This window comes from Campylobacter sp. CNRCH_2014_2452, from assembly GCF_025772865.1.
GTDB classification, from domain to species: domain Bacteria; phylum Campylobacterota; class Campylobacteria; order Campylobacterales; family Campylobacteraceae; genus Campylobacter_D; species Campylobacter_D lari_D.
In genome coordinates, this window is the sequence record NZ_JAKMSX010000001.1 from 1 (window position 1) to 57,671 (window position 57,671).

The 57,671-nt window shown below is 28.9% G+C and carries 52 protein-coding genes (1 of these 52 running past the window's edge); 24 read left to right on the plus strand and 28 right to left on the minus strand.

The genetic code is table 11. The annotated features are described in order from the left end of the window. The first annotated feature begins 346 nt into the window (after positions 1 to 346). Positions 347 to 1,267 carry a helix-turn-helix transcriptional regulator gene (locus L8X38_RS00005; RefSeq protein WP_263660901.1) on the plus strand — a complete coding sequence of 307 codons (921 nt, stop codon included), beginning with the start codon at positions 347 to 349 and terminating at the stop codon, positions 1,265 to 1,267. Between the two features lie 4 nt (positions 1,268 to 1,271). Here the strand turns inward: L8X38_RS00005 and L8X38_RS00010 are convergent, their stop codons facing one another. Beyond that, positions 1,272 to 2,690 (minus strand): PD-(D/E)XK nuclease family protein, encoded by a 1,419-nt coding sequence (locus tag L8X38_RS00010; RefSeq protein WP_263660902.1) that lies wholly within the window; start codon positions 2,688 to 2,690, stop codon positions 1,272 to 1,274. Between the two features lie 109 nt (positions 2,691 to 2,799). Here L8X38_RS00010 and L8X38_RS00015 point away from each other — a divergent pair, with 109 nt between their 5' ends. The 6 genes from L8X38_RS00015 (at position 2,800) to L8X38_RS00040 (ending at position 7,493) form a co-directional block, all read left to right on the plus strand. Beyond that, positions 2,800 to 3,012: a hypothetical protein gene (locus L8X38_RS00015; RefSeq protein WP_263660903.1), complete on the plus strand. Its 213-nt coding sequence runs from the start codon at positions 2,800 to 2,802 to the stop codon at positions 3,010 to 3,012. Between the two features lie 108 nt (positions 3,013 to 3,120). Beyond that, positions 3,121 to 3,348, plus strand: coding sequence for a hypothetical protein (locus L8X38_RS00020; protein WP_263660904.1), 228 nt, complete (start codon positions 3,121 to 3,123; stop codon positions 3,346 to 3,348). Further along, positions 3,345 to 4,112 carry an agmatine deiminase family protein gene (locus L8X38_RS00025; RefSeq protein WP_263660905.1) on the plus strand — a complete coding sequence of 256 codons (768 nt, stop codon included), beginning with the start codon at positions 3,345 to 3,347 and terminating at the stop codon, positions 4,110 to 4,112. The genes L8X38_RS00020 and L8X38_RS00025 overlap by 4 nt, the downstream gene beginning before the upstream one ends. Before the next feature lie 24 nt (positions 4,113 to 4,136). Continuing rightward, positions 4,137 to 4,802: a hypothetical protein gene (locus L8X38_RS00030; RefSeq protein WP_263660906.1), complete on the plus strand. Its 666-nt coding sequence runs from the start codon at positions 4,137 to 4,139 to the stop codon at positions 4,800 to 4,802. Positions 4,803 to 4,864: 62 nt separating this feature from the next. Beyond that, positions 4,865 to 6,787 (plus strand): AAA family ATPase, encoded by a 1,923-nt coding sequence (locus L8X38_RS00035; protein WP_263660907.1) that lies wholly within the window; start codon positions 4,865 to 4,867, stop codon positions 6,785 to 6,787. A gap of 13 nt (positions 6,788 to 6,800) precedes the next feature. After that, on the plus strand, positions 6,801 to 7,493 hold the full coding sequence (locus L8X38_RS00040; RefSeq protein WP_263660908.1) for a hypothetical protein: 693 nt from the start codon (positions 6,801 to 6,803) through the stop codon (positions 7,491 to 7,493). Here the strand turns inward: L8X38_RS00040 and L8X38_RS00045 are convergent. Both L8X38_RS00045 and L8X38_RS00050 read right to left on the minus strand, forming a co-directional pair. After that, positions 7,485 to 8,831: an McrC family protein gene (locus L8X38_RS00045; RefSeq protein ID WP_263660909.1), complete on the minus strand. Its 1,347-nt coding sequence runs from the start codon at positions 8,829 to 8,831 to the stop codon at positions 7,485 to 7,487. The genes L8X38_RS00040 and L8X38_RS00045 overlap by 9 nt on opposite strands. Further along, positions 8,828 to 10,660 (minus strand): McrB family protein, encoded by a 1,833-nt coding sequence (locus L8X38_RS00050; RefSeq protein ID WP_263660910.1) that lies wholly within the window; start codon positions 10,658 to 10,660, stop codon positions 8,828 to 8,830. The genes L8X38_RS00045 and L8X38_RS00050 overlap by 4 nt, the downstream gene beginning before the upstream one ends. Positions 10,661 to 10,856: 196 nt before the next feature. On the opposite strand from L8X38_RS00050, the gene L8X38_RS00055 reads away from it, so the two are divergent. The 4 genes from L8X38_RS00055 (at position 10,857) to L8X38_RS00065 (ending at position 14,325) form a co-directional block, all read left to right on the plus strand. Beyond that, positions 10,857 to 11,501, plus strand: coding sequence for a hypothetical protein (locus tag L8X38_RS00055; RefSeq protein ID WP_263660911.1), 645 nt, complete (start codon positions 10,857 to 10,859; stop codon positions 11,499 to 11,501). Positions 11,502 to 11,565: 64 nt separating this feature from the next. Continuing rightward, complete coding sequence (locus tag L8X38_RS00060; protein WP_318529574.1) at positions 11,566 to 12,867, plus strand: DUF2779 domain-containing protein; 1,302 nt, start codon at positions 11,566 to 11,568, stop codon at positions 12,865 to 12,867. A gap of 8 nt (positions 12,868 to 12,875) precedes the next feature. Then, complete coding sequence (locus tag L8X38_RS08415; protein ID WP_318529575.1) at positions 12,876 to 13,064, plus strand: hypothetical protein; 189 nt, start codon at positions 12,876 to 12,878, stop codon at positions 13,062 to 13,064. 205 nt (positions 13,065 to 13,269) lie between these two features. Next, on the plus strand, positions 13,270 to 14,325 hold the full coding sequence (locus L8X38_RS00065; protein WP_263660912.1) for a WG repeat-containing protein: 1,056 nt from the start codon (positions 13,270 to 13,272) through the stop codon (positions 14,323 to 14,325). Between the two features lie 34 nt (positions 14,326 to 14,359). Here the strand turns inward: L8X38_RS00065 and L8X38_RS00070 are convergent, their stop codons facing one another. Continuing rightward, on the minus strand, positions 14,360 to 16,009 hold the full coding sequence (locus tag L8X38_RS00070; RefSeq protein WP_263660913.1) for a WG repeat-containing protein: 1,650 nt from the start codon (positions 16,007 to 16,009) through the stop codon (positions 14,360 to 14,362). A gap of 191 nt (positions 16,010 to 16,200) precedes the next feature. Here L8X38_RS00070 and L8X38_RS00075 point away from each other — a divergent pair, with 191 nt between their 5' ends. Beyond that, positions 16,201 to 16,404, plus strand: coding sequence for a hypothetical protein (locus L8X38_RS00075; protein WP_263660914.1), 204 nt, complete (start codon positions 16,201 to 16,203; stop codon positions 16,402 to 16,404). A 16-nt stretch (positions 16,405 to 16,420) separates the two neighbouring features. Here L8X38_RS00075 and L8X38_RS00080 read toward each other — a convergent pair whose 3' ends face one another. From L8X38_RS00080 to dnaE, 5 genes are all read right to left on the minus strand, one after another. After that, positions 16,421 to 18,463, minus strand: coding sequence for a DUF262 domain-containing protein (locus tag L8X38_RS00080; protein WP_263660915.1), 2,043 nt, complete (start codon positions 18,461 to 18,463; stop codon positions 16,421 to 16,423). Next, positions 18,453 to 19,805 (minus strand): DUF262 domain-containing protein, encoded by a 1,353-nt coding sequence (locus tag L8X38_RS00085; protein ID WP_263660916.1) that lies wholly within the window; start codon positions 19,803 to 19,805, stop codon positions 18,453 to 18,455. Before L8X38_RS00085 ends, L8X38_RS00080 begins: the two co-directional genes overlap by 11 nt. Before the next feature lie 27 nt (positions 19,806 to 19,832). Further along, entirely contained in the window at positions 19,833 to 20,660 is an 828-nt protein-coding gene (locus L8X38_RS00090) for an SIR2 family NAD-dependent protein deacylase (protein WP_263660918.1), read from the minus strand. Between the two features lie 9 nt (positions 20,661 to 20,669). Next, on the minus strand, positions 20,670 to 21,098 hold the full coding sequence (locus L8X38_RS00095; RefSeq protein ID WP_263660919.1) for a hypothetical protein: 429 nt from the start codon (positions 21,096 to 21,098) through the stop codon (positions 20,670 to 20,672). Positions 21,099 to 21,165: 67 nt separating this feature from the next. Further along, complete coding sequence (gene dnaE / locus L8X38_RS00100) at positions 21,166 to 24,759, minus strand: DNA polymerase III subunit alpha (RefSeq protein ID WP_263660920.1); 3,594 nt, start codon at positions 24,757 to 24,759, stop codon at positions 21,166 to 21,168. Positions 24,760 to 24,862: 103 nt separating this feature from the next. Here dnaE and L8X38_RS00105 point away from each other — a divergent pair, with 103 nt between their 5' ends. Beyond that, complete coding sequence (locus L8X38_RS00105) at positions 24,863 to 25,102, plus strand: SelT/SelW/SelH family (seleno)protein (RefSeq protein ID WP_257396702.1); 240 nt, start codon at positions 24,863 to 24,865, stop codon at positions 25,100 to 25,102. Positions 25,103 to 25,125: 23 nt separating this feature from the next. On the opposite strand, the gene L8X38_RS00110 is transcribed toward L8X38_RS00105, so the two are convergent. Genes L8X38_RS00110 through L8X38_RS00125 form a run of 4 tightly spaced genes read right to left on the minus strand, consistent with a single transcriptional unit; the run spans position 25,126 to position 28,433 of the window. After that, positions 25,126 to 25,692, minus strand: coding sequence for a DJ-1 family glyoxalase III (locus L8X38_RS00110; RefSeq protein WP_263660921.1), 567 nt, complete (start codon positions 25,690 to 25,692; stop codon positions 25,126 to 25,128). Positions 25,693 to 25,703: 11 nt separating this feature from the next. Then, the gene (locus L8X38_RS00115; RefSeq protein WP_087699946.1) at positions 25,704 to 26,576 is read right to left on the minus strand and encodes an N-carbamoylputrescine amidohydrolase; all 873 of its coding nucleotides are present in this window, start codon (positions 26,574 to 26,576) and stop codon (positions 25,704 to 25,706) included. After that, positions 26,545 to 27,459: a cation diffusion facilitator family transporter gene (locus tag L8X38_RS00120; protein ID WP_012661604.1), complete on the minus strand. Its 915-nt coding sequence runs from the start codon at positions 27,457 to 27,459 to the stop codon at positions 26,545 to 26,547. The genes L8X38_RS00115 and L8X38_RS00120 overlap by 32 nt, the downstream gene beginning before the upstream one ends. Continuing rightward, the gene (locus L8X38_RS00125; RefSeq protein ID WP_263660922.1) at positions 27,456 to 28,433 is read right to left on the minus strand and encodes an agmatine deiminase family protein; all 978 of its coding nucleotides are present in this window, start codon (positions 28,431 to 28,433) and stop codon (positions 27,456 to 27,458) included. Before L8X38_RS00125 ends, L8X38_RS00120 begins: the two co-directional genes overlap by 4 nt. 190 nt (positions 28,434 to 28,623) lie before the next feature. Here L8X38_RS00125 and L8X38_RS00130 point away from each other — a divergent pair, with 190 nt between their 5' ends. Next, positions 28,624 to 29,619, plus strand: coding sequence for a c-type cytochrome (locus tag L8X38_RS00130; RefSeq protein WP_263660923.1), 996 nt, complete (start codon positions 28,624 to 28,626; stop codon positions 29,617 to 29,619). Positions 29,620 to 29,642: 23 nt separating this feature from the next. On the opposite strand, the gene L8X38_RS00135 is transcribed toward L8X38_RS00130, so the two are convergent. After that, positions 29,643 to 29,924: a hypothetical protein gene (locus tag L8X38_RS00135; RefSeq protein WP_133318838.1), complete on the minus strand. Its 282-nt coding sequence runs from the start codon at positions 29,922 to 29,924 to the stop codon at positions 29,643 to 29,645. Continuing rightward, on the minus strand, positions 29,924 to 30,523 hold the full coding sequence (locus L8X38_RS00140) for an MBL fold metallo-hydrolase (protein WP_263660924.1): 600 nt from the start codon (positions 30,521 to 30,523) through the stop codon (positions 29,924 to 29,926). The genes L8X38_RS00135 and L8X38_RS00140 overlap by 1 nt, the downstream gene beginning before the upstream one ends. A 61-nt stretch (positions 30,524 to 30,584) precedes the next feature. Between L8X38_RS00140 and L8X38_RS00145 the strand changes: the two genes are divergently transcribed. Genes L8X38_RS00145 through L8X38_RS00165 form a run of 5 tightly spaced genes read left to right on the plus strand, consistent with a single transcriptional unit; the run spans position 30,585 to position 35,117 of the window. Further along, the gene (locus L8X38_RS00145; protein WP_263660925.1) at positions 30,585 to 31,325 is read left to right on the plus strand and encodes an NAD+ synthase; all 741 of its coding nucleotides are present in this window, start codon (positions 30,585 to 30,587) and stop codon (positions 31,323 to 31,325) included. Beyond that, positions 31,312 to 32,250, plus strand: coding sequence for a tetraacyldisaccharide 4'-kinase (locus L8X38_RS00150; protein WP_263660926.1), 939 nt, complete (start codon positions 31,312 to 31,314; stop codon positions 32,248 to 32,250). The genes L8X38_RS00145 and L8X38_RS00150 overlap by 14 nt, the downstream gene beginning before the upstream one ends. Next, on the plus strand, positions 32,225 to 33,634 hold the full coding sequence (gene thrC / locus L8X38_RS00155; protein ID WP_263660927.1) for a threonine synthase: 1,410 nt from the start codon (positions 32,225 to 32,227) through the stop codon (positions 33,632 to 33,634). The genes L8X38_RS00150 and thrC overlap by 26 nt, the downstream gene beginning before the upstream one ends. After that, positions 33,631 to 34,356: a 3-deoxy-manno-octulosonate cytidylyltransferase gene (kdsB, locus tag L8X38_RS00160; RefSeq protein WP_263660928.1), complete on the plus strand. Its 726-nt coding sequence runs from the start codon at positions 33,631 to 33,633 to the stop codon at positions 34,354 to 34,356. The genes thrC and kdsB overlap by 4 nt, the downstream gene beginning before the upstream one ends. After that, complete coding sequence (locus tag L8X38_RS00165) at positions 34,353 to 35,117, plus strand: transporter substrate-binding domain-containing protein (RefSeq protein WP_133318832.1); 765 nt, start codon at positions 34,353 to 34,355, stop codon at positions 35,115 to 35,117. The genes kdsB and L8X38_RS00165 overlap by 4 nt, the downstream gene beginning before the upstream one ends. Here L8X38_RS00165 and L8X38_RS00170 read toward each other — a convergent pair. Together L8X38_RS00170 and ppk2 are read right to left on the minus strand one after the other, a co-directional pair. Continuing rightward, a complete protein-coding gene (locus L8X38_RS00170; protein ID WP_263660060.1) occupies positions 35,114 to 35,896 on the minus strand; it encodes an amino acid ABC transporter permease in 783 nt (260 codons plus the stop codon). The two genes, L8X38_RS00165 and L8X38_RS00170, sit on opposite strands and share 4 nt — an antisense overlap. 9 nt (positions 35,897 to 35,905) lie before the next feature. Next, entirely contained in the window at positions 35,906 to 36,748 is an 843-nt protein-coding gene (gene ppk2 / locus L8X38_RS00175) for a polyphosphate kinase 2 (RefSeq protein WP_220567128.1), read from the minus strand. A 77-nt stretch (positions 36,749 to 36,825) separates the two neighbouring features. Here ppk2 and dsbD point away from each other — a divergent pair, with 77 nt between their 5' ends. Further along, entirely contained in the window at positions 36,826 to 38,517 is a 1,692-nt protein-coding gene (gene dsbD / locus L8X38_RS00180; RefSeq protein ID WP_263660929.1) for a protein-disulfide reductase DsbD, read from the plus strand. Between the two features lie 22 nt (positions 38,518 to 38,539). Here dsbD and L8X38_RS00185 read toward each other — a convergent pair whose 3' ends face one another. Then, positions 38,540 to 39,715 (minus strand): NAD(P)/FAD-dependent oxidoreductase, encoded by a 1,176-nt coding sequence (locus L8X38_RS00185; protein WP_263660930.1) that lies wholly within the window; start codon positions 39,713 to 39,715, stop codon positions 38,540 to 38,542. Positions 39,716 to 39,817: 102 nt separating this feature from the next. Here L8X38_RS00185 and L8X38_RS00190 point away from each other — a divergent pair, with 102 nt between their 5' ends. Next, positions 39,818 to 41,182 carry a sodium-dependent transporter gene (locus tag L8X38_RS00190; protein ID WP_214126899.1) on the plus strand — a complete coding sequence of 455 codons (1,365 nt, stop codon included), beginning with the start codon at positions 39,818 to 39,820 and terminating at the stop codon, positions 41,180 to 41,182. Here the strand turns inward: L8X38_RS00190 and L8X38_RS00195 are convergent. The 5 genes from L8X38_RS00195 to L8X38_RS00215 all read right to left on the minus strand — a co-directional run bounded on the left by L8X38_RS00195 (position 41,153) and on the right by L8X38_RS00215 (position 46,247). Beyond that, positions 41,153 to 42,037 carry a 1-aminocyclopropane-1-carboxylate deaminase/D-cysteine desulfhydrase gene (locus L8X38_RS00195; protein ID WP_263660931.1) on the minus strand — a complete coding sequence of 295 codons (885 nt, stop codon included), beginning with the start codon at positions 42,035 to 42,037 and terminating at the stop codon, positions 41,153 to 41,155. The genes L8X38_RS00190 and L8X38_RS00195 overlap by 30 nt on opposite strands. Continuing rightward, entirely contained in the window at positions 42,024 to 42,974 is a 951-nt protein-coding gene (locus tag L8X38_RS00200; RefSeq protein ID WP_133318825.1) for an OmpA family protein, read from the minus strand. Before L8X38_RS00200 ends, L8X38_RS00195 begins: the two co-directional genes overlap by 14 nt. After that, positions 42,961 to 44,292, minus strand: coding sequence for a MotA/TolQ/ExbB proton channel family protein (locus L8X38_RS00205; protein WP_263660932.1), 1,332 nt, complete (start codon positions 44,290 to 44,292; stop codon positions 42,961 to 42,963). Before L8X38_RS00205 ends, L8X38_RS00200 begins: the two co-directional genes overlap by 14 nt. A gap of 75 nt (positions 44,293 to 44,367) precedes the next feature. Beyond that, a complete protein-coding gene (fbaA, locus tag L8X38_RS00210) occupies positions 44,368 to 45,432 on the minus strand; it encodes a class II fructose-bisphosphate aldolase (RefSeq protein WP_263660933.1) in 1,065 nt (354 codons plus the stop codon). Continuing rightward, positions 45,432 to 46,247, minus strand: a complete 816-nt coding sequence (locus tag L8X38_RS00215) for a peptidylprolyl isomerase (RefSeq protein ID WP_133318823.1) — start codon at positions 46,245 to 46,247, stop codon at positions 45,432 to 45,434. Before L8X38_RS00215 ends, fbaA begins: the two co-directional genes overlap by 1 nt. 78 nt (positions 46,248 to 46,325) lie before the next feature. On the opposite strand from L8X38_RS00215, the gene nth reads away from it, so the two are divergent. After that, on the plus strand, positions 46,326 to 46,949 hold the full coding sequence (nth, locus tag L8X38_RS00220; RefSeq protein ID WP_133318822.1) for an endonuclease III: 624 nt from the start codon (positions 46,326 to 46,328) through the stop codon (positions 46,947 to 46,949). Positions 46,950 to 46,977: 28 nt separating this feature from the next. On the opposite strand, the gene gltS is transcribed toward nth, so the two are convergent. The 4 genes from gltS to L8X38_RS00240 form a co-directional block, all read right to left on the minus strand. Then, positions 46,978 to 48,186, minus strand: coding sequence for a sodium/glutamate symporter (gene gltS, locus L8X38_RS00225; RefSeq protein WP_133318821.1), 1,209 nt, complete (start codon positions 48,184 to 48,186; stop codon positions 46,978 to 46,980). A 114-nt stretch (positions 48,187 to 48,300) separates the two neighbouring features. Next, on the minus strand, positions 48,301 to 49,641 hold the full coding sequence (locus tag L8X38_RS00230; protein ID WP_263660934.1) for a TolC family protein: 1,341 nt from the start codon (positions 49,639 to 49,641) through the stop codon (positions 48,301 to 48,303). Between the two features lies 1 nt (position 49,642). Then, positions 49,643 to 51,574, minus strand: a complete 1,932-nt coding sequence (locus L8X38_RS00235) for an ABC transporter permease (protein WP_263660935.1) — start codon at positions 51,572 to 51,574, stop codon at positions 49,643 to 49,645. After that, positions 51,571 to 52,704, minus strand: a complete 1,134-nt coding sequence (locus tag L8X38_RS00240; RefSeq protein WP_263660936.1) for an efflux RND transporter periplasmic adaptor subunit — start codon at positions 52,702 to 52,704, stop codon at positions 51,571 to 51,573. The genes L8X38_RS00235 and L8X38_RS00240 overlap by 4 nt, the downstream gene beginning before the upstream one ends. A gap of 133 nt (positions 52,705 to 52,837) precedes the next feature. On the opposite strand from L8X38_RS00240, the gene L8X38_RS00245 reads away from it, so the two are divergent. After that, positions 52,838 to 53,446 (plus strand): nitroreductase family protein, encoded by a 609-nt coding sequence (locus tag L8X38_RS00245; RefSeq protein ID WP_263660937.1) that lies wholly within the window; start codon positions 52,838 to 52,840, stop codon positions 53,444 to 53,446. Between the two features lie 69 nt (positions 53,447 to 53,515). Beyond that, positions 53,516 to 57,028 carry an acyl-[ACP]--phospholipid O-acyltransferase gene (locus tag L8X38_RS00250; protein WP_263660938.1) on the plus strand — a complete coding sequence of 1,171 codons (3,513 nt, stop codon included), beginning with the start codon at positions 53,516 to 53,518 and terminating at the stop codon, positions 57,026 to 57,028. A 30-nt stretch (positions 57,029 to 57,058) separates the two neighbouring features. Here the strand turns inward: L8X38_RS00250 and L8X38_RS00255 are convergent, their stop codons facing one another. Continuing rightward, positions 57,059 to 57,671, minus strand: partial view of a CocE/NonD family hydrolase gene (locus L8X38_RS00255; protein ID WP_263660939.1) — the 3' end only. It continues 1,397 nt past the right edge of the window; 613 of the gene's 2,010 nt are visible here — the last part of the coding sequence; its start codon lies beyond the right edge, outside the window; its stop codon occupies positions 57,059 to 57,061.

Consider the following 57,671-nt stretch of genomic DNA (forward strand, 5'->3'; position numbering starts at 1 on the left):
GGGGAGCTAGAATACCACCTTTGGTCTACTTAAACTTTTATCTCCTTTCTAAAATTTATTTGTGATTTCTAATTTTATATTTGATAAATCTTGTTGATATAGCAAATCATATATTTTTTTACAAGCTTGTCTGCTTTGACCTATACTTTCATCACTCTTAATTAAACCTAGTAAAAACAACCTTTTGTATTCTAATAATTATATATTTATCATCTTTTACTCTCAAATATTATTTTCTAAATAAACTTTCATTTCCAAACTATAAGTCTTGCAGCGTTTATAAACTAGACTTTATTTGTTTATAAAGCAATTGTTGTTAATATTTTAAAAAATTTAGAGAAAAATCATGAAAGATCTTAAAAAATACATTGCAAATTCCAAACTAACACGCCTTGAAGTTTTATATGAAAAATTAGTAAAGTCTGAAAATGGCATAACTATAAAAGAACTAGCCCAAGAACTCAATGTAAGCGCTAAAACCATAAAAAGAGATATGCAAGGGGTTTTTGAGCCTATGGGGCTTATTAAAAATGGAAGAAAGTGGCGTATCGATACAAGCAAAGATATACAAGAGCAAGATGATGAAAAAATAATCCTTGAAGTGCTTGATACCATGGCAAAAAGTGCTGGAAATAGCTTTTATGCTAAGGCTCATCCCCTACTTTCTAAACTTTCTCAAAACATTTCTAATCCCATCCATACTAGCCTAGATGCAGAAAAGCTAGAAGAAAAAGATTTTAGCAATTTTCAAATTCTTGAACAAGCCATCAACACCAAAACACAAATTGTCTTTAAATATGAAAATAAACTTTTCCAAGTAAAACCTTTAAAACTAGCTTTTTTTAGTGGATTTTGGTATTTACTTGCTTTTGACATGAAAAAACGTGATATTTTCAAAAAATTTTATTTAAAAAATATCCAAAACATCACCCTAACCCAAGAGCATTTTCAAACCGATGAGAGTTTAGAAGTAAAACTTCAAAGAGTAAATTCTATATGGTTTAGTCTTGATAAGCCTTTTACAGTAAGGCTTTTAGTAGAAGAACCTGTGCGAAAATACTTTGAAAGAAAGCCTCTAAATTCACAAATCATCACCGGCAAAGACAAAGATGGCTCCATAGAAATAGAGCTTGAGATAACTCATGAAATGGAAATTTTACCTTTGGTGTATTATTACATACCTTATATAAAGGTTTTAGAACCTGATTTTATAGCAAATAAAGTCAAAGAAGTAATTAGAGAATACCTTGATCAAATAAGTAAATAATTGCTTATTTGTTTGGTTTTAATTCATTGTTTATCTTTTTTAAAACATCTTTTATGGTATTTTTATCCAAGAATTCTCTTAAAATTTTAGAAAATTCTACCATCCAATTGCCATGATTATTTATTAGCCAATACGCAAAAGCATATTTTTCTTTAAAGTTAAAATTTTCAAATACATCATAGTAATAATGATCACCGCTTCTGCGGATATTATCATTTCTTATATTTGAGTTTTGAAAACATTTTAAGCATTCTTCATATTTATTTTTATCTTCATTATAATTCATTTTAAAAGTCAATCCAAAATTATCATAATCACCTTTTCCAAAAAAAACACCCACACTAGGCCACACATCATTATCATCTTCATAAATTTTTGGATAAAAATCAAACCAATCGTAATTAACTCTTTTCTCATCAAGCTTATATCCAAACCATTTTTCATCACATATAGTTCGTTCTTTTTCAAATTCTTTTTCAAGCTCATTAAAAAAATCATTTACTAATTCTTCACAAATTTCATCCCATTTCTCTCTTACTATTTCTTTTGCTTTTTTATATTTATCATTATCCACATCTTTAAAATCACTTTTATTTTTAGTATATCTATACAAAGCCTTAGTATTTTTTAAATTTTCTTTACTTTCTTTTAGAAAATTTAATACATAATCCCTAGCTACATATTCATCTGTTACATACCATTCTAAAATGTTTTTATACTGATTTAAAGTAAAAATCACATTTTGCATATCATTTTTAAATTTTTTATCAATTTCATTGTTTTTAACTTTATTCTCACACACACCTATACAAGCATTAATCCACTCTTTTATCCATTTATAATCCATTTTTAGATAAAAACTCATTTTTTTATCATTACTATCATATATAAGATCATCATTTATTTTAAATCCATTTCTTGTGCCTAAGCTATACTTACTAGGTTCGGTATCTTCATTTTTATGCAAATAAATAGTAAGTATATTTTCATGAAAATCATCTATGTTTTTACCTTTTTCTCTTATGTATTTTATGTAGTCTTTGAGTTGATTTGGCTGATCTTTTGCATAAAGTTTATTTTCTATGATGATATATCTTTTATCTTTTAAACTTATGAGTATATCGATCCTTCTATTATCTTTTACACAAGCTTCTGTTTCTACTCTTTCTATGTCATGAGCTGTAAGATTTTTAAATTTACCAGCCTTTGTATATCTTCCAAGCTTTTTTAGAAACTCATTTGCAAAAAACTCTTGATAATGATCACCATGCGGATCGATCAAATAAGCTATAAATTTAGAATGATAATTTTCTTTATACTCAACTCCCAAAGCTTCAAAAATATTTATATCACTCATGCCTTTTTTGGTATTTTCTTCAAATTTATCATTAACCCTTAATAATTCTTCAATAAAATTTTTCATTCACAATGCCTTTAAAATAATTTTCACAATTATACTACAAAAATATAGACTACCATTGTCTGCTTTTTTTAGCTATGATTTTTCAAATCATTCAAAAAAAGGATTAAAAATGCTTCAAACCATGAAACACATCCTAACTCACACCGATGAGACTTTGCTTGCAAAGAAATTTGGCTATCACAATGTAGAAAAATTTACCAAAACAAAAACTTTGTTTTTAGAATGCGAAAGCATACAAGAATGGATTTTAAAAGGACATTATGATATGGTAAATTCCTCTTTGGAATTTATACAAAAATTTGATTTTATCTTAGATAAATAAATTTTAAATTCATTTTTAAATCAAAGCATTTTATTAAAAGATAAATTCATAAAATTACAAGAAGCAAAAGCTATCATAAAAACAAATTTTAAACGCAAAAGTGAGCCTTTGCATGCTTTGATGTTTTTATCTCACTTACGCGTACTTAAATTTCCTATTAGCAATGATATGCTCTATCTTGATAAAACACAAATCATGCAAAAGCTCAAAGAACTAGCTATAAAACATTATGAAAATTCACAAGGTAAATTAAAACTTTGGGGAGATATATTACAATATGACATTATTTATGATGATGAGTTGTTAGTTTTAAGTATGCAAAAGAACGATGAATGATAGCCATTTCTACACTTTTATCATCAAAACATAAAAGAATTTATCAAAATCTTGTGCAAAATTTTGCTAAATTTAACATCGCTTTTAAAGAAATACCAAGTAATGATATATGGTTAAGAGATTTCATGCCTTTAGTGTATGAAAATACGGCGACAAGCTATATTTATGATCCTGATTATCTTAGAAACTATCCACACTTAAAAACCACTATAAAACCTTTAAAAAATCACTTAAATTTAATCCTTGATGGAGGTAATTTCATAAGAAAACATGATATTGCCTTTATGTGTGAGAAAATTTTTAGCCAAAACCTAGCACTTAGCAAGGAAAGCATTATCCATACTTTAAAACAAAGTCTAAATTTAAAACACATAGTCTTTTTACCAAAGCTATCTTATGATAGATACGCACATAGTGATAGTATGGTAAGATTTATAAGTAAAGATCATGTGTTAATCAATGATTTTTCTTTAGAAAATATGCAATTTTTTGAGAAATTAAACACTGCTTTAAAAGATTTTAAAGTTACAAAAATGAGCTATTCTAAAGAATTTATGCAAAAATACAAATGGGGTGCGTATTTAAATTTTTTAGAGTTTGATAAGGTGGTATTTGTGCCAACTTATGATATAAATGAGGATGAGAGGGTTTTGAGCTTTTTACAAAATATTTATAAAGATAAACAAATCATAGGTATATATCTAAAGCCTATTATCAAAAAAGGTGGTGCTTTGCATTGCATTAGTGCTAATATTTTACAATGATTAAATTTATTTAAAGGATTAAAAATGGAAAATCAAGAAAGAGTTGAATTTATCAATCAATTAAACGATGATATTAAAAAGAAATTTCTAAAGCTTTATTTAAAAGGTGTTTTTGGAAGTAAGGAAATTACAAAAAAACTAATCAAGGCAAAATCATACAATCTTAACATTGAAGAAATAATAAAAGAAGAATTAGAACCAAAATCAAAAGATAAAAACTATGTGGCAAATTTAAAAAATCATTATGAAGTGGTAAGAAAGAAGTATAGAATCAACAAAAAATGGAATAATGAAAATGAAAAATTTAGTGCAATCGATAAAATGGTTGAAGAAAAATTTGAAGATATGAAAAAATTTGCTATGTGGTATGAAAAAGCGTATTTGAAAATCGATGAAAAAAAACGAACATGCTACTACTGCGGTATCAAGGAAGATAAATTAAAAAAACTATTTAAAAACAAACTTATAACTTCCAAAAAACCATCTTTTAATGGCTCATTGCAAATTGAAAGATTAGATCCAGATAAAGGCTACAATGAAGAAAATTGTGTTTTAGCCTGCTGTATTTGCAATAATGCAAAAAGCGATATGATAAGTGCTGAAAATTTTAAGAAATATTTCAAAACCACCATTGAAAGTTTCTATAAAGACTTATTAGAAAACAAAACACCAAATAATTCTCATAACTAGACAACTAAAGTCTAGTTATTTTGTTTATAATTACATTATATATCTTAGTTTAAAGGTTTATAATGCAAACAAATACTTCTACTCTTACTCACATTGCGGATTTTGATTATTACTCACATAATGTAAAAGTCATCTCACTACACGCACAAATGCTCTCAAACAACAAGCAAATCAAAAAAGATTTTTACAGCGAATTTGAGGAAATACTAGAAAAAGATAATAAAATCCCTAGTTTTATCTACAAACAATACTCCAAATTTATCTATCCTAGCTTTTTAAAGAAAAATCTAAGTTATCTTAAAAAATACTTAAATTTTACTCAAGCAGAATGTGATGTGTTTGCATTTTTTTACTATGCAAACAAAGGTAGATTTGCTTTACACCAAGGTTATAGCACTGCTTTAGGCAAAAAAATCATAGAAAAAATTTTCAACCACACTTCAAAAGATGTCAATAAAGCCTTAAGTGATGATTCTATGCTTTTTAAACTAGATGCCTTGTGCTATTATGATAGTGATGCCTTTGGTATAGATGTAAATAATTTTGAAAGCATTTTCACTCAAGATATTAGCAAAACTACACTTATGGGTGAGTTTTCTTATTTTTTACCTAAAACTAGACTAAATTTGAGTGATTTTGACTATATACAAGAAGAATTAAATACTATCATTACTTTTTTAAAAAAACGCCAAAAGGGGAATATTTTTATATATGGAAAAGCAGGTGTGGGCAAAAACGAGCTTAGCGCACTCATAGCTAAAGAGCTTGGAAAAGAAGCATTGTGCGTTAAAGATTGTGAAAATGATAAAAAATCAAGTAGAATTTCAAATTTTTATGCACTTAAAAAAATACTCAATCCAAAAAAACAAATAATAGTCTTTGATGAGTGTGAAGATAGCCTTTGCTATGATTCTTTAAAAGAAAAATTAAAAATCAATAAAATCTTAGATGAAGAAAATGGCATTTGTGTATTTTTATCAAATTCTAAAGACATGGATGAGGCGTATTTGAGGCGTTTTGATGTTATTTTAGAGCTTGAAAGTATGCCCAAAGAAAAGAAAATTCAAAATATAAAAAAGTTATTCAATAAGAAAAATATAAAAATAGATGAAGCCATTATAGAAAATATAGCTTCTCATCCTGAACTTTCTCAAGGGGTCATTTTAAAATGTGCAAACAATGCTAAGATCTTTAAAAGAAAAAGCCAAGAAGTATTTGTAAGATTGATCAATGAAAATTTAAAAGCAAGATCACTTTGCGGCATTTCAATGCCAAAAAAAGACAAAAAATACGATTTAAGCTTGATAGAATGCGATTTAAATTTACAAGAACTAATAAACAATATAGATAAAAATTCAAGTTTGAGAATTTTAAGCTATGGCATAGCAGGTAGTGGAAAAAGCGAGTTTGGTAAAGAACTAGCTAATGTTTTAAACAAAACTTTACATTCTTATAAACTTAGTGATATTTTAGATCCTTTTGTGGGCAATAACGAAAAAAATATCGCAAACATTTTCAAAAAAGCTTCTAATGATAATGCTATCTTACAGCTTGATGAAATCGATGCGTTAATTTATAGTAGAGACGAAGCAAATAAAAGCTGGGAAAAAAGTTTAGTTAATGAAATGCTTATGCAAATGGAAAATTTTGAAGGTATTTTCATAGCTTCTACAAACTACCTACAAAACCTTGATAAAGCTAGCATAAGAAGATTTGATCTAAAGATAGAATTTCAGGCACTAAAACAAGAAAAGCTTTTAAAGGCTTTTGAATTTTTTGCTAAAGAATTAAATTTAAGCTTTAATAAAAAACAAATTTCAAAAAGGCTCTTAAGGCTTCAAAATATTTGTTTGGGCGATTTTGCGCTAATCCTTAGACAAAATAAAATTTTTAAAATCAAAAACGCCGATGAGTTTTTAGAAAAATTAGAAAAAGAATCAAAACTCAAATCAGATGATGAAAAAATCAATATGGGATTTTTATAAAAAGGATAAAACTATGAACATAACACTTCAAGGAACAATACACAAAAGCTTTGTGTTTGGATTTAATGATATAAAAGCAAAAGAATACATTAAAGCATTATATAAAACAAACAATGATGAGTTTAATTTCCAAACACAAATTCAAAACACAGAAAATATACAACTACTAAGCCAAAGCTATCATTTAGAAAATGGATATTTTTTAGATGAAAATACTCAAAGCAAACTTTTGTCTTTTGAAAATTTTTTAAGTCAAAATTATGCGGATTTTAAATATTTTTGTGTTGTTGATTTTATAAAACATAATGCAAAAATACACTATAAATTAAAAGAAACAAATACAAAAAGCAAACTCTATCATCTTGCAAGTGCATATGCCTTTCCTAAAAATGGCTGGATAGATAAAAAAGTGCTAAACATCAACGACATCTCGCCTTATCAAAACATGCTTATAGAAGGGTTATTTTATATTAAAGAGCAAGAATTGCTAGAAATTTTAAAACAAAATGAAAATTTGATAAGAAATAATTTTTATTTAAAAGATTATGATTTTTCAAAAGGTTTAAAAAAACTTTTAGATGTGAGTTTGGATATTTTATTTGCTAATATTGGCACGAAAAATTTTAAACCCTATAAACTAGAAATAAACTCTATCGCTCACGAGGATATAGAAAGAAAGATTTCTTTTGTTAAGCTACTAAAATGATTGTTTTAGTAGCTCTTTGATCCTTTCTATAAATTGCGTTTCTTTTTGGGTAATATACTCAAGAGTGATTTCTTTATCTTGACTATCTTCAAGAAAAATTCCATCAACTATAAATTTATACTCATCTGAAAGGATAGAATTTTCACTATGACATTTTGCTTTTTCAAATTCTTGCATAGGATATAAAAGTCCACCTAAAAGCACCTTGCCTATCTTTTGATAATACCCCATATAAGTATGAATTTGAAACAAATCATTTCTGTCTAAATCTCCCATGCCATTTTGGCTTCTACCTTCCATTTTCATTCTTTTATATTTAGTATCAAAAACCATATATGTATCATCTTTAGACAAAACAATATCAGGTATTATATAGCGTTTATAAAAGCTATTTTTATAAATTTCAAGCTTTGGAGAATCAACCATATATTCTTCAAAATTATTTCTTAAAAGTTTGCTTATATAAATTTCAAAAAGCTCTGCTATATTAACGATAAAACCATAACTTTTTTGATCATTTTTATTTTTACTAGTGAAATTTTGACTTTCTATAATCATTTTTGCATATTTTAAAAGCTCTTTGTAGTTTTGATAGTTTTGATTTCTCAAGGCTTTACTAGAAAAGGCTTTGTTTAAACTTTCTTTTATAAAACAATGCTCGCTTTTATTTTGCACTAAATAGGTTTTTATATGCTTTACATTTTTTAAAAAGCTTGAATTTTTCTTTTCTATGACTTCTAATGCTTTATATAATACATTAATAATATGCACATCTTCTATTTGCTCTCTTGTTTTTGTAGCAACCTTTGCTTTTAAAGGGATATTGTGTTTTATAAATTCAACCATATCGATATTTCCCTTAAAACGCAAATCGTTGTATTTTTTACTTTGATAATTTTTAGGCAAACCTATCAAAAAACTTTTTTCAAGTTTTTGCACAAAGATATAAAAAAGTATAAACTCACTTATATTGTTTTCTTTTTTTACATCTTGATAAATACTCACATCATCAACAAATACATCATTAGCATAATTTAGCATTCTTTCTAAAAACTTCTTGCCAAACCTGGAATTTATCTCAATTTCCAAACCATTATAAGAAATTTTTCCTATATAATTTCCACTAGCAATTTGCCTTTTATTTTCTTCAATCGTTCTTACTGAAATGATAGGATTTTTAGCATTTTTACTTAAAATTTTTTCATCATCATTAAAAAAAGAAAAGAAATTTCCATTTTTTATAAAATCTTCAAAATACAGATCAAAATCTTGTATTTTTGAAGATTTTTGCTCTATTTCTCTAAAGCTATTATCATTTATTTTTATTGGATTTTTCATTTTTTTGGTTCATTTGGTTTTTCTATAACAAAAAGTTTTTTTAATTCATCCAAGTGATTTTGTATGTCTTTTTCACTATATTCGCTTCTTAAATACTCTTTTAAAAGTGCTTCAAAGCGGTTGCTAAAAAGTTTTTTCATATCACTATCTTTAATCTCATCATTTTTAAATTCAATTTTTAGAAAATAAGAATGCCCAAGTTGATACTTTTCACCTATATCTTTACTAATTTTATCGTTTAATTTTTTACAAGCTTGTGCGTATTCTTCGATATTTTTTGCGTATATTTCATCTCTTATTACACCATAATCACACTCCATTTCTTGCCATATAAAACGTCTTCTAAGCGCTAAATCAAAACTATCTATGCTTTTATCTAAATCATTCATAGTCCCTAGTAAAAACATATTTTCAGGCACATAAAAATCCTCATCATCTCTCATAGAGGCATATTGTGTTTTTATCTTACCTTTTTCTCCTCTATACTCAAGCGCATAAAGTAATTCTCCAAAAACCCTAGATAATTCCGCACGGTTAATCTCATCAGCTATGAAAAAATACCCATGATCGCTTAGAGCTTCATTAAAATTTCCTTTTTCGAGTTTTTCCAAAAATCCTTTTTCTTCTTCTTTTGCTTTATCACAAAATTCTCTAAAAATTCCATTTTTAAGTTCAAGTTTTAATTGTCCATTTTCAATCCCTGCAGGTTTAATACCTTCTATAAAATCCTCATAAGAAAAACTTGGGTGAAATTGAGTAATGAGCATTTGATTTTCATTTTTAATGATATTTTTTACATTATTTACTATAGTGTAGGTTTTTCCAGTTCCAGGAATTCCATGAAAAATGATGTTTTTATGCGTTTTTAAAAGCTTTTTAAAGCCTTCTAAATCATTGCTTTTTATATCTGCTTTGCCACATAAATTTGCAAAATCATAAGCTGCTTGATAAAGTATATAATATACACTTTGTTTTATATCTTTACTTTCATCATTTTTATCTAATTTTTCTTTTGTAATCAAAGCCAAATCAGATTTTTTTATCTTATCGATCAAATTTAAAAATTGATCTAGAATGTAGTATTTTGGAAGATGTCCTCTTATATCTATGCCAAGTTTTTCCGAAACAAAGTTAAAATACTCCTCTTCTTTGTATTTGTAAAAACCAAAATTATATTTATTTAATATCTCAAAGATATACTTAGCGGTATTTACAGAAGCATCATTTGCAAGTGGAAATTTATCTTTATCAAATTGTAAAAAATATGCTAGCTCTCTAGCAGTAGCTTTCATACCTTCTACATTTTCAAGCTTATCGAGTAATTGTGTCAAGTTTCTACTTTTATCTGAAGCATCATTTATTTTTTTAAGATTATCAGCTAATTTTGTTTTATCTTTTAATAAATTCGTAGCATTACCTTGCATTCTAGCACTATTTATACTTTTATCCCACCATTGTTTAAATTTTTCATCATCAAATTTATCTTCTTTAAATGTTTCACTAAAATTGTCCACAATTTTGCTTTTTGTTTGTAAAAATTCTCCATTTTTATTAAATTTAATATGTATAGTACTTTTATCATTATAAATGTATAAATATTTCTCAAAAGCTTCTTTTAAACTATTAAATTTATCGTTATTTTCCTTATAAATGTTATCAATCAACTCTTTAAATTTCGATTTAATATCATCATTTCCTGAAATTTCACTATTTCTTTCCTTGCCAAATTTAGTATGATAAATATAACATTTTCCATCTTTATCAAAAAAATAACCAAAATTTTTATCTTCATTTTTAATTTCGTTTAATCTAGTTTTTAAATCACCCATTGTTTTCCTTAGTTTTGATTTTTATAATTATAACTTAATTTTTGCATTGTTAATTATACCAAAATAAAAAATTTAAAATAGACAAACTCAGTCCACTAAAATAAATTACAATTGTAAAATAAAAAATATCAAGTCATGGAGGTGTTAAAAAATAAAAATCAAATTTAAAATAACAAATCAAAAACAAAGGAATAAAATGAAAAAACTATTTTTAATTTTAAGCATGTTAATGTGTATATGTTTTACTTTTGCTAATGCTGAAGGAAATTATACAACAGCACAACAAGATATAACAATAGAAAAAACCATAGATAACAATACAAGCACAAAAATAGCTCAAGAAGATTATACCAATACAATAATCATCACCATAGCTATCTTAATATATATCATCATAGCTGCAGTGCTTGTGTATTATGGATTAAAAGGCAAGGTAGTCATATATAGAAATACAATAGATCTTAGCTTGTGTGTTGGATTATTTGCTGTATTGCCTTTAGCCTTTATAATCTTTATGACATTATTTCTAATGCGAATAGAAAGAGATACTGCGCTAATGATTATGGGTGTCATTGCTTTTATATGGGCATGCGTTGTATTATATATAGCATACACAACACTAAGAGATAATCGTAATAATCCATTACTAATGATTTTAATACTACCTTTAAAAGTAACATTAGGATTATGGTATGGACTTAGTATTTTTGCAGTTTTGAGAAAAAGCAATCTTAAAACCGTAGCGCAAAGAAGAGAAGAAAAACAAAATGCGTTAGCACGCTTTGCTTTTTCAAGCGGACTAATTTATGCTCTAATGCGAGATAAACCTTTGAAAAAATAATACTCTAGCCTATTTTAATAAAAATAGGCTAAAATTCAAACAAAACAACAAAGAAAGGTAAATAATGTTTTTTTCAAAATCAAGATACACAAGAGGCACACAATGTGCTAAGTCTTTATGGCTGAAAACTTACAAAGATGAAGTACTAAGTACCCCAGAGAATACTTCGGATAAATTTAGCTCCGGTAACAAGGTAGGCGAGCTAGCTTGTGAGCTTTTTCCAAATGGAGTAAAGATAGAATTTGAAGGTAGTTCTTTGAATGAAAAATGCGAACAAACTAGAAAACTATTAGAAAATAACCAAGAAGTGATTTACGAAGCTACTTTTTGCTACGATGGCATTTTGATCATGATAGATATTTTACAAAATACTAAAGATGGTATGATCATTAACGAAGTAAAAAGCTCTACATCTTTAACAAAAACACCTACTTCCAAAGTAATTAAAAAAACATATATAGATGATTGTGCTTTGCAGTATTATGTTTTATCAAATTTAAATTATAAAATCAAACAAGTTAACCTGATACATTTAAACAATGAATACTATAGAGGTGATTTTCTTGATATAAATCAACTTTTTAAGTTCAATGACATCACAGATAAAGTTATCCAAAACCAAGAAGAAGTTAGAAAAAATTTAAAATACTTTGAAGAAATTTTAAGTAAAAATGAAGAGCCAAATATAGACATAGGAACACATTGTTTTGATCCTTATGATTGTGATGGATACGAGTATTGTTGGATTAAACAAAGAAATTTATGTGAAAATGAGAATATATTTAGCATTTCAAAATCTAATAAAATTTTTAATTTGTACCGTAAAAACATAATCAATTTTAAAGATATAAAAGATCTGTCTACTTTTACCGAGAATCAACAAATCCAAATCAAAGCTTCACTTAATAAAGAAATCTACATAAACAAAGAAAATATCAAAAAATTCTTAGATACGCTAACCTATCCCATATATCATCTAGATTTTGAATCCTTTACGCAAGTCATACCTGAATACAGGGTAGTCAAGTCTTATATGCAAATTCCTTTTCAATACTCTTTGCATATAGACTATAAAGACAAATTAGAGCATAAAGAATTTTTAAGCGAATGTGGGATCGATCCAAGATATGAACTTGCAAAAAATTTGATCAATGATATACCAAAAAATGTTTGCGTGCTTGCTTATAACGCAAGCTTTGAAAAAAGTGTTATAAGAAATTTAGCACTTGCTTTTCCTGAATTTAGCGAGCATTTGTTAAATATAGAAAAAAATATCAAAGATCTTATGATACCTTTTAAAAATAAAGATTATTATCATTATAAAATGCAAGGGAGTTATTCTATAAAAAAGTTTTACCAGCTCTAATACCTGATATGGAGCAAGCTTATAATGATTTAGGTTTAATCCATAATGGAAGCGAAGCTATGAAAAGTTTTGAAACTATGCAAAATATGGATGAAAACGAAAGAAAAGCTCTCCGCCAAGCCTTACTAGAATACTGCAAACTTGATACTTTAGCTATGGTAAAAATTTTAAAACATTTAGAAGAGCTTGTAAAATAATAACTATATTAAAAGCCACTGCTTAGAGTTTTTATATCAATCTCTAAGCAAAAATCATCAAACTAGACAGCAGTAGTCTATAAAAATACATTATAATAAAATATTATATCAATCAAAAAAGGAAAACATGTGAAAACAACACTTTTAAAACTTGCCAATAAAAAATCTATTATGCAACTAAAACAAAATAATAACAATTTAAACAATGCTCACCACTAAACATCCTAAAAGCACCTTCACATATCAAAACTTTGATATAGAATATCATGGTTTTGGAGTGCTAAATGCAAAGAAAATATATTATATAAATTTAAAAATACACAATACAAAAAATCATCGTATTGTTTTTAAGTCAATTCTAATTGATTCAAACGCACAATTTATAAAAGAATTAAAAGGAAGTATCAATTCCAAAAGCTCTTATAATGGTTTATTTAGAATATATAATGGAGATGAAAATAGCTTTGTAAATAAAAAAGGAAATATTATAAAAATAAATTTTCCTTATAAAATTGATGAAAATACTAAATTTAAAAACATAAAAAAATATAAAGAAAATTTAATAACTATTTGTTTAAAAGATAAATGGGGTTTTATAGATAAAAAAGGGAATTTAGTCATAGAAGCAAAGTATGATAATGCTTATGATTTTAACGAAGGTTTAGCTAGGGTTGAGCTTAATGGAAAATGTGGTTTTATAGATAAAAAAGGGGAAATTGCTATAGACACTAAATACAATAAAACCAAAGACTTTTTTCAAGGAATGGCTGCAGTTGAAATTGATAATAAATGGGGTTTTATAGATAAAAAAGGGAATTTAGTCATAGAAGCAAAGTATGATTTTATAGATGGTTTAGATGATGATCTAGCTTTTTTTGACATACAAGGTGCTTCAAAAATTGGATTATATTTAATATTAAACAAAGAAAATATCGTGAGTTATTTTCACGATGGATTAGCTTCAATCTTGATTAATAAAAAATTTGGTTTTATAGATAAAAATGAAAAGCTAATTATCAAAGCACAATACGATGAAGTAGGTCATTTTAACAAAGGTTTTGCCAAAGTTAAACAAAGTGATAAATGGGGTCTTATAGATAAAAAAGGAAAGATTATTGTAAAAATCAAATATGATCAAATCATAATACTAGATAACAATCTAATATTAGCAATAAAAGATAAGATAGTTAATATGATAAATTTAAAAATCAAAAAAACCATAAAAATAAATGTTTTAAAATACATTAACTTTGATTGTTAAATGTATTTTAAGCACATTCTTTTAAGATCAAATTTTACTCTTTCAACTCTAGCAACCTTAAAATTCTCCAGCCTATATCCTTGCTTATACATTCAATTTGTCTTTGAGAAAAAGGATTAAGGGTTATTTTTCCGTTGTATTCTAAGTAAAATTTATGTCCATTTTTACTAAGCTCGTAAATTCCATTGCCCAAATCATTTACATTTTCAAACTGCAAATCAAGCACAAATTCTCCATTTGTATTAATAAAACCCCATTGATTATCTATACAAACTTGTGCTAAACCTTCTTTAAAATCAAACGCCTCATCAAAATGCTCTTTTATAACAATATTTGCATTTTTATCCACATAAATAAAACCATCACTTGTTAAAACTAATGCCAAACCACAGCTAAAACAAGACATATACTCATACTCATGCTCACAAAGTATCTCATCATTTTGATTGATCAAAAAATATCTATTGTCTTTTTTTACACTTGCTATGCCTTCGCTAAAATTACTTACATCATCGTATTTTGCTTCTATGATGGTTTTTCCTTTTTTATTAATATAGCCGTATTTACCATCTTTTTTTACTACAGCCAAACCTTCGCTAAAGCTAATTACATCATCGTATTTTGCTTCTATGATGGTTTTTCCTTTTGTATTGATAAAACCCCATTTTCCTCTCACACAAAAGGCTGCTAAATTCTCACTAAAAAACCTAAGCTCATCATACATCACATCGATGATGATTTTGGCGTTTTTATCTATAAAGCCGTATTTGTTAGCTATTTTTACGCAAGCTAATCCACCAACAAATTCTCCAACTTCATCAAATTTAGCTTCACAAATTAACATCCCATTTTGATCCATGAAACCAAATTTAGAATTTTCTAAAAACAAAACAAGCTCATCATCAATAATCTTCATAAAATTAAAACTATTCTTACTAAGCTCATTTTTGTTTTTATCTACCAAAGTATATTTAGTCCCTACCCTGACTTTGATCATATCTTTGGCTATAAATTTCACATCCTTATACATAGGATCAAAAATACAATTTAAATTTACATCAAACAAACCATACAAAAACCCATCAAACACTAACAAATACTCATCATTTATCAAGCTAATATCATCAAATTTAGCCTCTAAAACAAGCTTTGCAAATTCATTTAAAACTCCGCATTTAAACTTGCCATTGATCTTTTGCTTGCATAAAAATAATTTTTCATTTAGTCTTTTTATACTTAAAAACTCAAAATCACTTAAAAAATTTCCATTCTGATCAATCAATGCAAACACATCGCCTTTTTTAATCTTAAAAAGCTTATCACTAAGTCTTATAATGCCATCATATTCAGTCTTTAAAATGATATTTGCTTGAGTATCTATGATGATATTTTCATTTCCTTGTCGCAAAAGCGCATAATCATTTACAAAACTACAAACATCATCATATATAAGATCCACCACCACTTTAGCTTTAGTATCTATAAAACCCCATTTGTCATTTATCATAACACCTGCTAAATTTTGACTAAAATTTAAAACCTCATCATATAAAAAATCACAAATTAATTCTCCACTGCTATTTATAAAGCTATACTTACCAGCTTTTTTTACCGCTGCAAAGCCATTTTGAAAATCTCTTACATGATCAAATTCATCATCGATAACAATCCTAACATCTTTCATCATTTTCCTTTATAAAATGAAATTATATTAGAATTTTATAGACTAATATTGTCTATATTTTATGCTAGAATATCATTTTAAAAATATGGAGGAAAAAATGAAAAAGAAAAAAAATACCAAGTCAGGTTCCATTTAGTTTTGAAGATTCTCCCTTTGAAAGCAAAGAAGAGTATCTAAAATTTATCAAAAACATGCCTAAAATAGCTACTTTAGATAAGGCTTTGATAAAAAAATCAAGAGAGAAAAATTTAGCAAATAAAGCCATTTCTTACATACAAAGAAAAACTAATCTAAGCTACAACAATGCTAAAATTTTAAAAGATATCTTATCAAAAGAGTATTTTCGTAAGATAAGAAGCAAAAATAAAGTCCTTGCTAAATTTATGAAAAGATAAAGCCTTAGGCTTTATCTTAATTGCTTTTAAGCGATTTTTTTAAGATTCCTAACATTTGTTCTTTGTGTGTTTGTGCATTATCAAAAGTCCATTTTGACTGATCTTTTTTGCTTAAAGCATAAATTAACCAAAGTTTTAAAGATATAACACTATCTTTATTTATATATTTTTGCAAATCTAAATATTTATCTTGTGTATCTTGGTTATTTAAAGATGAATTGAAACTAGAGCTAATAAGAGCTAAATTTCCAAAATTATCTATATTTACATTATTCCATCCATTCTCATTTACTTTGCTTTGTGCTTGCACATGTTCTATGGAATTTAAGCTTCTAAAATAGAAATTGCTAGCAATTTTGCTAAAATTTTCCCAATCTATTTCTTTTAATTTTTCATTATATTCTGTTTTTGAATACTTCCACAAATAATACTCCAAATGATAAAACCAATAATGCGGAGTCGCTGTTCCTTGATCTAAGTTTGGAATATCTTCTTCAGTGAAAAATGTATCTTTTACACTCATTTGTTCATTTTCAATTTCTAGTTCTCTAAGAACATTATTGGAAATTACAAGCAGATCATTTTTATCATCTTTTGTACTTGCTTGCTCTTTAGCTAAAGCTGTATCTAAATTTTCAAGGAAAGATATTAGATTTTTCTGATCAACATTTTTATCGCTTGTGATAAAATCATCAAAATTAATATTACCATCTTTTATTTGTATTTTATTGATTATATTTTCATCATCGCTTAACTTATCAAATGAAAAGTTAAATTTGATCTCTTTATATAATTTATCTAAAAATTTCAAAAACGGAGTAAGCCAGTGATGATGATTATTAGACATACCACTTCTTGCTACGCGTAGATAATTTTGCACCATAGCAAGATCAGGCATAACATTAGAATCTTTGCTGATTGTGTATGTGTTGTTTTTATTTTTAGTTAATCTTCTAATCTTATAAGAATTTTCCACATCATCTATACCCTTAACAACAAAATAATCAAATAAAATTCTATATTTTAAAAGATTTTTTATAAACTCTTCGGAATTAATATTTTGAGTATCTACAAACTCCAAAAGCTTATTTTTGTCTATAATAATATCTTGTTTATTGCAAATTTTATAAACATGCAATAAAAAAGTAGAAAAATCTACTATGGATTTAAATTTACCTTGGTTTTCCTTGTCTTGATTTGGTTTATCAAATGATTCTTTTATAATAGTATCTATAGTATCTATAGTATCTTTATTGCTTTCATCTAATTCAGAAATCTTTCTATCGCTAGCTTTTTGAAAGATATAATTATCCATTTGTGAGCAAATATCCCATATATGAGTATAAAAAGCTCTTTTGTTTTCGATATTTGAAAGCAATCTTACTTTTAAAATTTCATGTTTTTCTAGTTGTTTGCCACGGTTATTCATACGGATAAAAAAGCGATTTAAGTCAGTATTTTCGGCTAATTCTACAAAAACAAATTTTACATTGTTATAAATAAAATCAGAAAATTCTTTGATATTTTCTTTGATATTTTCTTTAAACCAATTTGCTATAGTTTCTAAAGCTTGTGGTATGTTTTGACATATATCCTGTGGAAATTTTTTAATTTCTTGTAAGAATAAATTATTATCATTTTTTTTATCACTGCAAAATTTAGCAAATTCCTTTAAAACTTTTTCTTCTTTTTCTCTTATAGGCATAGAAATTCTAAGTTTATCGCCTTGCATAATAAAATCTTTCCATTTTGGCTGATCGCTTGGATTTTTATAAGAAAGAAAAAATCCTATCAAAAACAAAGTTGTTAAGCGTTGTTGGCCATCTATGAGCAAGTATTTATCATCTTTTTGGCTTACCACTACATTACCGATAAAGTATTTATTCTTATTTTCATTAGTTTTTATATCATTAAGTAAAGTTTGTATTTGCTCTTTATTCCACTCATATAGTCTTTGATAAGGTGGAATTTCAAAAAAGATACTTTGTTCTTTATTATCAATACTCTCAATACTTATAACACTTGCTTGATTTTGATTATTTGTTGAATTATTTGCCATTTTCATTCTCCATAACTATATGCTTTTGTATGTGTTGATTTTCATAAAATTTTTTTTGAACTATATCCAAATACCATTTTTTCCCACCATTATATCCTTGATCTGATTTTCTTTCTTCTTCATTTTTTATAGCTATAAAATCAAGTAAATTTTGCTCTAATTCCTCTTCAAAAGATACAAAATACACTTTTTCTAAAAATTCCAAAGCATAATCTCTTTGAGTAGCCCTATAAATACTTGGTCTATAAACTCTTAAGCTAAAAGCAGCTCTTGCAAGCAAGGCTAAGAAATAATCACTATTACCATTTGGAAATTTAGAAAAATAAATCATCACAGCAATGGCATAAATGTATTTGTTATAAATAAATCCTGTGTAATATATTTCATCTAGCTCTTGATATAAAGCATTATTTGATAATTTATCAAAAAACTCATTGTATTTAAACAAATACTCAAAAAAATCTACCCCATTAGCAAAACTACTTAAAATTCCTAAATCTTCCTTGCTATAAAGGAATTTATCGCTAAAAAATTCTTTACAAAACTCTTCGTATGCTTTAATATCATTAGCATTAATGCTTTTGTGCTTTAACCATGCTCTAGCAGGTGCTAAAAGCTCATCAAATAAAATAGTGATTTTCCTTTCATCTTTTGCAAGATTTTCAAATTTCATTGCATAATAACCTAACATACTATCTTGATTTTTCTCTAAAGAATGCAAATGAAAAGCCTTTATAAGATCGTATGATTTTAAGCCTTTTCCTTTTGAATTTGCACTATCAAAAAACAAAAACGCATCATCTACGCTTGGAGCTAAAACGCAGATAAATTCTATATTATTTAAAAGAAATTTTAAAAACTTGTCTTTTTTATCATAACTTTCAAAATAAGCTTTTATATACTCGTAATTTTCTTTGATATGGTATTTTGACTCATTATGAGAGTAATTAACTTCGCCTAAAAAATTACCTATTTTACATGTGCATTTTTCTTGATTGTTTTCGCATAAAACTCTTAAAATCAAAGCCAAGGTGGTAAGGCGTTGTTGGCCATCTACTATATTAAACTTTTTTTCTGTATTTTCTGTATGCAATATCAAACTTCCTAAAAGATATTTTTGTTTTTCAACATCTTGTTTATTTTGATTTTTATCTATTTGTTCGCTTATATCTTTTAAAAGAATTTTAACTTGCTCTATACCCCAAGCATAAGGGCGTTGATAATCAGGTATGTTTAAAGAAAAAGCTTTATCAAAAATATTACTACCATTAATTATATCTCCACACACCAACTCTTTCAAACTCACAACGCAAGATTTTACTTCGTTTTCTTTTTCAATCATTTATAGCCTTTCTAAATTTTAAGCTTATTATATCAAGCTATCTATCATTTCCAAAGCTTCCAAAGCTTTCATCTTAAGCCCTATGCCATTTCTAAAAAACTTTGGAAAATCACACTCATTTGGATTGATCCTTAAAAGTGTTCTAGCTTTGCTTTTTTTACAAAAATTCTCGCCAAATATACGCATACTAGGTACAACCTTACCAGCTCCAAGCTCTATAAGCAAGATGTTTTCATCCTCTAAGGGTTTAAGCCAGTTTTTATAACTTTGCTTTTGTAAAAAATAACGGCTATCATTAAAACTACCATCATTAAACATCAAGATATTTGGCCTTGCTAAACCTTGACATCTAGGGCATTTTGGCAAAGATAAGGCTTTGAAATTTTCCATATCTATATCTAATTCCTCTTGCATTTGCCAGATCAAATCACCGCATGCATAATTAAAACATTGCAAGTAATTTATATTTCCATGAAATTCATAAATTTTATTCTCATCAAAACCAGCCTTTTTAAAATGCCCATCTACATTAGTCGTAACGATATAATAATCTTGTTTGCTTTTTGCAAGTTTTAAAAGTATTTCATAACCTTTGTGTGGCATAGTATCTTTGTATAATTTAAATCTATGTCCATAAAAAGCCCAAGCAAGCTGTGCGTTTGTATAAAAATTTGTAGGATTAGCCATGCGTTCAAAGTCTATGCCTAGTTTTTGCAAATGCGGATAAGCTCTCCAAAAACCTTCTTTTCCTCTAAAATCAGGCAAACCACTATCTACTCCCATGCCAGCTCCAGCTGTGATGATGATTACCTCTGCTTTGTCTAAAGCTTCTTTTATATGAGTTTTTATTTGCATTTTTTACCTTTAAAAATTTTCATAATCAAATTTCCTAGCCTCATGTAGCTCTTTAGCTACCTCAAGGCTCATTTCCCAAAAAACTGCATTCATGGATTTTGGCATGCAATTTTCATCTTCGTATTTTTTGTTTATAGCTTTATAAACCTCATCATTTTCCTCACAATCAACAGCAAGACTACCTAAATAAGGATGCAACAAATACCCCACCGGAGCTGTATCAAATACCATAGTTAGTTTTGTTTTTGGAAAATTTTCTTTCATAAAAGCTAAAAACTCATCTCTAGCTTTATAATCTGTCTTGTCTTTATCAAACAAATCGCTATATTTTGTTTTATTGACATGAAAATCATTATTTGGAGTGTTAAAGCACATCCAAAAAGATTTTTTACCTTTTTGGATGGTATAATCTTGAATAGTCTCAACCGCTAAAGCCATTTTTTATCCTTTTTATATTGTATTGATATAATTATACTATATAAAATGGACTTTTGATGTCTATATTTTAACCTTTACATTTTTGAGCTATCACATCCATAGCTTCTTGTGAGAGAACAAAATTTGTATGATAAAGCAAGCAGCTACCCATATCAAGTACTTTTAACACAAGCTTTTTGTTATTAGCATCTTTTGGATTATGTCTTGTATTAGCTAGATCATAAATTTCATACACCATATCTTTACTAAGCTTATTAATGTCAAGTTCTATGATATTTTCTTCAAATTTCATAGGATCTTGTGTAAAATCTTCTTTGTTTTCTTTTTTTACAAAGCTTTTTTTCTTACTAAAAGATTTTAGCTCATTTTCTTTTGCTTCTTCTAGTGTATAAATTTCATTTAAACTAAAGCTTAAGTCATTGTCATTGTTTTTATATCTTAGCAAAAAGGCAAAGGCTTCATCTTTGCTTTCTTTAAAAAGTGTTTCAACTTTTTCTACTTGAGCTTCAAAAATAATCATATCAAAAGAAGAATAAAAGTCTAAAACTACAGCCTTAGCATATCTTTTACCACTTTTACTCATCATTGATTTAAAATCTTCAATCTTTCCTACAACCAAAAGCTCACCCTCGCCTTTGAGTGTTTCAAAATCCATACTTTTAAAATATTCTATGCCTTCTATTTGACTTGCAAATTTATCTAAAGGATGACCTGATACATAAATTCCTAAGATTTCTTTTTCATAGCCTAGTTTTTCCATTAACTCAAATTCTACTTTACTATCATGAAGCCCTACTTTGATATCTGCGGCTATTTCTTCTTCTCCAAAAAGAGAAGCAGTAGAATTTCTTTTAACTTCAGCTATTTTTCTACTTGTTTCTGAAATAAGCTCAAGATTATCTACTAAACATTTTCTAGTATAACCAAACTCATCAAAAGCACCTGATTTAGCTAAATTTTCTATAGTTTTTTTATTAATCTTAGTAGGATCAATAGAGCTTATAAAATCATCAAAATCACTAAAGCCCTCTTCCTTGCGAATAGTCATGATATTTTCTATCGCAGGAATTCCCACACTCTTAATCGCTCCAAGCCCATAAATAATAGCTTCAGAACCATCTTCAAGCTTAGTTGCACTAAATTCTCTTTGAGCTTTATTGATATTTGGCGGCAAAAGCTTGATATTCATTCTTTTCATCTCTTCAATGTATTTTGCGACCTTATCCACATTGCTTTCTTCACTTGTTAAAAGCGCAGCCATAAATTCACTTGGATAATAAGTTTTTAAATACGCTGTTTGAAAGGTTATAAGCGCATAGGCAGCCGAGTGAGATTTATTAAAACCATATTCAGCAAATTTCAAAATAAGCTCAAACAAATCATCAGCCTTTTTCTCATCATAGCCTTGTTTTTTAGCTCCTTCTAAATACTCTGCTTTAAGATTGTCCAAAATTTCTCTTTTTTTCTTACCCATAGCACGACGCACATTATCAGCTCCACCCAAAGAAAAACCACCAATTTTTTGCACTATTTGCATAACCTGCTCTTGATAAACTATAACCCCATAAGTATTTTCAAGTATAGGCTTTAAATCATCAAATGCATAAGTAGCAGCCTTTCTACCATGTTTAATATCGATAAAATCATCCACCATCCCACTATCAAGTGGTCCTGGTCTATATAAAGCCAAAACCGCGATTAAATCTTCAAATCTTTCAGGCTTTAACCTAGCATTCAAACTTTGCATACCGCCTGATTCTATTTGAAAAATACCCAAGGTATTACCACTTTGTATGGTTTTATAAACCTTAGGATCATTCATATCAATCTTTTCCCAAATTACATCTTTACCATAGCGCTTTTTTACTAGCTTAATCGCATTATCAATTACTGTAAGAGTTTTTAAACCCAAAAAGTCAAATTTGATTAAATCTACATCTTCAAGATATTCTTTAGAATACTGGGTTACCAAATGACGCTCATCATTTTTGCTTTGTCTAAAAAGCGGAGCTTTATTCCACAAAGCTTCATTAGATATCACAACTCCGGCCGCGTGCATACCTGCATTTCTATTTAAACCCTCTAGTGCCTTAGCAAAATCCCAAACTTGACGCCCCTTTGGATGAGAATTTACAAATTCAGCTATTTTTGGTTCTTGCTCATAGGCTTTTTCTAAAGTAATTTTTAGCTCTTCAGGAACTAATTTTGCCAAAGCATCTGCATCAGGTATGCTCATATCACAAACCCTAGCTACATCACGGATTACCCCCTTTGCTAAAAGCTTACCAAAGGTAATGACTTGTGCAACCTTTTCAGCTCCATATTTATCGATCACATAATCAATCACTTCCCCTCTTCTATCTTGACAAAAATCCACATCAATATCGGGCATTGATACACGCTCAGGATTTAAAAATCTCTCAAAAAGAAGATTATAAGGTATAGGATCTAAATCTGTAATTTTCAAACAATACGAAACTAAACTCCCCGCTGCACTCCCACGCCCTGGGCCAACTGGTATATCTTTTTCCTTAGCTGCGGCGATAAAATCATGAACGATTAACATATAACCTGAAAATTTCATATTTTTAATAATACTAATTTCTAAATCAAGCCTATCTTTATACTCTTGGTGCTTACTCTCATCGATAAATTGAAGTCTTTCTTCTAAGCCTTTTTTACAAAGATACTCAAAAACTATATCATCATTATCAAAGCTAAATTCTTGATCTTCTTGTGCTAGATTTAAACTATATTTTTTTGCATATTCACGGGTAAATTTAAAATTTGGTGGGGTAGGATCGCCTAGTTTTAATTCTAAATTGCATTTATTAGCTATTTCTTGAGTATTTTCAATGGCTTCAGGAATATCAGCAAAAAGCTCGCTCATTTGCTCTGGCGTTTTTACATAAAACTCATGCACCTCATGTCTTAAACGCCCTGGATCATCAAGCTTAACCCCCATAGCAATACACATAAATACTTCATGAGCAGCCGCTCTTTCTTTAAAAGTGTAATGCGTATCATTAGTTGCAATAATTTTTATATCAAGCTCTTTAGCAAGTTTGATGATAGAATCATCAATAAATTTTTGATCATCAATACCATGACGCATAATTTCAAGGTAAAAATCATCTCCAAAAACATTTTTATACCATAAAGCTGCTTCTTTTGCACCCTCATAACCCTTTGCGCCAAATTTTATATTTCTTTCATTCTTGGTATTTAAATGCCAATTAATCTCACCTTGCAAACACGCAGAAGAGCAAATCAAACCATCACTATGAGCCTCTAAAAGCTTTTTATTAATCCTTGGGTAATAATACAAGCCATGTATATAACTTTGCGAGCTTAAATACATCAAATTTTTATAACCAATTTCATTTTTAGCAAATAAACAAAGATGGAAACGCTGTCTTGAGCTTTTATCACTTAAATCATCGTGATTATGTAAATATGCTTCAAGCCCTATAATAGGCTTAATTCCTTCAGCTCTCATTGTTTTATAAAAATCAATAGCACCAAACATATTTCCATGATCAGTCATAGCAACACTTGTTGCACCTTGTGCTTTTAGCGTTTTAGCTAGCTCTTTGAGTTTATTTGCTCCATCAAGTAAAGAATATTCTGTATGTAAATGCAAATGTGTAAATTGGCTCATATTTTTCCTTGTATTTTTTTATTATTATAAAAAAAAACCTTAAATTTAAAACTTACAAGCATAAAAAATGTATAATAGCTTACTTTCAAAAAAGGAGTAAAAAATGGAAGTAAAAATTTATTATTGTAATCTTTGAAATTACAAACCACAAGCTGCAAGGGTTGCAGAAGAAATACAAAATGAATTCAAAGATGCGCAAATTTCTACCATAGAAAAAGGTGGCGGTCATTTTATAGTAGAAGTAGATGGTAAAATCATTTACTCTAAAAAAGACTTGTTTAATTGTGAAGTAGATAGATTTCCTCATGAGGGTGAAATTACCAAGCTTATGAAACAAATGTAAGCTAAACCCTCATCAGCGAGGGTTTATTTTGTTAAAGGAACAAGCATACCTTCATAAAGTTTTTGATAAATTTCTTCTGAACATAAATGTTTAGCAAGCTCTAAACCAAATAAAATAGCCGTAGCAGGCCCAGCTGCTGTGATGACATTTTCATTTACTACAACTGCTTTATTTACTCTTATACCTTCAATACCCGCTTCACAACCAGGATAGCAAGAAAACCCCCCGTTAATCACCCCTGCTTTTGCCAATACCATAGGTGAAGCACAAATAGCAGCTACGATTTTTTTCTTAGCATGTAAATCTTGTATGATTTTTATGATAAGAGAATTGTTTTTTAAATTCATCATACCTTCAAATCCACCTGCCAAAGCAATTGCATCTAAATTTTCTTGATCAACACTAGCCAAACTCACATCAGCCCTTATGCTAATTCCATTAGCTCCTTGCACTAAAAGCTCATCATCTAGCGAAGCAATAATAACTTCTAAATTTCCACTAGCCTCCCCTGCTCTTTTTAAAACATCAGCTATACCTATAAATTCAGCCTCTTCAAAACCTTTTGCTAAAGGCACTAAAACTTTTTTCATTTTTCCTCCTTTTAGTCGATAAATCTTTTATTTAATTCATGAAAATATTCTATGCGTCTATCGCGTAGAAATGGCCACCATCTACGAACATTTTCACATCTTTGCATATCAATTTCAACGATTTTACAAAGCTCTTGTTTATCATCAGCCCTAAAAAGCTCTTCACCTTGAGCCCCAAAAACAAAAGAATTCCCCCAAAATCTTATACCTTCTTCCACACCGCTTTCATCTTTTTCAAAACCCACTCTATTAATAGCTACTACAGGTAAGCCATTAGCTATAGCATGACCTCTTTGCACGCCTATCCAAGCTTCAAGCTGTCTTTGTTTTTCTTCTTTTTCATCCTTATCAAACCAACCTATAGCAGTAGGATAAATCAAAATTTGAGCTCCCTTTAAAGCCATTAACCTAGCAGCTTCAGGATACCATTGATCCCAGCATATTAAAACCCCAAGCTTTCCAACACTTGTTTGTATAGGCTCAAAACCCAAATCACCTGGAGTAAAATAAAATTTTTCATAAAAACAAGGATCATCAGGAATATGCATTTTGCGGTATTTGCCTGCTATGGAGCCATCTTTTTCAAATACCACACTAGTATTATGATAAAGCCCTGCACTTCTTTTTTCAAATAAAGAAGTTACCAAAACAACTTTATTTTCCCTAGCTACATTAGACCAAAATTTAACATCCTCTTCATAGTCATTTGCCAAATCAAAAAAGTTTGTATTTTCACTTTGACAAAAATACTGCGTTTGATGAAGCTCTTGCAAACACACAAGCTCAGCCTTTTCTTTTGCTGCTTGTTTAATAAGTTCGCATGTTTTTTCTATAGTTTTTTCTTTATTTTGTTTAAATTCTTGCTGAATGAGCGCTAATTTCATTTTTACTCCTTTCTTCTTCTGAATCATCATAAGGATCTAAATGTATATGGATATTCCAAAAATCATCTTTAAAATGTTCTCTTATGCTATCTTCAATCTCATCACCAATCTCATGAGCTTTTAAAAGTGATATTGTAGGTTCAAAAACTAAATGCACACTAACATAAAGCATATCAGGACTTTTTCTAGTTTTTAAATGATGAAAACTTTTGACTTCTTTATTTGCACTTATGATTTGTTTAATCACTTCAACTTGTTCTTTATCAATAGCTACATCTAATAAAATTTTAGAACTTTCCTTAATGATTTTAAAAGCTGAAAAAATCGTATATAAACTTATAGCTATGCCAAATAATCCATCAATAAAATGATAATTTGTAAAAGCTATAATCACAAGTGCTAAAAGCGTTAAAGCATTAGTCAAAAAGTCTATTTTATAGTGTAAGCTATCAGCTTTTATAATCAAGCTTTTTGTTTTTTTAGCAACATAATTTAAAAAAACCACCAAACACAAAGTCACAGCCATAGCAAAAGCCATGACAAAAATTCCAAGATCAAGTTTTTCTACACTTTCTTGATTGTGAATTTTCAAAACACTCTCATAAAAAATATAAACCCCAATCCCACTAATAACAAGACCTTCAAAAAGCCCCATTAAAGCTTCAATTTTACTAAGGCCAAAATTATATTCCTTGCTAGAGCCTTGAGAGCTTTTTTTCAAAGCTAAAAAATTTAAACCCGAAATCACACAATCAAGCAAAGAATCAATCGCACTAGAAAGTACTGCAACAGAACCTGAAGCTAATCCTACTGCAAATTTTATAATAGCTAAAAAAATAGCACATACACTTGCAATGATAGTTGCGCTTTTTTGTAAATTCATCTTTGACCTTCATAGCGGTTTTGACAAGAGCAATGCAAAGAACCATTTTGTCTTAAAAACACCCTTGCATCAACCCCTACTACTTTTCTATCTTTGCATGCTTTTTGTAAATTTTCTAATACCAAAGCATCATTTTCATCATTATAAGTTGGCACTATCAAACCACCATTAACAAAAACAAAATTTGCATAAGTAGCACCAAGTCTTTTACCTTCAAAATATAAAGGCTTAGGTAAAGGAAGCTCTAATAAATTAAATCCTGTTTTTTTAAGTTCCTCTTCCATAGCCTTTAAAGGTTTATAATGCTCATCATTTTCATCTTTACACACACAATAAGCAATGGTTTTTTCATTTATAAATCTTGCTAGAGTATCTATATGATGATCAGTATCATCGCCTTTTATATAACCATGATTTAACCATATAATTTGTTTTAAGCCAAAAATTTCTTTTAACTTAGCTTCAATTTGCTCTTTATTAAAATGTGAATTTCTATTTTCATTTAACAAACAAGCACTCGTTGTAAGCATTACTCCTTGTCCGTTAAAATCAATACTCCCACCTTCTAAAATAAGATCAATTTTTTCTAATTTTCCAGATAATTTTTGTGCGAAAAGTTTTGAATTTACCGCATTATCTAAAGTGCTTTGAAATTTATCACCCCAAGCATTAAAAGTAAAATCAAGCCCTATAATTTTATCATCTTCACACACATCAATTGCACCAAAATCTCTAATCCAAGTATCATTAGTATCACACTTAAAAAAATCTACATTTTTTATATGTTTAAATCTTTGAAAATCTTTTTCACTTGGAGCAATAAGTAAAACTTTTTGAAAATTTGCCACAGCTTTAATAAATTCCTCATAGCTTTGCATAATTTCCTCTAAATAAGGACTCCAATCGCTATTTTTATGGGGTAATGAAAGTAAAAGTAGTTCCTGTTTTTCCCATTCTGCTATGCTTTTTCTCATTGATAATTTCCTTTGATAAAATGTATAAAAAGGTAACATTAATTACATATTCTAAAAAATATTAATAATATCATTTTTATCTTTAAAAACGGCATAGTAGTATTTAAAGATACTTTTACATTAAAAACATTTAATATTTTTTTAAATTTCAAGTTATAAGATGAAAATAAGACAAGTTCAAGGAGGTAAAATGAAAAAAATTGTATATTCTGTCTTATCTTTATCTTTTTTAATGAGTTCTACTTTTGCCATTGATCAAGCAAAACTTCAAGCAAAAAAGCAAACAGGTATCCATTTACAAAGTGCACAATGGAAAGTCCCAAATACTATAGAAAATGGTATTATCATTGAAGATAAACTTCCAAATTCACCTTATACTCAAGCAGTCATTTTGGGTAATAAAATTTTAAATTACACCACAAACTATATAGGACCTCAAGCAAAAAATCCTAAAAATCGTTATGCAGATAATAATCTTTCTTGCTCAAGCTGTCATGCTAATGCTGGAACTATAAAAAATCAATCAGGTTTTGTAGGAATTTATGCACGCTTTCCACAATATAATGCAAGAGCGGATAAAATAATCACTCTAGAAGATAGAATTAATGGCTGTATGGAAAGATCCATGAATGGCAAAAGGCTTCCAAACAACTCTCCTCAAATGAAAGCCATACTTGCTTATATGCATTATATTTCTCAAGGTATAGAAGTAGGAGCAAAAACACAAGGACAAGGATTACCTAAAATATCCTTTTTAAAAAGAGCAGCAGATCCTAAAAAAGGTAAAGAAATTTATCAAAATAAGTGCGTAGCCTGCCATGGAGAAAATGGAGAGGGGGTAAAAAGTAATGATCCTAGTATGAGTTATTACATATATCCTGCTTTATGGGGAAATGATAGTTACAACACAGGTGCTGGCATGTATAGACTTATCAAAGCTGCAAGTTATATCAAAGCAAATATGCCAAAAGATGATGCAACCTTAACTCTAGAACAAGCTTATGATGTGGCAGCTTATATTAATTCTCAACCAAGACCTATTAAAAAGAATAGAAATAAAGACTTTCCAGATCGTGATGTAAAACCTGCAGATATGGATGTAAAACCTTATGCTAAACATGATAAATTTAGTATAGAGCAACATCGTTATGGTCCTTTTGAGCCTTTATATATTAATACAAAATAATTTTTAAGAATAGCTAATTCTAGCTATTCTTTTTTTAAAACCCAAGCAAAATACCATATCGCAAAAGATAAAAGCAAAATCATAAAAAGCTTTTTATCATACACTCCAAAACCAATATAAAGCACAGAATACATAAAACCAAAACTTCCTGCATAAATGCAAATTCTACTCATTAAACCATTTTCTACTGCTCTAAAACATGGACATTTGTGAAAAAATTTCTTTTTTGTTTCTTTGGGTTTAAAAAAACTCAAAATCGCACTTAAAATCAGTAAAAAACTTAAAAAATATAAAACCTTATCCATTAATGAAAATACCTTAACCAAGCAGGAATTGCACTTTGCTCTTCTCTTAAAGAACTTTCTTCTCCATGCCCTGGAAAAAGCTTAAAATCTTTTTCATAAGCTAAAACTTTAAGCAAACTCTCTTTCATCTTAGTTGCATCTGAGTAAGGAAAATCCCACCTACCAATACTACGATAAAATAAAAAATCCCCACTAAAAAGCACATCTTCGCCCACAAGTTCTATCATACAACACCCTGGAGTATGCCCTGGGAAATGATGAAATTTAAACTTAAACTCATCTATACTAAATTCATTTTCATTTTCTATCAATACATCAGCACTTGAATGCTCAAAACCATAATTAAAAGGATCTTTTAGCATAAAAGCATCATCTTTATGGATAAAAATTGGAATTTCATAAGCCATTTTAACTTTAGCATTATCATAAACATGATCATAATGACCATGGGTATTTAAAATAGCTAAAGGTTTGCTTGTATTTTCTTTGATAAACTTATAAGCATTTTCTCCTGGATCGATGATAATTTGCTTGTTATTATGATCTATAATATAACAATTTGTTTCATACATTCCACATGGTTGTTTCAAAATACGCATATAAACTTCCTTTTAACTAAATCAAATATAATTTTAAAAAATTAATATTTAAAGATTTTTTATGAATTATACAAAATTACAAGAATTATTGATCAATTTTATAAAAGAACAAGCAAGAGATAAAAATCTCATCTTAGGTTTAAGCGGTGGGATAGATTCAGCTTTAGTAGCTCATCTTTGCAAAAAAGCAGTAGGTGAAAAACTTTTTGTGCTTTTAATGCCTACAAAATATTCTAAAAAAGAAAATTTAGATGATGCGTTAATGCTATGTGATCATTTGCAAATTCATCACAAGATCATTTATATTGATGAAGTACTTTGTGCTTATGAAAAAATTTGTCAAGATTTAAGCCATTTACGCTTTGGGAATTTAGCTGCAAGAGTGCGTATGAGCTTGCTTTATGATTATTCAGCCTTGCATAATGCTTTAGTGGTAGGCACTTCTAATAAAAGTGAACTTATGCTTGGTTATGGAACTATTTATGGAGATTTAGCTTGTGCTTTTAATCCTTTAGCTACACTTTATAAAAGTGAAGTTTTTGAGCTTGCTAAATTTATAGGTGTACATGAAAATTTCATACAAAAAGCCCCTAGTGCTGATCTTTGGCCAAATCAAAATGATGAAAAAGATCTTGGCTATAAATATGAAGTTTTAGATGAAGTTTTAAAAGCTTTAGAAAAAAATCAAAGCTTAGAAAATTTTGATGAGAATTTAAAAAATTTAGTCTTAGAGCGTGTGCAAAATAATGCCTTTAAAAGAAAACTTCCAACAACATTAAAGAATACATATGACTTGGCTTGATCGGTATTTTTTTAAACCTAATTTTTTGCAAAAAATTCTAGCCTTTTTGCTTTTACCTTTTAGCTTTTTATATATGATTATAGCTATTTTAAATACTAAATTTAAAAAAGAACTTGATTTTAATTTACCCATTATAAGCATAGGTAATCTAACCCTAGGAGGCAATGGAAAAACTCCCATTTGTAAAGCCATAGCTGCTGAGTTTGAAAATTGTTTTATCATCTTAAGAGGCTATAAAAGACAAAGTGAAGGCTTAATCATCGTTAAACACAAAGATAAAATTTTATGCAGCATTAAAGAAAGTGGCGATGAAGCTATGGAGTATGCACTTACAAAGCACATTAATGGAGTGATAGTAAGTGAAGATAGAGTTAAAGGCATACAAAAAGCTATCGAACTTGGAGCAAAGATCATACTTTTAGACGATGCTTTTTCTAAATTTCATATTAAAAAACTTAGTATTTTATTACAAAGCAAAGATGAGCCTTTTTTTGATTTTACCCTACCTAGCGGGGCTTATCGTTTGCCAAAATCTTTTGCTAAAAGGGCTGATTTTATAGCTAAAGAAAATGAAGATTTTGTGCGTTATTCTCATGTAAAAGAAAATCAAAAAGCTATTTTAATAAGCTCTATTGCAAAGCCTTTTAGATTATATGAGCATTTTATTAAAGCTAGGGCTTGTTATTTTTTTGCTGATCATTATACTTTCAAAAAAGAAGAATTAGAAAAACTTTTAAAAAAACACAATTGTGACACCTTAATGCTAACCTTTAAAGACTATGTCAAGGTAAAAGATTTTGGCTTTAAAACAGAATTAATTCATCTTGATATTATTTTAAAAGACAGCTTTAAGCAAATTTTGCAAGATTATATTGATAAATTTAACAATAAGGAAAAAAATGTTACTACACTCAACCCAAGATAAAAATCACCAAGTAAGCTTTTCAAAGGCCTTACTTAGCCCTAGTGCACCTAATAATGCTTTATATGCACCACTTAATCTACCAAAGCTTGATAATGAAGCTTTAAAAAATTTAAACTACAAAGAATTAGCTTTAAAAATTATCGCAGCTTTTGATTTTGATTTAGAGCCTGAAGTTTTTGAAAAAGCTTTGAAAACTTATGAGAGTTTTGATGATAAAACCTGCCCTGTTCATTTAAGAAAAATTAATGATAAGCTTTATATTAATGAATTATTTCATGGGCCAACAAGAGCTTTTAAAGACATGGCATTGCAGCCTTTTGGCGTGCTTTTGGAATGCTTAAAAAAAGATGATGATTTTTTAATCATGTGTGCTACAAGTGGCGATACAGGACCTGCTACGCTAAAAAGCTTTGAAAATAAAAAAGGCATAAAAGTAGTTTGCATTTACCCAAATGAAGGCACAAGCAAAACTCAAGCTTTACAAATGACACACTCAAATGCAAGCAATTTAAAATCCATAGCCATTGAAGGTAATTTTGATGATGCACAAAATGCCCTAAAAACACTTTTAAATGATGAAGATTTTAAAAATACTTTAAAAGAAGAAAAGTTAAGTCTAAGTGCTGCAAATTCAGTTAATTTTGGAAGAATACTTTTTCAAATCATCTATCATTACTATGCTAGTTTGAAAATTGATAAAATAATAGACATCATCATTCCAAGTGGAAATTTTGGCGATGCTTTGGGAGCTTATTATGCTAAAAAAATGGGAGCAAATATAGGTAAAATTAAAATTGCTTCCAATTCAAACAATATCTTAAGTGAGTTTTTTAATACAGGTAAATATGATTTAAGAAATAAAAACTTACAAAAGACTATTTCCCCTGCTATGGATATACTCATATCATCAAATATAGAAAGATTGCTTTTTGATAAATTCAAACATGAACGCACCAAAGAGTTAATGCAAGCTTTAAAGAATGAAAAATATTATGAGCTTAGCCAAAAAGAACTAGAGCTTTTACAAGAAGACTTTGAAGCTGATTTTTGCAATGATGATGAGTGTATGCAATATATCAAACAATACAGCCACTTAGGACTTTTAGACCCTCACACTTGCACTTGCTTTAAAATGCTTGATTCTAACACTACTACGCTTATTACTTCCACAGCACAATGGAGTAAATTTACCCCAAGCATGTATCAAGCAATTTATAACAAAGAATGCCAAGATGAACAAGTTTGCATGCAAGAACTTGCAAAAGAATTTAAGCAAGAAATTCATCCAAATATCGCAAGCTTATTTACAAGCACACAAAAGCAAAATCAAGTTTGCAAACTCAAAAATCTAAAACAAACTATTATAGAATGGATAAAACAATGATAATCATACCAGCAAGATTAAAATCAAGTCGTTTTGAAAATAAAATTTTATGTGAGATTGATAATTTACCTATGTTTATTTATACAGCTAAAAAAATGCAAGAAGTTGATAAAGTGTATGTGGCACTTGATGATGAAGAGGTTTTAAAAATAGCACAAAAACACAATATAAAAGCAGTTTTAACAAGCAAAAATCATGAAAGTGGCACTGATAGGATCAACGAAGCTTGTCAAATTTTAAAACTAAATGAAAATGAGCTAATTATTAATGTCCAAGCTGATGAGCCTTTTATAGAAACACAAAATATTAAAGATTTTAAAGAATTTAGCCAAAAAGCTTTTGAAGATGAGCTTTGTTTTATGAGTAGTTGCTACAAAGAAGTAGATGCGAAAGCTTGTGATGATCCAAATTTGGTTAAAGTAGTTACTGATAGTAATGATTATGCTTTATATTTTTCAAGATCTAAAATTCCTTATGAAAGGGCAAATTATAAACAAAATTTTAAAGCCCACCTTGGAATTTATGCATATAGGGTTAAAAATTTACAAGAATTTTGTACTTTGAAAAACTCAGCTTTGGAAGAATGTGAAAAATTAGAACAATTAAGAGCCTTAGAAAATGGCAAAAAAATCAAAATGTTAAAAATACAAAGTCAAAGCATAGGTATAGATACAAAAGAAGATTATGAGAAAGCTTTGGCTAAATTTGGAGTTAAAAAATGAAAAAAATACTTTTTTTACTAAGCTTATTTTTTACACTTCATGCAAAAGAATTAATCGTAGGTATGGAACTGGCCTACCCTCCTTTTGAAATGAGTGATACTAAAGGCAATCCAAGTGGTATTAGTGTAGAGTTTTTACAAGCCTTTGCCAAAGAAAAAAACTATGATTTAAAAATTCAAAACATAGCTTGGGATGGACTTATACCTGCTTTAAGAACTCAAAAAATAGATCTAATCATGTCTTCTATGAGTATAAGCGAGCAAAGAAAAAAAGTAATAGATTTTACCTTGCCTTATGCTAAGGCAAATTTAGCGATATTAAGCGCTAAAAAATCAAATATTAATTCCATAGAAGATTTAAATCAAAAAGGAAAAATCCTTGCTTTAAAAAGAGGTTCAAGTGCGCATTTATATGCTCAAAAAAATCTTAAAAATGCAAAAATCCTAGTATTTGATAAAGAAAATGCAGCTATTTTAGAAGTCATTCAAGCAAAAGCTGATGCTTTTATTTATGATCAAATGAGTATTTATAAAGCATGGAAAAAACATCCTGAGCAAACAAAAGCTATTTTTACCCCTTTTGAAAAAACACCTGAGCAATGGGCCATAGCTTTAAATAAAAACAATACCAAATTAAAAGAAGAGCTCAATGAGTTTATTTTAAAATCTAAAAAAAATGGTCTTTTTGATAAACTAAGTCAAAAATATCTCAAAGATATGCAAGAAGTTTTCAAAGAACAAAAGCTTGAGTTTTTCTTTTAAGAAAAACTCTTTTCAAGCTTTCTTGAAAACATAGAAATAGGTAAAGTTAAAACCAAATAACAAAGCGCTAAGGGAATATAAATTTCTAAAGTAGAAAAGGTAAAAGCATTAATTTCTTGAGCATTTTGAGTTAATTCTGAAATAGCTATAACGCTTAAAAGAGAGCTATCTTTGATCAAATTACTAAGTTGTCCACTTAGTGGTGCTAAGATATTTTTTAAAGCTTGAGGAAAAATCACACTTTTATAAATTTCAAACTCACTCAAACCCAAAGCCTTAGCACTTTCATATTGCATTTTATCAACACTTAAAATCCCTGCTCTAAATATTTCACAAATATAAGCACTAGCAAATAAAGCTAAAATCAAAACTCCACAAACATAGCGATTATCAAGCCCCAAATTATCTGCAAAAATATAATAAATCAATAAAATTTGCACTAGCAAAGGTGTGCCTCTAATAAGCTCTATAAAAACTCTTGCAAACATATTAAAAAGCACGATTTTACAAAGACTCATATAACACAAAATCAAAGCAAAAATCACACCTACAATCAAAGACAAAACACTAATAAAAAAACTCGTAAAAAAACCTTGTATCATTTTGTCTTTATACTCATAAATTGCCATAAAATCAAAATTATAACTAGCACTTAAAAAAGATAAATAAAAAAATAAAAACAATAAAAATGCTAGCAAAAAGGCATTAACTGCAAACACCTTTGGACTGATTTTTTTATGCTCATTAAATTTATTACGCACTATAAAAAGATGATTCAATTCTAGCCTTTATTTTTTATCAAATTTTTTAAGTTTTTCATCATTTAAACTAAGTTCCATCTTACGAATTTCTTCCTCACCGCTACGGACTAATTTTTTATCATATTTAAAATACTTATTTTTAATTTTATTTGGATACTCTAAAGAATTAAGTAGATATTTAAACAAATTTATCCTTGCTTTCTTTTTACTATCTGAATTAATGATCACCCAAGGACATTTTGGTGTATTAGAAGCTAAAAGCATAGAATATTTGGCTAGAGTGTATTTATCCCATAATTCTTGTGATTTTTCATCAACAACAGAAAGTTTGTATTGTTTTAGCGGATCTGTTCTCCTTTGCTCAAAACGCCTTTTTTGCTCTTGTTTGGAAACTGAAAAATAAAATTTAAAAAACAAAATTCCACTATCAAGTAGCATTTCTTCAAAAGAAGACACCTCACGCAAGAATTTTTTATGCTCATTTGGAGTACAAAAACCCATCACAGGTTCCACCCCCGCTCTATTATACCAAGATCTATCAAAAATTACTATCTCTCCTGCTGCAGGCAAATGTGTCACATAACGCTGAAAATACCACTGAGTTCTTTCCACATCACTTGGTTTTTCAAGTGCTACCACACGACAACCTCTAGGATTTAAATGTTCAATTAATCTTTTAATAGCACCACCTTTTCCTGCTGCATCACGCCCTTCAATTAAAATCAAAACTTTTAATCCTTTATCTTTGACATGATTTTGAAATTTTAAAAGCTCAATTTGTAATCTTCTAAGCTCGCTTTCATACTCAAGTGTTGATTTTTTCACTTTAATAAGAGTAAATTTATCCTTATCCACAACAAACTCCTTAATTTAGGATAATTATTAACTTAAATTTACCACAAATAAGTAAAATAAAACAAATTTAATTTTCAATTTCAAGGAGAAAAATGCGTTTTTTAGCGGTATTTTTTATTTTTTTAAATTTAGCTTTGGCTAACAATGGAGTATTATCACTTAATGAAGCCTTTAAACTCAATACTCACAGCAATAATCAAGGAATTTTTTTAAAAATCAATCTTGCAGATAGAATTTATCTTTATAAAGATCAAATCAAAGTAGAATTAGACTCTAATGATATTACTTCTTTATTAAATTTCCCACAAACTCAAACTAGAGAAAACAAAGAAGTAATTTTTAGCCAACTTGAACTTTTCATACCTCAATTATTATTAGATGATTTTATTAAAAATAACAAAGCAAAACTTTCCCTAGCTTATCAAGGTTGTTCAGAAGAAGGTTTATGCTATCGTCCTGTATATGTAAATTATGAGCTTAATAAACAAAATGGAATTTATGCTATAAAATCAACTAAAGATCAATTTAAAAAGCAAAACGAAGATGAGCAAATTGCTAATGATTTAAGCACACAAAATATATTTATCACACTTTTAACTTTTTTTGGTTATGGCTTATTATTAGCACTTACTCCTTGTATTTTACCAATGATACCTATTCTTTCATCATTAATCGCAATGAAACTCAAAGATAAACCATCTAAAAAACATAGCTTTTATTTATCTTTTATCTATGTCTTTTTTATGTCTTTAGCTTATGCTATAGCAGGTGCTTTAGTGGGCCTTGCAGGAGCTAATGTGCAAGGTTTATTACAACAACCTTGGATTATCATTACTTTTGCAGGTATTTTTGTATTGCTCTCACTTTCTATGTTTGGCCTTTATGAATTACAACTGCCACTTAAATTTCAAAATTTTATCAATAAAAAAATAGAAGGTAAAAACGGGGTTTTTGGTATAGCTATCATGGGCTTTTTATCAGCTCTTATTGTAGGACCTTGCGTAGCTGCACCTTTAGCAGGGGCTTTGCTTTATATTACTAATAGTGGCGATGTATTTTTAGGAGGACTTTCTTTATTTGTGATGAGTTTTGGTATGGGCATGCCTTTACTTTTAATAGGACTTGGAGGAAGTTTTTTAAAAAGCGGAGCTTGGATGCTTAAAATAAAGATTTTCTTTGGTTTTATCATGCTTATCATGGCAGTTTGGATGCTAGAAAGAATACTTAGTGCAAATATCATTTTAATACTTTATGGGGTTATAGGGGTATTTTTTGCTAGCTTTATGGGGTTATTTGATGAAGTAAAAACTAATTTTGATAAATTTAAAAAAGCAAGTATGATTTTAATTTTAGCTTATAGTTTAAGTCTAATTTTAGGTGGCTCAATGGGCTCAAAAAGCTTGCTAAAACCTCTTGAGTTTAACCTTACTTCAAAAGAAAATAGCTCTAATTTAATTTTCAAAACGATTAAAAATTTAAAAGAACTTAAGCAAGAATTACAAAATTCTACCAAACCTGTTATGCTTGAATTTACAGCCGCTTGGTGTGAAAACTGCAAGCTCTTAGAAGAATATACTTTTACAGATGCTAAAGTACAAAATTTACTTGCTAATTATACACTTTTAAAAGCAGATGTAACACATAATAGCCAAGAAGATTTAGCTCTTATGAAAGAATTTGGAGTTTTTGGACCTCCTGTGATGATATTTTTTAACAAAAGTGAAGAAAAAGGACGCATTATAGGCTATGTAGATGCAAATGAATTTTTAAATAGAGTTCCTTAAAGGACTCTATTTAAAATTAATTTTATTTCAAAAAACCTTTCAATCCTTCAAGCTGATATTGCCATAGTTTTTCTATAAAAATTTTAAGTTTTATTGCCAAAAGACCACTAATTGGTTTATGTAAAACCGTGCCAATTGCATAATCTTTTCCTATTGAACAAACGGTATTTCCACTCACAAAAGAAAATTCTTGTTTAAAATCTTTCTCATCAATCATAGCCATTAAAGCTTTAGCCACATAAGCTCCTTCTCTTAATGCAAGCTGGGCTGTTGGAGGATATGGAGTGTTAGTTTTAGGGTTTTTAAATAAACTATTATCGCCTATAAAAAAGTATTTTGATGAATTTTCAACATTTAATGGATGCATAAAAGCATCTACTTCTATACGCGATCTTGTGCTTGGAAAATCTGAGCTATTTTCTATAACGCTATTACCTCTAACTCCTGCAGTCCAAATAATAGTATTAGCTTTAATAAATTCTCCCCCATCAAGCCTTATACCATTTTTTTCACATTCTATAATTTTAGATTTTTCATATACTTTCACACCAAGTGCTTCTAGTCTTTGCTTTGTTTTTAGAGCCAAACTTTTATCAAACATAGGTAAAATTTGATCCATAGCTTCAATAATAGAGAGTTCTAATTTCTCATAAGAAATTTGCTCTTTTTGACAAAATATTTTAAGCTCTTTAGCTAAAGAAGCTACAAATTCAACCCCACTTAAACCCCCACCACAAACTGCGATTTTTAAATCATCTTCATTTTGGGTGGTTTTGTAATTTTTTATTTTCTCATATATTATTTCATTAATTTTTAAAGCATTTTCATAATTATCTATACTCAAAGCATATTCTTGCATACCTTTAATACCAAAAGTTTCCTTCGCAAAACCAAGCCCACATACTAAAATATCAAAGTCAAATTCATTATTTTTAGTAAAAACTTTGTCTTTAGAAATTTTTAAAACTTCATCTTGGATAAAGTTGATTTTTGGATTTAATAAAGGTAAAAGATCATATTTTGAACTATAAATATCTTCATTTGAAGCTACTTTGTGTAGTAAAATAGTATGATAATGATAAGAATTGTTATTAATCAAACTCACTTGTGCTTTTTCAAAAAACTCATCAGGTAAGGCTTTTATAACCGATAAAGTAGCATATCCTGCACCTAAAAACAAAATTTTCTTTTTTTGCATGGATTTTCCTTTAATTTGATAAAAAAATAAATAAAAATTTGGCATAATGGTATTATTTTTTATCTTAAAATATTTTTTATTTAAATTTAACAAGGAAAAAGCATGCAAAGACAAACTTGGAGCAATACGCTAACTTATATCCTTACAGTAGCAGGAGCGACTATTGGTTTTGGAGCCACTTGGCGTTTTCCATATTTAGTGGGTGAAAATGGAGGCGGTGCTTATGTTTTGGCATTTTGTATAGCTATGATTTTTATAGGAATTCCTGTGATTTTGGTCGAAAATGTCATAGGAAGACGCAGAATGCTAAATTCAGTCGATGCTTTTGGCGGAAAAACAAGCGATGGAGTTAAAATATCTAATTCTTGGCAAGGTGTTGGCTATATGGGACTTTTGGGAAGTTTTGGAATCATGGCTTATTATATGGTAATAGGCGGATGGGTTTTAGCTTATATTTTTAAAATTATCATAGGCGATTTTAATCTTTCAAGTCCCATTAACGCTCAATATACAAGCGAATTTTATAGCTCTACTATAGAAAATAATCCTTTATTAATAGGAATTTTTACTACTATATTTGTGATAATTAATTGGATTATCTTAAAAAAAGGTGTGATTGATGGCATAGAAAAGTCAGTAAAATACCTTATGCCATTTTTATTTATCTGTCTTTTGGTTGTTGTTGCGCGCAATTTAACTCTCGAAGGAGCAAGTGAGGGTGTGAAATTTTACCTTACTCCTGATCTTTCTAAAATCACTCCTAAATTGTTTATAGATGTTTTAGGACAAGTATTTTTTGCCTTATCTTTGGGTTTTGGTGTAATGATAACCTTATCATCTCACCTTAAGAAAAATGAGAATTTAATCAAAACTTCTGTTTATACAGGAATTTTAAACACCCTCATAGCAGTGCTTGCTGGATTTATGATTTTCCCTGCTTTATTTAGCGTAGGTTTAACCCCTGATAGTGGGCCATCTTTGGTTTTTAAAACCTTGCCCGTTGCATTTTCACATATACCTTTTGGAAGTATAATTTGTGTGTTTTTCTTTTTGCTTTTAATCATCGCTGCACTTACTACAAGCTTGCCAATTTATCAAGTAATCATTAGTGTTTTGGAGGAAAAATTTAAACTAGCTAAAAATACTGCTATCAATCTAACACTTGGAAGTATTTTTGTTTTGGGAAATTTACCATGCATACTTACTTATGGTCCTTTAAGAGATATTACTATCATCAAGGGAAAAAATATTTTTGATAGCTTTGATTTTATTAGTGGAAATATATTCTTTGTTTTAACCGCATTTTTTTGTTGTATTTATGTAGGTTGGGTGCTTAAAAAAGATGCAATTTATGAACTTTCCAATCAAAATACCCTAAAAGGAAGTATTTTTAAATTATGGTATTATTATGTTAAATTTATTATACCTTTGATTATCTTAGTGATTTTTTATTTTGGAATTTTTTAATTTATACTCATAACGCTTTAACATGCTTATATTTCCTTCAAGGCCTCCTTGATGGATATATAAGATTTTTCCACCAAATTGCTCTTTATGAGCTAATAAAGTTTTAAAACCCACCATATCATAAAGCAAATCAAACTCCACTCCACATTCTTTTTTTAAATCCTTATAAAGATCATAAAATTCCAAATAAGGCTTAGCAAAATGATATTTTTTAGGTGAATTTAATATGGTTAAATTACCAAAATCATAATTTGGCTCTAAGCTTAAAATTTGCTCTTTTAAATATGCACTATCGCCCACACAAGCACATGTAAAAACTTTAAATTTACTATGTTTAGCCAAAAAAGCCGCAGAAGTTCCTGTACCTGAAGGTAAAAAAATACTTACATTTTCACTTAACTGCTCACTAAGCTCTAAGGCTAGTTGCTGGTATCCAAATTCAGCTTCTTTTATAGCTACACCCTCTTCTATAAAAATATCATCATCTTTTTTCAAGGCTAAAGCTTGCAGTCTTCTTGTGGGATAATTTATATTTTCTATTAACTTCACATTGTGTTTTAATGCAAATTCTAAATTTCCATGGGGATTTTCTTTTAAAAAAGAACTCATTTTTTCACAAACAAAAATGAGCAAAAAATCATTTTCATAACAAAACTTAGCTAAAGCAACTAAAGCATTACTTTGAGAGGAGCCAAAAGAAATAAATCTTTGTCCTTTTTTAAATAAATGTTTATTTTTTTCAAAAAAGGCTAGTTTTCTAGCCTTATTTCCATTAATATAACCTAGTAAATCATCTCTTTTGAGTAAAAATTCAAAATCATTGTATTTTAAAACATCAATTCTACTTGCTATCAAGGTATTTTTCAACCTTTTCTAAAGCATTATTTGTATTGATATTAAACTTAATCTCTATTCTACGACTTGCCTCTTTGTCTTCTTTACCATCTTTCATAATTACATCAGAATAAGATCTACCACTTGCCATTAAAAGTTTTTGCAATCTTGGATCTTTGTAAAATGAGTGTATAAAACTCATCACAGCATAAGCTCTTTTTTGTGATAAATCAAGATTATATATATAAGAGCCTGCACTATCCGTATGCCCTTCTATGACTATATTTTCTATACTATTTAAGATATTTTCATCTTTTAAGATATTGTCAAAATACTGTGTTAAAATTGCCTTTAAATTCTCTTTTGCTTGAGCTTTTAGAGTAAAAGAATTTGTATCAAAAAGCACTTCAGAAGGTAAAACTATCGCACCTGTATTAGAATCTAAGGTAATATTAGTATCAAATTTTGCTTGAAGATTTTTGATAGTATTTTCTTTGATTAATCCTAGTTCTTTGATTTTGCTTTTCGCCTCATCAAAATTACGCTCTAATTCTTTGATTTCCTCATCTTTTTTATTTAATCTTTCAAGTAAAGCAAAAATTTGCTGATCTTTTTCATCTAAACTTGAATTTAAATCTTGATTAAGTTTAGTAATATTAGCTTCTAAAGCTTGTTTTTGTTTGCTGATATTATCAAGCGTACTTGAGGTATTACTTAATTTTTGGCTAAGACTTTTTAAAATATCTTCTTTTTGATTTAATTCTTCTTTATTCTCTCTTAAGCGTTCTTCTTGTTTTTGCAAATTTTCTTTTATGATTTGTAAATCACTTTGAGTTAAAACATACTTAACAACTATAGCTCCAATAAGCAAAATAAATATAAAAAGCAAGCCTGCCATTAAATCTGCATAAGCTATCCAAAAATTATTTTCTTCATTGCTAGAATTATTTTTTATCATCTATTTTTTCATCTTCTTTTTGATTTTCAAGCTTTGCAATAACTTGTGTGGTTTGCTCATCTAATTCTTTGCTTTCTTCTTTAAATTCTTGCATTAGTGAAATTTTTTCGTCAATATTTTTTTCATCTTCATAAGCTTCTTTAAAAGTATGCATACCCTCTATAATACTTGCCCTAAAGCCTTCAAAAAGCTTAGTTTGATTATCAAGCATAAGATTTTGATATTTTTCAATATTATTTGAAAAATTATTTACCTTTTCATCTAAAGCACTCACACTTTTATCTAAATGCACAATCTTATCTGAACTCACATCTAAAAGTCTATTATATTGCTCTGAAATTCTTAAGGTTAAATCTTTTATGTTTGAATTTAACATATTTACCGCATTTGCAATCTCGCTATAAGTTTTAACAATATCTTTTTGCTCTCTTTGGGTTTTAGATAAATCACTCATAGTTTGTTTTACATGCTCACTGCTTAATCTTACAGCTTTTTCTTCAGCATTTACAAGTTCTTGAAAAACTTTGAATTTTCTATCTATTGTATTATCTAGTTCTTTAAAAAATTCCTCATTGCTTACATGTTCAAAAATCGTGCCTATTTTTTCAAAATGTTGCAAACTTTCTTGAAGATATTTTCTATCAATTTCTTCTTTAGACCAAAAAAAATCGCTTGTTGCGTTTTTTTGACGATTTAGAAGTTTTTGGAATTTACTACTACCGTATTTTTCAAAAAATATCCACCAAAGTGCTAAGAAAATTCCATAAATTGATACATAAAAGGCTGTTCCTACTCCATTTAATAAAACTGAAATCTCTTGTTCTAAGCCTGCTGTGTCGCTTGAATTAAAATTTGGCATAGACATGGCTATACTTATAAAAGTTCCTAAAATACCAAGCATAGGAAAAATAGCTGCACCCACAGAAGCAAAATTTTCATTTCTCAAATCTTTCACATAAGCATATGCAAAATCATCAAAGCTAGCATTTGACTTTGTTTCTTTACCTATAACTAAAAAATGCTTCATAATATAGCGTTTTAATATCAGCTTAAACTCATCTTTTTGTTGCTCAAAAATACTTGAAGCATAATCAGCACTATGTCTAGCAAAGATCAAAGCCACTAAAAAGATAATCCCTATCATTGCAACACTATGTAATTCTACTTTAAAATCAATCTTTCCAAAATACCCTAAAAGCACTAAAATATACAATATAGCAGGGATAAAAATAATCTTTAAATAAGCGACAATTCCTGTGCTACCTTTTCCTTCAGGTAATACAAGATCAGAAAAATCATCAGTTGTTTTAACTTCCATTTTATAAACCTTTGTTAATTTTACTCTAAAAATTTAAAATCTTCACAGGAAAATCAACTAAGAGTTATAAAACTCTTAGTTTCTATCGATACAATTTAAATCGCTAAAAGCGCACTCTAAGCGTTTGATCATACTCTCTTCGCCCGCTCTAAGCCATACTCTTGGATCATAATATTTTTTATTTGGCTTATCTTCTCCATCTGGATTACCAATTTGGCCTTGCAAATAAGCTTTATTTTTAAGCTCATACTCTCTAACACCATCCCAAAAAGCCCATTGTGTATCTGTATCAATATTCATCTTAATTACACCATAGCTAAGTGCTGCTTTGATATCCTCTATATCGCTACCACTGCCACCATGGAAAACAAAATTGATTGGTTTATCTTCACCAAGATTGAATTTTTCTTTTACATAATTTTGAGAGTTTTTAAGAATTTCAGGTCTTAAAATCACATTTCCTGGTTTATATACTCCATGTACATTACCAAAACTAGCTGCAATTGAAAATCTATCACTAATTTTAGAAAGTCTCTCATAAGCTAATGCTACATCTTCAGGCTGAGTGTATAATTTTGCATTATCAATATTAGTATTATCCACTCCATCTTCTTCACCACCCGTACATCCTAGCTCAAGCTCTAAAGAAATTCCAAGCTCAGACATTTGTTTTAAATAATTCTCACAAGTGCCTAGATTACTTTCTAAATCCTCTTCACTTAAATCAATCATATGAGAGCTAAACAAAGGCTTACCTGTTTCTTTTTTAAACTCAATATTTGCTTCAATCAAAGCATCAATCCAAGGAAGTAATTTTCTAGCAGCATGATCTGTGTGTAAAATTACTGGAACTCCATAAGCTTTTGCCATTAAATGCACATGTCTTGCACCACTTATAGCACCAAGCACATCAGCTTTTGGACAAGCTTTTCCTGCTACAAATTTAGCTCCACCATTTGAAAATTGAATAACCACAGGTGAATTAACTTTTTTAGCACTTTCTAAAACCGCATTAATAGAATTTGTCCCCACGACATTTACCGCAGGGATAGCAAATCCTTCTTTTTTTGCATAATTATATACGGTATTTAGATCATCGCCACTTAAAACACCTGGTTTGACAAGATCTAATACACCCATTATTTATATTCCACTTTTGCTTTTTGACGAAGCTCTTGAGCTTTTTTATTCATAAGTTCTTTAAATTCTTCCATTTTGATATTGCTTTCAATACCTGCTTTTACTTCATTATAACTCATAGTACTTTTCGCTCTAGCATCTTCTTTTAAAATAATATGATATCCAAAATCACTTTTTACTGGTGTTTTAGAAATAGTGCCTTTTTTCATAGAAAAAGCTGCATCAGCAAATGGTTTTACCATAGTTGATTCAGCAAACCATCCAAGATCACCACCTTGAGCCGAAGAACCTTTGTCGATTGATTTTTCTTTTGCAAGTTGAGCAAATTTATCATTTAAAGCTTTTCCACTTAACTTACTAAGCTCGGCAATAATATCTTTAGCTTCTTTTTCACTAGTTACCAAAATATGCTTAGCTTTTACTTGAGCTGGTTTAGTAAATTTATCTTTATTTGCTTCATAGTATTTTTTAGCCTTAGCATCATCATTTTTGATAGAATCAAAAATTTTCTTTTGATAGATATTTACCATGATAGCTTCTTTAGCACGCTCTAATTCTTCTTTATATGAAGGATCATTTTCTATTTTTTGAGCTTTAGCGTCTTTTAATACAAGTTGTTGGATGATATATTGATCAATGATTGCTTTTTTTTGTTCAGCTGGTAAGTCAGTGATTTTAGCACCTCTTAACATAGGAGCAAAAAACTCATTTACTTCTGTATCGCTAATATTGTTTCCATCAAGGGTTGCAACCACCGCAGCATTTAAACTCAAACCTGTTAATAAAGCCGCAGCAACTAAAGAAATTTTTTTCATTGTTTTTCCTTTGAAATAGTTTTGTTGATTTTATTATATCTAAACTTTATTTAAAGCCGATTAACATACAATAAGTTTATGAAAAGAAATTTAGAAATTAAAGAATTATTTTTAAAACATTTTGGACAAGCAAAAACAGAATTAGTTTTTAGTAATGCTTATGAACTTATAGTTTGTGTTATGCTTTCAGCTCAATGTACTGATAAAAGGGTTAATCTCATCACACCTGCTTTATTTAAAGCTTACCCTAGTGTGCAAGATTTAGCTAAGGCAAATTTATCTTCTTTAAAACTTTTGATTAATTCTTGCTCATTTTATAATAATAAAGCACAAAATTTAATCAAAATGGCTCAAGCAGTTTGCGAGCAATTTAATGGTGAAATTCCAATGGACGAGCAAGATTTGAAAACTCTAGCAGGTGTAGGACAAAAAACTGCACATGTAGTGATGATAGAATGGTGCGGGGCTAATTGCATGGCTGTAGATACCCATGTATTTAGAGTTTCACACAGACTTAATCTTAGCAAAGCCAAAACTCCTGAAGAAACCGAAAAAGACTTAACTAAAATTTTTAAAGATAATCTAAACTATCTTCATCAAGCTATGGTGCTTTTTGGGCGTTATACATGTAAAGCTAAAAATCCTTTATGCAAAGAGTGTTTTTTAAATCATTTATGCAAAAGTAAAGATAAGAAAATTTAATCTAGCACCAATTTAGTGCTAGATGATTTTAATGAAAGAATGGTAGATACAAAAAAGCATTGATCACTAAAGCATTTACTATATCTATGAAAAACGCACCCACTAAAGGTACAATAATAAATGCCATATGGCTCATACCATAGTGATTTGTTACAGTTTGCATATTTACCATAGCTGTTGGAGTAGCGCCCAAACCAAAACCACAATGTCCTGCTGCTAAAACTGCTGCGTCATAATCTTTTCCACATACCCTAAAAGTGATAAATATAGCATAAGCAGCCATCATAGCAACCTGAACAGCTAAAATTACCAACATCGGTAGTGCAAGAGTTACTAAATCCCAAAGATTAATAGTCATTAGAGCTAAAGCTAAAAATAAAGATAAGCTTACATTACCTAAAACTGATACTTCTCTATCAAATACATGATGAATTTTTGTAGCTGATAAAACATTTCTTAAAACCACACCTACAAAAAGACAATACACAAAAGTTGGTAAAGTAAAACCTGTATTTGTTTTAATATAAGTAGACAAAGCACTACCTATTAATAAACATAAAGCAATTAATGCCAAAGATTCTATAAAAGAAGAAGGTGTGATTAGTCTTTCTTTTTCTGGAGACTGGAAATTTAAAATCGCATCTTTATCATCATTTTGCTTTGGAACTACTAACTTATATTTATTGACTAAATATCTTGCAACAGGCCCACCTATGATACCACCTGAAATAAGCCCAAAAGTAGCACAAGCAATAGCAACAGTAGTTGCACTAGAGTAAAAATAAGGTTCTTTAATAAATTCAGCTGCCCATGCTGCACCTGTTCCATGACCGCCACTCATTGTAACAGAACCTGCTATAAGTCCCATTAGTGGATTTTGCCCCATAGCACTTGCCACACCTATGCCAACTATATTTTGAGCAAAAAGCAAGCCAACAACAACAACTAAAAAAATTGCTAATTTTCTTCCACCCTTTTTTAAAGAAGCAAAATCAGCTAACAAACCAATACTTGAAAAAAATGCAAGCATTAAAGGATCTTTCATAGATTCATCAAATTTAATATCCAATGAGAAGAAACTATGTAAGATCAAAAGAATAATCGCAGCAATCCCACCACCAACAACTGGCTCAGGGATATTATAATCACGAAGAAATTTTACCCTTTTAATGACAAATACGCCTAAAAGCAATACTATAACCATAGTAACTAGCGTTGCATAAAAATCAAATTTCATAATTCTCCTTTGTTTGATTTATTTATCAATTGTATTCTAAATGACTTTAAAACAACGCAAATAAACAACACTCTTTTCTTATAATATTACAAAATGAAACACTTTTAGTCTTTTTTACTCTGAAATTAAAACAATATTATGATATAAATTAATATTTTTAAGCAAAGATAGCTTTGCTCTGCTAAGCTCTTGGAGTGAATTTATAAACAAAGCGTCCGCATCAAGATAATCTTTTAATTCACTGCGACCTAATTCATATTTTTCTAAATATAGCTGTGTAATTTTTTCTTGATTAACATTAATGTCTTTTACTAATTTTAACAAATCATTATAATACTTGTCATTTTCATAACAAAAATTAAATTCATGGATAGTTCTTTGTAATACATCTTTATATTCAACCAAACGAGCTTGGTATGTTAATTCAGAAATTTTTACATTTTGTTTTACTCTATAAAAGTCCAAAAATGGTAAGTCAATGGCGACATTGCCTCCTAAAATTAAAAATTTAAAACTTTCATCAATATTCTTATCATTCCCATCTAAATTTCCCAATATTTTTATGCTAGGTAAAATACTTTTTTGCACACTTGTATAATCCTTGTAAGAAGCCATAAGTTGATTTAGTTTTGCTTGAACTTGTGGTCTATAAGCAAGCATTTTTAATTCTATATCAAAATTAATTTTTTGCAAAGAAAAATCTTCAAGAGTATAATTTAGCATTTTATTAATCAAATGCTCATCATCTTTACCCAGTAAGTCTTTTATATTTTTAAGAGTTAAGTCTTTATTTTGCAAATTTGTAATGATATTTTGTTTAGTGTTTAATAAAGATTTTTTAATATTTAAAAGATCTATATATTCAACTTTTCCATAATTAAGTTTAGTAGTATAAATTTCTAGCATTTGCTCTAGATTTTTTAAATGTTTGTTTAATAAATGATCTACATCATTGAAATAAATAAATTCAAAAATACTATTTATCGCTAAATTAATCGTATCAAGCTCTAAAGAGTGCAACTCATACTCACTCGCCTTTGCTAAAAATTCAGAACTAGCAACTTGATCTGAAATTTTGCCATATATATCAAGCTCATAATTTAACATAATGCCATTTGAAAAACTATGCGTTTTTGTGCCATTGTTTAAATTTTTTCTTATATTTGCACCAAAATTTCCACTCAAAGTAGGATAAAGATCTAAATTTAAAAGCTTATATCTAGCTAAGGTACTTAAAAAATTAATCCTTGCTATATTTAAGTCTTTATTATTATCAATAATAGCTTTTAAGATATTATTTAAGTCTTGATTGTTATATTTTTCCCACCAAGCCTTGCTTGCGTTAAAATCTTCAAAATATTCTTTTTTTATTTGTTCTTGAGATACTTGTTCTAATTTTACTCCTACGCAGGCATTTAAAAAAAAGGCTATAAAAAATAATAAAAATATTCTCATCTCATTCCTTTGATAAAGCACTAATAGGATTTAAATTTGCTGCATTTTTTGCTGGGAAAAATCCAAAAACCACTCCGATTAAAACCGAACTTAAAAGCCCTAAAAATACCGAATTTAATGAAAGTATCATCGTAAAACCAAAATTTAAAGAATTAAATACTTCAATGATGATAAAAGAAAGCATTACTCCAAAAATAGCCCCTAAAGAACAAATCAACACAGCTTCGATTAAAAACTGCATTAAAATATCTTCTTTTCTAGCTCCAATAGCCATTCTAACTCCAATTTCTCTTGTGCGCTCACTTACTGAAACAAGCATGATATTCATCACACCAATACCACCTACTATCAAAGATACCACTGCAATAGAAGAAATGAGTAAAGTTAAAGTAGCAGTATTTTCCTCAATGGCATTTTTAATTGCGTCAGAATTTATAGTGAAAAAATCTTTTTTTCCGCGTTTAATTTCTAAAATTTTTACCATAGCCTCTTCAGCTAAAGCAGGATTTACCTCATCTTTTACCTTAGTTACTATAGCTCTTATTTGCTTATCTCCTGTGATTTTATTCATCAAAGTAGAATAAGGAGTATAAATTTTAATGGTATTTTCATCAGCTCTAAAGCCTTTATTATCTCTTTCTTTTTTTAAAACACCAACTATAGTTAAAGGTTGCTTGTTAAAAATCACGCTTTTACCTAAAACATCTTTAGCACTAATATTATCAAATAAAATTCTCAAAGCATTTTCATCTATAATGCAAATATTAGTATTATCTTTTATATCCTCATTATTAATAAATCTACCATCTACCATCACAAAACCTCTAAGTCTTAGATGATTTGGCCCTACTCCATAAATTCTAGCTTGTAAAGAATTATTCTTATAAGTTACTACCCCTATTTTGCCTACATCTGCTTCTACTGCTTCTAAATAAGGCAAAGAACTTAAGGTTTTTAAATCACTTAAATTTAGTCTTGTTCTACCTGATCGAATATCCCCCAAACCACGCCCTGAAACAACTTCTATGGTATTAGTCCCAATAGAGCTAATAGAAGCAAGTATATTTTGTTGGGCTCCAAGTCCTAAAGCAACCACGCAAACTACTGAAGCTATACCTATAATAATACCAAGCATAGTAAGCAAAGAACGTAGCTTGTGTGCTACAATAGAAGCTATGGACATTTTTAAACTTTCAAAAAGCTGATTTTTAAGCAAATTAAAGCTTTTTTTCTCTTTTGGCATTAACTTAGCTTTTATTTCGTCTGCTTTTTTTGCACCACTATCGCTTATAATCTTACCATCTTTAATTTCTATAACTCTTTTTGCTCTAGCAGCTATTTCTCTATCATGAGTGACTAAAACTACAGTGTGTCCTTGATCGTTTAGTTTATTTAAAATTTCTAAAACTATCTTACCGCTTTTAGAATCAAGCGCACCCGTTGGCTCATCTGCTAAAATAAGCTCACCGCCATTCATCAAAGCTCTTGCTATGGAAACTCTTTGCTGCTGTCCACCACTTAGCTCATTTGGCTTTGATAATTCTTTGTGATCAAGCTCTAAAAAAGAAAGTAATTCTTTAGCCTTTTGTGATCTTTCATGTTTGTTTTTACCTGCATAAACAGCAGGCAAGGCTACATTATCTTTAGCATTTAAAAGACTAAGCAAATTATATCTTTGGAATATAAAACCAATTTTTTCGCGTCTAATCCTTGCTTTTTCATCTTTACTTAAATTAGTTACTTCATATGCATCTAAAAAATATTTTCCACTACTTGGTTCATCAAGTGTTCCTATAATATTTAAAAGAGAGGTTTTCCCACTACCTGATTGCCCTATAATGGCTACAAATTCTCCCTTTTGAATATAAAGATTAATATTTTCTAAAATAGTTGTATTATTAATCTTTTTTTGTATATTTTCTAAGCGTATCATTTTTTATTTTTACCTATGATAACTAAATCACCCTCATTAATACCATCTAAAATTTGAGTATTTAAACTATCTTTAATACCTAATTTAACAGGTGTTTTCACACTTATATTATTTGCTTTTAAAATTTCTACATAATAACCACTTACATCGCTTTTTATAGCTAAAGTTGGTATAACTAAAGTATTATTTTCTGTTTTAATAGCAATTTCATTTTCTGTGCTCATACCTATGCGTAAAAAATTATTATCATTTTTTACAAAAACCCTTGCATAATAATACACAGCGCTAGTGCTAGTACTTGAGTTTGAGTTTAAATTTGTATTGCTTGTTGCATCGCTTATGGTAGTATTTGCTGGATCTATGCTTGAAATAGTTGCTTCATATTTTTTATCAGGCTCATTTAAAATACTAAATTTAACCTTTTTTCCAACACTAATTTTATTAATATCAGCTTCAGCTATTTGCATACGAATTTCCATTTCACTTAAATCAGCCAAACGCACTATACTTGGTGTATTTTGGTTTGCATTTACAGTTTGCCCCTCTTCAACTGCTACATTGATAATCTCACCCTTACTAGGTGCAGTTATAGTAGTATAAGCTAAATCTTTTTGAGCATTTTTTAAAGAAATTTCAAGTTGAGTAGTTTGAGCTTTTAAATCAGCCACATTTGCTCTTAAGGCATAAAAAGTATTTTTAAGATTTTCAAGATTTTCTAAAGAGGTAGCCTTTTTAGCATAAAGCTTTTGCTCTCTTTGGTATTGTTTAGTAGCTATATCAAGAGCAATTTTTTTACTTTCTAAATTTGCCTTTGCACTTTCAAGTCTAGCTTTGGTAATATCTAAATCATTTTGTTGTTTATCTTTATCAATTTGTGCGATTAAATCACCCTCATTAACACGATCGCCCAATTTTACATATAGTTTAGTAATTTGCCCACTAACTTGTGCACCAACATCAACTTGGGTTTTTGCATAAACTTCACCTATTGCTTCTATGCTTTGAGTAATGTCTTGTTTTTTAACCTCATAAGTTAGATAATTATATTCTTCCTTATTTGCAAAAAAGAAAAAATACATCCCTATAATAAGTATAATCAAAAATATGCTCAAATAAATTATTTTTTTCATTTTAATCCTTTAAAAACCGTATAATAAAATATTTGTATGAAGTAAAAATAAAATTGTAGCAATAAAATATAATTTTAACAATTTTAAAGCTTATAAGATATAAGATAAATTAAACTAAAAATAAGGAAATTATATGCAAGATTATTTAAATTTAATGCAAAATCGCTCTTCTATTAGAGCATATACTCAAGAAAAAATTTCTAGAGAGAACTTAGAATATATCTTAGAATGTGCTAGATTATCTCCTAGTTCTTTAGGACTTGAACCTTGGAAATTCTTAGTTTTTCAAAAAGATGAACATAAAAAAGAAATTGCCAAAATAGCTAACAATCAAAATCATGTAGCAAATTGTGCTGCTATTATTGTTGTGATCTCAAGAGCTGATTTTAAAGATTATTTTGAAGAAAAACTAAAAAAGCGTGGTTTAAGCCAAGAAGAGTTAAATAAACGCTTGCAAACCTATAAGCCATTTTTAGACGCAATGGATTTAGAACAAAGTTTTATTTATGCAAAAGAGCAAAGTCATCTTGCTATTGCAAATATTATCAATGCTGCTTATAGTTTAAATTTGGGTTCGTGTATTATCGGTGGTTTTGATAAAGATAAAATCAATCAATATTTAAATTTAGACACCGCTAAACAAAGAGTATCTATGCTCATTGCTCTAGGACATGCCCAAAAAAATTCTGGTACAGAAAAAGCTCATTTTGCATTTAATGAAGTGGTAGAATTTAAAGATTAATCAAATATCAAAACTCCATTTAAATTTTATATAATAAAATAATATTTTTAAAATAAAATGGAGTTTTAAATGCAAGGAAATTTTTTAAAGATTTTTGGCGTATTGCCATTTTTAGCAGTAGCTTTTATTAATGCTTTTGTGGATTTAGGACACAAAATCATCATACAAAATACCATTTATAAATTTTATGAAGATAGCACCCAACTTTTTCTAACTGCTATTGTCAATGCTTTAATGCTTTTGCCTTTTATTCTTATGCTTTCACCATCTGGATTTTTAGCGGATAAATTTCCTAAAAATAAAATCATGAAAATATCTGCATTATTTTCAGTAATATTAACTTGTATTATTTGTTTGTGTTATTATCTTGGAGCATTTTGGCTTGCATTTACAATGACTTTTATCATGGGAGTGCAATCTGCCTTATACTCTCCTGCAAAATATGGCTTTATAAAAGAATTAGTAGGAAAAGAGCTTTTAGCTATGGGAAATGGAGCTGTCAATGCAGTAAGTATTGTGGCTATTTTAGCCGGTATGGCAGTATTTTCTCTAAGCTTTGAAATGCTTTTTGAGTCAAATTTTAACACTCCTTCGGATATTTTAACACAAATTGCACCTTTGGGTTTTGTATTAATAGCTTTTGCTTTATTAGAACTTTTTTTAGCTTATAAACTTCCTAGCTTAAAAGAAGAAGATAAAAATTTAAGTTTTGATAAAAAACAATATTTACAAGGAAAGCTTTTAACCTCTAATTTAAAAACAATATTTTCTCATAAAATTATTTGGCTTTGCATTATAGGAATTTCACTTTTTTGGGCCATATCACAACTTTATTTAGTGAGTTTTCCTGTATATGCAAAAAATGATCTTTTTATAGAAAATACCTTTTATGTACAATGCTCTTTAGCTTTTTCTGGTATAGGAGTGATTATAGGATCGCTTGTTAGTGGTAAGTTTTCTAAAAATTACATCGAATTAGGTCTTATACCACTAGGTGCTTTAGGGGTTTTTCTAATGAGCATTTTAATGCCATTTTTAGAAAACTTACTAAGTTATAGTGTAGTGTTTTTTATTTTTGGTTTAAGCGGAGCATTTTTTATCATACCTTTAAACTCTCTAATACAATTTCATGCAAAAGAAAATGAACTAGGAAAAGTCTTAGCAGGAAATAATTTCATACAAAATATTTTTATGTTAGGCTTTTTAGCACTAGCTACTTTTGCTGCTTATGTTAAAATTGAAGTGATAAATTTGTTTTATTTTATCATCGCTGTGGCATTTTTTGGAAGCATTTATGTGCTAAGTAAATTGCCTTTTTCTTTAGTGCGTTTATTAATGAGTATAGCGTTTTTTCAACGCTACCGTTTATTGGTAGAAGGTTTTGAGAATATTCCTGAAAAAGGCGGAGCGTTATTACTTGGCAATCATATATCTTTTATAGATTGGGCTATTGTGCAAATGGCTATACCAAGAAAAATTTATTTTGTTATGGAAAAAAGCATTTATTCTAAGTGGTATATTAGAATTTTTCTTGATAAATTTGGAGTTATTCCTGTTTCAAGTGCTTCTAGCAAATCAAGCTTAGAGCTTATTGCTATGCATATTAAAAATGGAAATTTAGTTTGCCTTTTCCCAGAAGGAGTGCTTTCACGCCATGGACAGCTTAATGAATTTAAAGGTGGATTTGAGTTAGTTTGCTCAAAATTAGAAGAGCAAGATGGAGTGATTTTACCTTTTTATATTAGAGGACTTTGGGGAAGTGCTTTTTCAAGAAGTGATGAAGAATTTTCAGCAAGAAACCGCAAAATAAGCAAAAGAAAAATCGCTATTGCTTTTGGAAAAAGCTTGCCAATACACACTAAAAAAGAAGTGGTTAAAGCAAAGGTTTTTGAACTTTCATTTATTGCTTGGAAATCTCAATGTGAAAGTATGCATACTATAGCTAGAGCTTGGATAGATAGCGCTAAAAGAAATTTAAGTCAAATAGCTATTGTTGATCCTTTAATAGGTGGTATTACTTATAGAAAAATGCTTGCTTTAAGTCTAGTTTTTAGCTCTTTTATAAAAAATAGATCACATGAGTTAAATATACAACCTACCCAAGGAAGCTATGCTCCAAAAGAAGAATGTATAGGAATTTTGCTCCCTGCTTCCATGGCTAGCTCTCTTTGTAATCTAGCTGTATTACTTGCAAATAAAATCGTGGTAAATTTAAATTTCACAGCAGGTGTAAAAGCAATAAATCAAGCCATTCAAAGCTCTCAAATTCAACAAATTTATACTTCTAGAAAATTTATGGAAAAATTAGAAAATAAAGGCATAAAACTAGAATTTGAAGAGCATGTTAGAATTATTTTTATGGAAGATATTATCGCAAACTTTAAAAGACAAAAACTCAAAATCTTTTCTATGCTTGCTTTAGTAAGTATCTTACCTACTTGTTTAATAAAAGCATTATTTGCGTCTAATAAACAAAACCTTGCCATAGCTGCTATATTATTTAGTAGTGGTAGCGAGGGAACACCTAAGGGGGTAATGCTAAATAATCGCAATATTTTAAGCAATATAGCTCAAATTTCAGATGTATTATGTGCAAAAAATGAAGATGTTGTCTTATCTTCTTTGCCACCTTTTCATGCTTTTGGATTAACTGTAACTACTTTTATGCCTTTATTAGAAGGGATTAAAAGCATAACACATGCTGATCCAACAGATGCACTAGGTGTAGCAAAAGCTATAGTAAAAAACAATGTTAGCATTATGTGTGCTACTTCAACTTTTTTAGGTATTTATGCAAGAAATAAAAAACTTGATGCGATTATGTTTGAAAGCCTAAGGATTATCGTTTCAGGTGCTGAAAAACTCAAAAGCGAAGTAAGAACTGCCTTTGAAATTAAATTTAAAAAACCTATTTTTGAAGGCTATGGAGCCACTGAAACCACTCCAGTTGCAAGTGTAAATTTACCGAATAAATTTGATCCTGACTATTGGATTTTACACCGTGCAAATAAAGAAGGTAGTGTAGGTATGCCTTTACCAGGAAGTGCTATACGCATAGTAGATCCATCTACTTATGAAAGTTTAAATCATGGAGAAGATGGATTAATACTCATTGGTGGCCATCAGGTTATGGTGGGTTATTTAAACAATAAAGAAAAAACCGATGAAGTTATCAAAGAAATCGATGGCATACGCTGGTATAATACCGGCGATAAAGGCCATGTAGATGAGGATGGCTTTTTATATATAGTAGATCGTTATTCTCGTTTTGCAAAAATTGGTGGTGAGATGATATCTTTAGGAGCTTTAGAAGAAGAAATTGCTAAATTTATCAATACAGATGTAGTAAAATTTTGCGCAGTTGCACTAGATGATGATAAAAAAGGTGAAATGGTATGCTTATTAGTAGAATGCCAAGAGCAAGATTTTGAAGGAATTTGTGAAGCAATTAAAAACTCTACTATGCCTGCTATTTTTAAACCAAGTAGATATTTTAAGGTAGAACAAATCCCACTTTTAGGCTCTGGCAAAGTGGATCTAAAAGGTGCTAAAGATTTAGCTAAAATCTTGCAAGAAAATTAATTCCCAAAGTAAATTTTACTTTGGGAAATTTTATAAACTATTTCTTTTAGTTTTACAATCATATTTTTTATCAAAAACAAGCTTATTATTTTCCTTAACTACTAATTTTCCCTTAATATAAAAATACTCCAAATCGCTAGTTTGTGTTAAGATTATATCCGCCTCCATCATACAACCCTCGCGTCCTATTTGCATTGTTTGAGTAATGGTATATTCTGCACTTAATGGGTTTTCATTTTGAAGTTTTAATTCTCTTTTTAAATTATGCTTTACTAAAACATCAACCTCATCAAATCTATAAACACCTTCTCCAAAAACCCCGCCAACACCATCTGTAATACAAGTCCAAGTATCGTTTAAAATATCATAAGAAATGCTTCTATTTACCCTACCTTCTTCTAAAAGTGTTATTGGGGTTAAAGGAGCACTTTGTGCTTGCATATTGATTTTATCGCTATCTTGACCATTAAAACATGGTAAATTAAATTCACACTCATTTAAATCTAAAGTCAAGGTTGAAATTTTTGGCATAGGCCAAAACATAGGCCAAAAAGAATTTGCTAATGATAATCTTATCTTAGAACCCTTGGCAAATCTATATCCACAAGCATCAAGTTTGATTTGCTTTTGGATAAATTCATCT

Coding starts and splice junctions, on each gene's coding strand:
- L8X38_RS00005 (WP_263660901.1), top strand. CDS start 347: ATGAAAGATCTTAAAAAATACATTGCAAATTCCAAACTAACACGCCTT.
- L8X38_RS00010 (WP_263660902.1), bottom strand. CDS start 2,690: ATGAAAAATTTTATTGAAGAATTATTAAGGGTTAATGATAAATTTGAA.
- L8X38_RS00015 (WP_263660903.1), top strand. CDS start 2,800: ATGCTTCAAACCATGAAACACATCCTAACTCACACCGATGAGACTTTG.
- L8X38_RS00025 (WP_263660905.1), top strand. CDS start 3,345: ATGATAGCCATTTCTACACTTTTATCATCAAAACATAAAAGAATTTAT.
- L8X38_RS00030 (WP_263660906.1), top strand. CDS start 4,137: ATGGAAAATCAAGAAAGAGTTGAATTTATCAATCAATTAAACGATGAT.
- L8X38_RS00035 (WP_263660907.1), top strand. CDS start 4,865: ATGCAAACAAATACTTCTACTCTTACTCACATTGCGGATTTTGATTAT.
- L8X38_RS00040 (WP_263660908.1), top strand. CDS start 6,801: ATGAACATAACACTTCAAGGAACAATACACAAAAGCTTTGTGTTTGGA.
- L8X38_RS00045 (WP_263660909.1), bottom strand. CDS start 8,831: ATGAAAAATCCAATAAAAATAAATGATAATAGCTTTAGAGAAATAGAG.
- L8X38_RS00050 (WP_263660910.1), bottom strand. CDS start 10,660: ATGGGTGATTTAAAAACTAGATTAAACGAAATTAAAAATGAAGATAAA.
- L8X38_RS00055 (WP_263660911.1), top strand. CDS start 10,857: ATGAAAAAACTATTTTTAATTTTAAGCATGTTAATGTGTATATGTTTT.
- L8X38_RS00060 (WP_318529574.1), top strand. CDS start 11,566: ATGTTTTTTTCAAAATCAAGATACACAAGAGGCACACAATGTGCTAAG.
- L8X38_RS08415 (WP_318529575.1), top strand. CDS start 12,876: ATGGAGCAAGCTTATAATGATTTAGGTTTAATCCATAATGGAAGCGAA.
- L8X38_RS00065 (WP_263660912.1), top strand. CDS start 13,270: ATGCTCACCACTAAACATCCTAAAAGCACCTTCACATATCAAAACTTT.
- L8X38_RS00070 (WP_263660913.1), bottom strand. CDS start 16,009: ATGAAAGATGTTAGGATTGTTATCGATGATGAATTTGATCATGTAAGA.
- L8X38_RS00075 (WP_263660914.1), top strand. CDS start 16,201: ATGCCTAAAATAGCTACTTTAGATAAGGCTTTGATAAAAAAATCAAGA.
- L8X38_RS00080 (WP_263660915.1), bottom strand. CDS start 18,463: ATGGCAAATAATTCAACAAATAATCAAAATCAAGCAAGTGTTATAAGT.
- L8X38_RS00085 (WP_263660916.1), bottom strand. CDS start 19,805: ATGATTGAAAAAGAAAACGAAGTAAAATCTTGCGTTGTGAGTTTGAAA.
- L8X38_RS00090 (WP_263660918.1), bottom strand. CDS start 20,660: ATGCAAATAAAAACTCATATAAAAGAAGCTTTAGACAAAGCAGAGGTA.
- L8X38_RS00095 (WP_263660919.1), bottom strand. CDS start 21,098: ATGGCTTTAGCGGTTGAGACTATTCAAGATTATACCATCCAAAAAGGT.
- dnaE (WP_263660920.1), bottom strand. CDS start 24,759: ATGAGCCAATTTACACATTTGCATTTACATACAGAATATTCTTTACTT.
- L8X38_RS00110 (WP_263660921.1), bottom strand. CDS start 25,692: ATGAAAAAAGTTTTAGTGCCTTTAGCAAAAGGTTTTGAAGAGGCTGAA.
- L8X38_RS00115 (WP_087699946.1), bottom strand. CDS start 26,576: ATGAAATTAGCGCTCATTCAGCAAGAATTTAAACAAAATAAAGAAAAA.
- L8X38_RS00120 (WP_012661604.1), bottom strand. CDS start 27,459: ATGAATTTACAAAAAAGCGCAACTATCATTGCAAGTGTATGTGCTATT.
- L8X38_RS00125 (WP_263660922.1), bottom strand. CDS start 28,433: ATGAGAAAAAGCATAGCAGAATGGGAAAAACAGGAACTACTTTTACTT.
- L8X38_RS00130 (WP_263660923.1), top strand. CDS start 28,624: ATGAAAAAAATTGTATATTCTGTCTTATCTTTATCTTTTTTAATGAGT.
- L8X38_RS00135 (WP_133318838.1), bottom strand. CDS start 29,924: ATGGATAAGGTTTTATATTTTTTAAGTTTTTTACTGATTTTAAGTGCG.
- L8X38_RS00140 (WP_263660924.1), bottom strand. CDS start 30,523: ATGCGTATTTTGAAACAACCATGTGGAATGTATGAAACAAATTGTTAT.
- L8X38_RS00145 (WP_263660925.1), top strand. CDS start 30,585: ATGAATTATACAAAATTACAAGAATTATTGATCAATTTTATAAAAGAA.
- L8X38_RS00150 (WP_263660926.1), top strand. CDS start 31,312: ATGACTTGGCTTGATCGGTATTTTTTTAAACCTAATTTTTTGCAAAAA.
- thrC (WP_263660927.1), top strand. CDS start 32,225: ATGTTACTACACTCAACCCAAGATAAAAATCACCAAGTAAGCTTTTCA.
- kdsB (WP_263660928.1), top strand. CDS start 33,631: ATGATAATCATACCAGCAAGATTAAAATCAAGTCGTTTTGAAAATAAA.
- L8X38_RS00165 (WP_133318832.1), top strand. CDS start 34,353: ATGAAAAAAATACTTTTTTTACTAAGCTTATTTTTTACACTTCATGCA.
- dsbD (WP_263660929.1), top strand. CDS start 36,826: ATGCGTTTTTTAGCGGTATTTTTTATTTTTTTAAATTTAGCTTTGGCT.
- L8X38_RS00185 (WP_263660930.1), bottom strand. CDS start 39,715: ATGCAAAAAAAGAAAATTTTGTTTTTAGGTGCAGGATATGCTACTTTA.
- L8X38_RS00190 (WP_214126899.1), top strand. CDS start 39,818: ATGCAAAGACAAACTTGGAGCAATACGCTAACTTATATCCTTACAGTA.
- L8X38_RS00200 (WP_133318825.1), bottom strand. CDS start 42,974: ATGATAAAAAATAATTCTAGCAATGAAGAAAATAATTTTTGGATAGCT.
- L8X38_RS00205 (WP_263660932.1), bottom strand. CDS start 44,292: ATGGAAGTTAAAACAACTGATGATTTTTCTGATCTTGTATTACCTGAA.
- fbaA (WP_263660933.1), bottom strand. CDS start 45,432: ATGGGTGTATTAGATCTTGTCAAACCAGGTGTTTTAAGTGGCGATGAT.
- L8X38_RS00215 (WP_133318823.1), bottom strand. CDS start 46,247: ATGAAAAAAATTTCTTTAGTTGCTGCGGCTTTATTAACAGGTTTGAGT.
- nth (WP_133318822.1), top strand. CDS start 46,326: ATGAAAAGAAATTTAGAAATTAAAGAATTATTTTTAAAACATTTTGGA.
- gltS (WP_133318821.1), bottom strand. CDS start 48,186: ATGAAATTTGATTTTTATGCAACGCTAGTTACTATGGTTATAGTATTG.
- L8X38_RS00230 (WP_263660934.1), bottom strand. CDS start 49,641: ATGAGAATATTTTTATTATTTTTTATAGCCTTTTTTTTAAATGCCTGC.
- L8X38_RS00235 (WP_263660935.1), bottom strand. CDS start 51,574: ATGATACGCTTAGAAAATATACAAAAAAAGATTAATAATACAACTATT.
- L8X38_RS00240 (WP_263660936.1), bottom strand. CDS start 52,704: ATGAAAAAAATAATTTATTTGAGCATATTTTTGATTATACTTATTATA.
- L8X38_RS00245 (WP_263660937.1), top strand. CDS start 52,838: ATGCAAGATTATTTAAATTTAATGCAAAATCGCTCTTCTATTAGAGCA.
- L8X38_RS00250 (WP_263660938.1), top strand. CDS start 53,516: ATGCAAGGAAATTTTTTAAAGATTTTTGGCGTATTGCCATTTTTAGCA.